The organism is Streptomyces sp. NPDC050988 (assembly GCF_044456225.1).
Classification (GTDB): domain Bacteria; phylum Actinomycetota; class Actinomycetes; order Streptomycetales; family Streptomycetaceae; genus Streptomyces.
In genome coordinates this window covers 56,769-112,302 of sequence record NZ_JBITFQ010000034.1, presented here as the reverse complement: position 1 = coordinate 112,302, position 55,534 = coordinate 56,769, and the positions used below count along the sequence as shown (strand labels likewise).

Sequence of the window (55,534 nt, the reverse complement as noted above, 5' to 3'; positions counted from 1 at the left end):
CCAGTGCATCGAATAGATGCCCGCTGGGTTCGGCGGGAGGCTGCGCGGAAAAGACCCGGAACATCGGGACCTCGCCGCGCAGCCCACCCAGTACGTCATCTCCGATCACGGCGAGGTCATCACGCGGTACGACGAGCGCCTGCTGTCGAACACGAAGGTCTCGTACATGTATGCGCCCGGCAGCTCGCCGGTGACCTTCAAGGTCTTTAGCGACTGCCAACGGCGAGTCCGTGTCGCTCGTTGAGACGCAGTTCGGCCGCGTCACGTAGGTCTTTAGCTAACGGTTTGCTTCTGTTCGCGCCATAGGCGACGAAACGGAAGGAAATCCTGTTGCGAAGCACGTTGGTGCTGGACGACCTACGGGTCCAGAAGATCAGACGGGCCGACGGCAGCTGGGCGTTCTCGATCCTCTGCCCGGACTGCTCGGTCGATGAAGAAGCCGAGAGCTACCTGCGCCTCTACGAGGGCTCGGGCTCCCAGGAGACGTACGCCTACTACCTCGTCGATCACCTTCGGTGGCGCATCCGCGAGGGCCTGACCACGGAGACGACCACGCTCCTGGACCTCCAGCGCTACCAGGGGGCGGTGGGTGCACAAGTGCCGATGCCGTACGGGCAGCCGTGGCGGGTGCCGCCGAAGCGTCCGTACGGCACTGCGGCTCTGTCGGTTTCGGCGGCCGTCCTCAAGCGCTTCTACCTGCACCAGTGTGTGAGGCTGGGCATCAACGACGAGCTGCGCGAGGCACTGAACGTCGGTCGGCTGCCCACCCAGGCGGACCGCAAGAGGGCCTTCCTGGGGCACGTGATCACCTCGGTGCCGACGAACCCGCTGGCACCACGGCAGGGCAGCCGTCGGCGTCATCCGAAGATGCTGCCGGACGGTGCCAGGCCGGAGCTGATGGAGTCGGTGAACACCGCCCGGGACGAGATGGTCGTGACCTGGTTGTCCGACACAACCCTTCGGATCGGTGGCCTGACCGGCCTGCACCTGGTCGACCTGCACCTACGGGAGAACGCCGGCTGCGGCGAGTGCAAGAGCCCGCACGTCCACGTCTGCCACCGGCAGGCCAACCCCAACCGGGCCAGGGCGAAGAAGAAGGAGGACTGGCACCTCGTCGACGGAGTGATCACGGGCGGCGAGATCTACCGGGCGAGCCCGGCCATGGTCAGCTCCTACTTCAAGTACATGACGACGGAGTACGCGAAGTACGCGACGGGGCACGGCATGCTCCTGATCCAGCTGGCAGGCCCGCGGATCGGTGAGCCGTGGACGGCGGACGCTGCCCGCGGGGTGCTGCGGCGGGCCGGAAGGCGGGCCGAGCTGCCCGGCCGCATCAAGCCGCACGCGTTTAGGCACACGACGACCTCGAAGATCCTCGATGTCACGGACAACGACAGTTGGGTGGCCAAGGAGGCCGGCAACTGGGCGTCGGTGCAGACCGTCGAAGAGGTCTACGGGCACCCCGACATGCACTCCCCGGAGTTCGTCTCCGCGCTGAAGTCGGTCTGGGGTGAGCCGGAGTGAACGAGCCTGTCCGTCACCTGCTACCCCTCGTTACCCCGGACCAGCCGAGCCGGACCACCGGCGACCGGCTGGAACTGCTGCACACGCTGATGGCGGCACCCGGGTTCGACGCCGGACTCTTCCGTCAGGACATCATCCGCGTCCCTGGGGACCATGACTGCTACGGCTGGGTCTGCACCGTCCCGCAGTGCGAGCGTGCAAGTGAGCCGACCCGGTCGCTCTGCACCGTCCATGAGGAGGAGTGGTGCACGACCCGGACAGCGGGCGGCAATCTCGCTGACTTCATGCGCACGGCCGAGCCGCTGAAACCGGTGTCCTGGTATCAGCCCGAGGACTGCACGATCTGTCCCGGGATCCCGGCCTCGGGCTCGACACCGTTGTGCTTCCTGCACGCGGACCGGTGGCAGGGGCGGAAGACGTCCTGGCGGAAGAAGTACGGCGACGGACAGCCGGACTACGACGAGTGGCTCGCGGCGGAGATGCCGTTCCCGCCCTTCGGCGACTGCAAGGTGCAGGCATGCCCGGACCGGGCGGAGAACCCGATCGGGCTGTGCATGCGCCACGTTCGTCAGTACCGCAGGGAAGCCTGCCCGGGCGGGGCCCGGCTGCCGAACCAATGGGGCAGGTGGCTCGCGAACCGGGGCAAGCCGGTCCCGGTGCACTACGACGACGAGTTGGAGTTCCGGAAATGGTGCCTTGAAACAGACCCGATCAACCGGACGGACGGCAAGGTGTCGTTGCTGAGGCTGCGCCCGCTGGTGAAGGCCGAGATCCAGTGGTGCATGTTCCAGCACACCCAGGTGAAGGTCGAGGCCGGACACTGGCCGCTGCCCTGGATCCAGTACCTGGCGGACGACTGCCGAAAGCAGAAGGTCAACTCACTCGCGGACCTGGACTTCGACGGCATGCGGCAGCTGCCACGGCTGGTCGGCAAGGCGATGCTCCGCATGCTGCGGATCATCTACTTCACCCGCGAGGACACCAAGGACGCCGGCTACATCGAGACCGAGCACTTCGGCGTCAAGCTCGGCAACCACGGCGGGCAGATCGACCTGACCTGCATCTCGCAGCGCTGGCTGAGAGATCTACTCTGGGACCAGATGGCGAACCGCCTGCTGGTCAACCCGCCCCGCACCACCCAGCCTTTCGACCTGACGCGACGCGGATGCGCGGAACTCAGCGCGTTTCTGGAGGTCCAGGCGCCAGGCGGAGGCCACGATCCCCGGCTCCTCGAAGGCCGTCACATGATCGACTTCGTCGCCGATCAGCGGCACCGGGCCGAGCACGGGCAGCAGCCCCTGGCCGCGTCCCGACGCCGCGGCGGCAAGGAGCACGACCCGGTCACCAAGGGCATGGTCGTCGGGTTCTTCAACGGCGTCCGCCGGACCCTGCGCAAGGCTCTGGAGACAGGCGACTCCGAACGGCTCGGGCTTGACCGCGCATTCATCCTCGCCATCCCCGGAGTCGCCAGAACCAAGAACCGCCGCCGGCCGTTCCCCGATGACGTCGCCAAGGCCCTCGCGGCCGAGGCGAACCTGCAGGCGCTGGAGGGCAAGGACCCCGATGACCGGGGCCTGCGGGACATCTGGGAGGCATTGGTCACCACAGGCCGACGCTGCCGCGAGGTGCTGGAGCTGCGGCTGGAGTGCATCGGCCGCCTCGGAGGTCTGGCGATGTTCTGGTACGACGCGACCAAGGTCGGCAACTACGACCAGGCCATCCGGATCTCCGAGCGCCTCTACGAGCGGATCGAGCGACGCCAGGCCAAGACCATCGAACGGTTCGTCGAGCGAGAAGGCCGACCGCCCACCGCTCAAGAGCGCCTGACGATTGCGCTGTTTCCCAGCCGGGCCATGAACCGCAAGCACATCAAGGGCATGAGCTACGGCTGGTTCAACGCGCAGTTCCGCGAGTGGATCAACGAGCTCGACATCGGCCACTGCGTCGCCCACCAGGCTCGCCATTCCTTGGCCACGAACCTGATCAAGAACGGCGCGAACCTCACCCACGTCAAGCGCTACCTCGGGCAGGTCTCCGAGGCGATGGCCGAGCACTACGTTCACCTCGCCAACACCGACCAGCGTCTCGAAGACGCACTGAACGCGATCTGGGTCACCGGACCCGGAGCCCCGGAACCGGGCGTGGTGCTGTCCGGCGGCGAACCGATGACCCGCGAACAGGCCGAGGCGATGATGATCGACCTCACCCGCAAGTCCACCCCGGCCGAGGGCGGGTTCTGCACCTTCCAGGCCGTGGTCGACGGCGGTGCCTGTCCCTGGCAGCTGGACTGCCACAACTGCGAGAAGTTCGTGATGTCCGGCGCCGACCTCGTCTACTGGCATCGCAAGCGCGAGCAGTGGCGCGCGGTCGCCGAAGGCGCATCCGACCCCAAGGTCGCCGACTACCTACACCAGTATTTCGAGCCCACCGCCCGCGCGATCGACGGCCTGGAGAAGGCCCTGGCCGCCGTCGGCCTCTTGGACGAGGCCCTCGCCCTCGACCTGCGACGCCCCCAGGACTACTTCGGCCGCGTCTGGGCCACCGCCTTCCGCGCAAACGAACTCGCCCAGCACGAGGACCACGGCGACATCGACTTCGACGACGAGTACGGCACCGACGAGAACGAGGACCTGTCATGACCAACGACGGCTTCCGCCTGCAGATCCTTCGCCAGCACCTGGGACACATCCCCACCAAGACGGCCATGCTCTACGTCGACACGGACACCACCGCGGCGACCCAGTATGCCGAGGGCACCGCCGGGATGGACAACGCCCAGCGAGATGGCGAAGGCGAGGGCACATCGTGACCTCCGGCCTCGGCCAGACCGCGGCGGCCATCGCTGCCCGACGCCAGCAGACCCAGGACAAACTCAGCCGCGTCGAGAAGGCCATCGGCCAGCTCCGCCGCGAGCGCGGACGGCTCGCAGTGCGTGCAATCGCCGAGCGTGCGGACGTGTCCGCCACGTTCCTCTACGAGAACCCGGACGCCCGCGCTCTCGTCCAGCAGGCCGTCGCCGACAGCAAGAGCCGGCACGACCGGCGCACGGGCGACAAGCACGAGCAGATCGAGGCGTCCTGGCGCGAGCGGGCCCTGAACGCCGAGGCAGAACTCACCCGGACCCAGAACGAGGTCCTGGTCCAGCGGCACCGGATCGGCGAGCTCATGGGCCAGCTCCGCGACGTCGACGAGATGGTCCCCGGCGAGTCCGTCCAGAAGCTCACCACCGAGAACACCACCCTCAAGCGCCGCATCCAGCAGGTGACGCAGGAACACCGCAAGCTCCAAGAACGCCTCGAAGGCGCCCGCACCAACCTCCGCTTCTCCGACAAACGCATCGCCGACCTCGAAATCCAGCTCCTCGAACTCCAGCAGGCCGTCCCGGCCGGCGCCCGGCCGTGAAGGAGCCACCGCCGTGTTCGTCTACCACCTCAACAACCCCATCGACCTCGAAGCCAACGACGGCGACGGCTTCGTCCCCCTCACCCACTGGCTGACCGACAATGTCCGGCCCGAGAAGGCCGCCTGGCTCCTGGAAACGACCCTCGCCCTGGCCGACGCAGCACCGGCCGTCCGCTGGGACGGCGACATGCGGCACCTGCCCTTCGTCGACGCCCACACCGAGGACACCACCTGGGAACCCGCGCTGATCGTCATCCAGCAGGACTCCGGCCCCGACTCCTTCGTGATCAGCCGCAGGCCCATTCCCTGGGCCCAGCGGCAGAGCGACCGGTGGCACGAAACGCGCACCCGGGACATTGGCCCCACCATCTTCGCCGCCCAAGAACCCGAACCCATCAAGCCGCTGGCATCCACGCCGTTCTGAGCGGAACCGCACCAAGAGGAGAAACAACCGGCTGAGACGGAAAGGCGGTGCCGAACGAACAGTCGTACGCGGCTGGGGACGTTCAGTGGTACGTCCTCCCCTCCTCGAGGAGGGGAGGACGTGGACCGGCACGATGTGTGTCGGCTCAGGCGGGGAGCTCAGCTGACGAGTGGCGGGTGACGGAGTATCCGACCTCGAAGTCGTCGGCGGACATGCGGGTGTCGTTGACCTCGACCACGGTCCCGTCAGGGCCGGTGGACGTCCGCACGATCCGCAGCAGCGGGACGCCCTTGGCCAGGTGAAGCCGTTCGGTCTCGGCGGGCGTGGGCATGCGGGAGCCGACCGTCTCCTCCCAGGCCAGGGGGCGGTGGCCCATCTCCTCCAGGAGGTCGTAGATGCCGCCCGGGCCGGTGTCGCGTTCGGCGAGCCGGGTCCCGCGGGCAACGGCGGCCGGCAGGAAGCTGGTGGCCAGCTGCATCGGCTTGCCCGCTTCGGCGTCCCCCATGACCCGGTCGCGGATGAGTACGTCCTCGTCCGGCTCGACGCCGAGCATGAGGGCCACGTCCTTCGGCGGACGTCCCCAGGAGATCGTGGGCGCCTCAAGCGCCCGCCAGGGCTGGGCAGTTGGGTCGAAGTAGTATCCCCGCTCGTCGCGGAAGACCTGGCGGCTCCGGGTCAGGCGCCGCCTTGCGGGACGGGCGCGGACCACGGTCCCGCGGCGGCGGACCACCTCCACCAGCCCCTCGGCCTCCAGCTCGGCGATCGCCTCGCGGGCGGTCTGCTTCGAGATCCCGTGGTCCCGGGCAATGTCAGTGATCTTCGGCAGCACCGCCTGCTCGGGATACTCCCCCCGCTCGATGGCTCCTCGCAGGTCAGCGGCGATCTGACGATAGGCGGGGTCGTTCATGACGCTCCTCCTCGACGGTTTCAGGACTCCTCACCGCATAACTTAGTCCTAGCCCTATTGACCCGCCGGTTTTCGGGGAAGAACATAGTCCTAGTTCTAATGCGCCGTCAGTGTCGGCGCATGCCCTTGTTGTTGTCCCTCAGGCCGGGCCCGCCGGCTTGCCTCGCCATGCCCTCATCCGGGCGCGGGGACGGCGGACGGGCGGCCGAGCAGACGGAGGCACCTGGTGAAAGAACGTCACAGCACGGCAAGGATGCAGGCCACCACGCTTGAGGAGCTGGTGGCGACGGGGCTGCTGGAGACGGGCGCCGGCTGCCGGATCAGCCCGCACGCCGTCTTCGAGCCGCAGGACGAGCAGGGCACCCTGCGGCCGATCAAGCTCGGCGACCACGTCGTCGTCGGACCGGGGGCGGTGCTCTGCGGCGGCACCGAGGCGGGCGACGGCGCCCGCATCGAAGAGCACACCATCGTCGGCAAGCCCGAACTCGGTTACGCGGTCGGCCGCACCTATGCCGGCTACGGCGCCCGCACCCGTCTGGGCGCGAACAGCACCCTGCGGGCCGGGGCAATCGTCTATGCCGGATGTGAGATCGGCGCGAACACCACGGTCGGCCACCAGAGTCTGGTCCGCAGTCACGTCAGGATCGGCGACGACTGCGTGCTCGGCCACTTCCTGGTGATCGAGCGCGAGTGCCGGATCGGCAGCCGGGTCCGTCTCTCGCCCCACTCGCACATCACCTCCGCGACCGTGATCGGCGACGACGTCTTCCTCGGCGCCGGGATCCGCACCGTCAACGACAAGCACCTCGTCTGGCGCGACCCGGACCGGGAGCCGGATCTCCTCCCGCCCCGCTTCGAGAACGGCGCCAAGGTCGGCTCCGGCTCGACGGTCCTGTCCGGCGTCATCGTCGGTGAACACGCCCTGGTCGGCGCCGGATCCGTCGTCACCCGGGACGTCCCGGGCGGGGCGACCGCTTTCGGTGTCCCCGCCCGCGTCCGCCCCCAGCCGGACGAGACCTGACACCCACCCGGTGACGGGGAGAGGACGACCATGAACCACACGAGGACCTGCATCGATCAATGGATCACCCCGCTGCGGCCCGTCCTGCCGGACCTGACCGACCGCCATATCGCGCGGCTGGCCCGCCTGGAGGCGGACCTGACCGAGATCCTGGCAGCCACCCCACAGGCCGGGGCACCGGCCTCGGTCCGGCTGCTGGCCGTCCGCCGCCGCCTGGCCGAACGCGTCCGCACCGACCACAGCCGCGGCGACAACACCGGAGAGACGAAGGCGATGACCGAGGCCCTGGCCGGGTTCGTCTGCGGCTTCCACGACCTGGACCTGCGCGACGCAGTCGGCCCCGGGCACGGCCGCATGATCCTGGGGCACGGGACCGAGCCGGTCCGGCGCCGCTGGAGGGCCCGGCTCGCGGGCGGCGACCTGGTCGGCATCGCCGCGACCGAACGGCACGGCGGAAGCCGCCTCCAGGAGATCACCACCAGGGCCACCGTCCGGCCGGGCGGCGGCTGGTGGATCAACGGCGAGAAGTGCTGGGTCTCCCGGCTGACCGAGTCGGCGGCGTTCGTGGTGTTCTTCAAGAACCCCGACGACAAGATCACCGCCGCCGTCGTCGAAGCGGGCGCCCCGGGCCTTGAGCGCGGCCCCATCACCCCCTCCGGCCTCGGCGGCTGGGACTGGGGCACCCTCGCCCTCACCGACGTCGTGGTCAGCGAGGACGACCTGCTCGCCGGCGACGGCGGCGGCCTTGCGGTCTTCCGGCGGCACTTCGCGGCCTTCCGCCCACTGGTCGCGGCGACCGCACTGGGCACCGCCGCCGGCGCCCACACCCAGGTCGCCGCCAATCTGACGGCCAGGGCCGCCACCGGACTGCTGCCCAGACTGCGGGACACCGCGCTGGTCACCCTCGGCCGCACACACGCCGAGATCAACGCGGCTCTGCTGGCGGCGATCGCCGCCGCGCGGCTGACCGCCTCCGGCAGCCCGCACGCGGACCTATGGTCCCGCGAGGTCAAGGCACACGCGGTCGACACCGCCCACCGCGCCCTCCAGGAACTGCCACTGCTGGTCGGCGCGGGCGGCTTCCGGGCCGACTCGGCGCTGGCCAAGGCCCGCGCGGACGTCGGCGGCCTACTCTATGCCGACGGCATCCACGACTCGCTACTGCGATCGGCCGGACGCACCCTCACCACCCCGCCACCGGCGGGGATCCCCCGGCCCAGGCCCGCCGACAGCACCGGGCAGCCGGCCGCAGCCTGACACCGCGAAGGCCCCGGGGCGCCCGCCGCCCGGGGGCCGACGGGTCACATCACGCCAGGATGCCGTTCTCCAGATAGATCATCTCCCCGCGCTCGCGAGCGGCCATGCACGCCTCCACCCGCCTCGCGAGCAGCGGGATCAACCGCTCACGGACCTGGTCCAGGCCGACGAACTCGAAGGCGCGGACCTCCTCGTCCTGCAGCCGGATCCCGGCGACCTGTTCGGGGTCCAGCACACCGCCGTCGAAGATGGCGACGATGCCCTCGCTGCGTCCCGGCCGCGGGCCGACCCAGTCGATTCCGAGCAGCCGGCCCGGCTGCCAGGCCAGCCCGAGCTCTTCCTTCACCTCCCGCACGGCACCGTCGCGGGGCGACTCGTCCCACTCCACGGCGCCGCCGGGGATCTCCCACGGGTCTTTATAGATCGGATCGACCAGCATCACGCGGCCGTCCGCGTCGAAGAACAAGACACCGGCTGCCACCCGCTTCCGCGGCAGCTTCCGGTCATATTCCGACAACTCGACGGCAGGGTCTTCCGAAGCAGCAGTACTCATGCCCAGCGAGCCTAGACAGCACCAGGCGTCACGCGGGGCCAAAACACCCCACTCGCCCCACCGCACCCGCACCCGCACCCGCGACATCGCACCCACCGTCTTCGCTGCCCCCGAGCACGCCCGAGTTGATCTCCTGACTGCCGTGTTCTGACCCCGTCAGGGGCTGAAGGGGCCGAAAATCGAGCATCCTGCCCGGTGGCACGTCGGGGACACGCGCGACGTGTCACCGCAGGTCAGCGCCAACACCGTGGTGAGGCCATGCCGTCAGCGTTCAACGAGTGCTGGCCGGTCCGACGTATGCCCAGGGCGCGCACAAGCGATAGAAGACCGACCGGGTGCCCCAGGCCGGGTCTGCGTCGGCGCGTTCGAGCACACCCTTCTCGACGAGGGAGGCCAGGCGATTACGCACCGCTTTGCGCCCTTTCGCGTCCCCTAGCGGAATACCCAGAGCCTTCGCGAGTTGCTCGCTGCACCAGGGGTCGGCCCGGGAGGCGATGACGGCAAGAAGATCTCGCTGCCCACTTGATCGGATGAGTACCTTGTCCGGAGCCGGCCGAGGCTCCGGCTCCCCAGCCGAGTTAGCGCGACCTTCGAGCCCCTCAGGGAGCGCAGAAGCACGCGCCAGCTCCTTCCTGATGTCCACCAGGCCGGACCGCACAAGCGAGTCGACGTCCACGTCGTCGAGTGGACGGCGGCGCAGTTCGGCGGCATGCTGACGCATCCTCTCCAGGCGCGGCCCGACATTGATCAACTTCACCGCCTCTTCTCGCAAGGCGGCTAGGTTGTCGCGCTCCTCAATCTTCTGACGGAGCGTCTCCCTCAAGTCGGCGATGGCCGTGTCGCACTCATCAAGCAATGCGTCACAGCCACGGACTACCCGCTTCGCCTCATCATCGGCCTCCGCCGAAGTCCCCTGGACACTCTCCTGCTGCTTCATAAGATCAACGCTAGAGCGAACGAGTCACTCGCAGAGCCTGTTTGACGAACTGCCAGCGCCACGTCCCGGACACCTACGCGACGCATCTCGCCTGGTCAACCCCAATACGGACATCCGGGCATTCGGAAAAGAGGTCGACGGTGTGCGCTTCGGCTGCCTGCTCGGCATGGAGATCCACTACCCGGAGTTGTTCGCCGAGTACGAGAAGCTGGACGTCGACTGCGTCCTGTTCTCCACGACCGGCGTCTCCCCGGGCAACGCCGCCGCCCAAGCCCAAGGCCACGCCGCGGCCAACAGCTACTGGGTCAGCTTCTCGGTGCCCACGCAGCACAGCTCCATCGGGCCGTCCGGAGTCATCGCCCCCAACGGCGAATGGCTTGAGCGATGCCCAGCCGACGGATCGCCGTCGGTGGCGGTCGTAGACCTCGACGACGGTTCCGAGGCGGCCGCTGAAGCAGTGGCCTACGCACGTCCCTGGCGTCGCAAGTCGCGCGGGGGCGTCTACGCCGCGCACCAGGTAACCGACTCGCGCAGCGAAGACCGTACTGCGGCGTTCTAGCGCAGAAACCCGAGGGGTTCGCGGCACGGGGTGGCTCCCGCCTCGTGAACCCCTCGGACGCCGCCCGCCTGCACTATCTGGACACGCGGGATCCTCGGGAGTGAGTTCGCTGGTCAGGCCAGGAGTTTGTGGCTGCGCTGGTCGGGCTGGGGGGAGAGGCGCTCGCGTTCCTTCTGGGTGTGAACTGAGCCGGGCGGGAGCGTGCCACAGAGATAGTGGAGTGGCGACGGGCTGTGGCCGATAAGGTGTTGCGCTGGTGGACTTAGAGGGGTCTGTGGTTCACCGGATCTCCTATGTGGAATGGGTCTTTGATGCTCAATGGCCAGTGTGATCCCCGGCAGGTTGTTCGGGATCTCGTTCAAGCGGTTGTCCCGTTCGATGAGCGGGAGGCCTCGGACCAGCGGCGGATGACCGACTGGATCGACTCGGGCAGTCCGCTTTTCCGCACGGCTAGACCTGCTACGCCCGACCAGCATTTGGCGGTCTACGCCGCGCTTGTCGATGAGGCGGCGGGGACCATCATGCTCGTGGACCATGCCAAGGCCAAGGCGTGGTTGATGCCTGGGGGCCATGTGGATCCCGACGAGGACCCGCGAGTAACGGTGGTTCGGGAGCTGGATGAGGAACTGAAGGTGGATCCGCCGTTCCATTCCCGCTTCGGTTCCGATCCCTTCTTCTTGACCGTGACGGAGACCCGTCCGCCGCACGTGCACACCGATGTGACGATGTGGTTCGTGTTTGCCGCCGACCAGAAGCAGGAGATCGTCCCCGATCCTGCGGAGTTCTCGGAGTGCCGCTGGTTCCCTCTGGGTGACCCGACGACGTGGGTGGGCAATTTCGACCCACAGATGTCCCGGTTCATGGAGAAACTGTCGTCTGTGCTGGACCTGGTACCGGCCGGCTAGTCGGGCTCTGCAGCTGAGGATCGTCCAGGGGCGGAAGATCGGCGTGAGGCTTCTGCCGCACTAGTGGCTTCCCGATCGGTCACTCCACGACTGCGGGCGTGGATTCAGAGCGGCGGAGACCGCTGATCCGACACCCTGTACCTGCCGCACGGTCACCTGCAGCGTCGGGCTTCGAAAACGGTGCCTTTGCCGCGCGGACCGACTGCTCCGTTGCGGCTGGTGGCGACCAGGACGAGTTCGGCGATGTCGAGGACCAGCAGTTCCCGCAGTATCCGCTCCACCCCTCGGGATCTTGTTCGTCAGCCTTGGTCTGCAGGACGTCAACACAGCCCTGGTGCACGGTGTTTCCGTGTCATGCCCGAACGCGGTGAGTATTTCCGCGGCCAAGGGCCTGCTGGCCATGAATTGGTCGTGGTGTGGACGTGCACCCCTTAATTGATCTTTAGGTAGTCCTGGACGTGCAGGGTGCGGGTGGCGGCGAGGTAGCTGAAGCAGCTGACGGCGGGCCGGGTCACGCGTTGGTCTCCAGGGCGATGGTGGTGAGGAGGGCCGCGTGGTCGGTGAACTGGGCTGTCCTGGGAGCGTGGTCGTAGTCGCAGCTGATGACCGTTCCAGTCCTGGTGGTGGCGAAAATGTGGTCGAGGCGTTGTGAGCCGTACCGGTCACTGAGCCAGCTGTGTGCGAGGGCTGAGGGATGCAGCTTCCTGAAAAGGTCGGTCAGGCCGAGTTCCTGGAGGCCGGTGTAGAAGGCGTAGTCGTGGTCCTGGAAGGAGTCCAGGTGCGACTGAGGACTGGGCTCGATGACGTTCAAATCGCCGGCCAGGACGAGTTTGGGCTGTAGGGCGCTGTGGAGGTACTCGAGGAACCCTTTCTGGAAGACCCGGCGCCGGTCGCTGCTCTCGGTGGTCATACCGTTGGTGGGCCCGTACAGGCCGACCAGTCTGATCTTTTCGTCGGCGGTGAGGAGATCGACGGCGATGGCGCGGGCATCGAACTGGTCGGCGACCGGGAGATGCTGGAAGCCTCGGGTGGCGATCAGGGTGAAGTACGGGCTTTCGGTCCAGCCGGGCGGGAGGTGGGTGTCGAATCCCTCGGCCTCCAGGCCGCTGATGATCAGGCGGCTTCCGTCGCTGGCCTTCATCTCGGTCAGGACCAGGACGTTGCTGCCGGTGCCCAGCAGCCAGTTGAGGTTCGTCTGGGCGCGCTGGCGGCTGGGGTTGTTGATGTTGAGTGCGCACACGCGCAGCGCATCGGGTTCTGCTGTGGAGCTGACCTCGTCGTCGAGACTTCCGAACAGAGAGCCTTGGATTCCCTCGTCGTGCATTTAGTGCTCCTGGCTGGTGGCGAGGCCGGTGAGCTGCCGGACCCGGACGATGGTGTCGGTGAGCTCGCTGGGGGTCATCTGCTTGGCCGCCCGTTGCTCCGGTGTTTCCTGCGCGGCGCCGAAGACCCGGAAGGACTTTCCGCTGTCGGTGTCGAGGATGAGGAAGCTGTCGCGCCTCGCGGGGCCGCGCACGAGGATCGAGATGGTGTCGGCGTCGGCCTGGACGGTGTGGACCGTGGTGTGGTGCAGGGCGTAGCTGGATCCGGGGCGTTCAATACGTTCCATAATCGGTTTGAGGGCGCGGGCGTCGGTGTGCTCGTCGAAGTCGGTGTCCGCGCCGAAGATCCGGTGGAGGTACTGCCCCTGGTAGATCCCGGAGAAGAAGGGCCAGCGGTGGTGGTGCGGCCGGTCGAAGTGGCCGGAGCGGTACAGGTGCAGCCGGACGCGGATCCCGCCGTCGGCGTAGAGGACGAGTTTGTCCATGAAGTCGTACTGCTCGCACATGGGGGCCAGCACCGGATCGTCGGGGATGCGGCGCAGGAGTGCCGTGAAGAGGTCAGGGTCTTGGGTGATGGTGTCGTAGGCGGGCTGGCAGCCGGTCACGATCGAGCCGGTGTCGTTCCAGTCGATGTCGCGCAGGTCTGCGAAGGTCCGATGCGCTGTGGTGATCACCGGGTGCCTCCTGTTCCGTAGGGGGACGCATCCAGGATGCGCTTGAGGTGGGGGTGCAGGCGGTAGAACTGGCGGGCCAGGTGCGGGGATTGGCTGACGCCGTCGGGGAGCTGGCGGGCCGTCGCCGTGTGGGCGGTGACGGCGGACAGCAGGGTGAGCTGGGTGGACTTCACCCGCCGCCGCAGTGTCTGCCGGGGCGAGAGAGGCACGGCCTGGGTGAGCAGGACGGGACCGGTATCGACGCCGGCTGTCACGCGGTGGACGGTGCAGGTGATGGGGTCGTTGTTGAGGAGTGCCCAGCCCACAGCGTCCATGCCGCGGTAGGTGGGCAGCGCCCCGTTGTGGGCGTTGATGGTTGCGAGGGTGGGGATGGTCAGGATCGCGGTGGGGACGATCGGCATGCCGAGCAGGACCAGCAGGTCCGGTTCCCAGCGCGCGAGCACGGTTTCGACCTGGTCCCAGTCGGTGCAGTGGGCGGTGCTGCTGGTGACGTCCGGGGCGGCGTGGCTGCGGGGGGCGGGTTCGGGTGGATACCAGGCGGCGGAATACCGGGTTGCGCGGCCGTGTCGCTGGGTGGTGCGTACCAGCACACCGCGGCCACCTCGGCGCCCAGGGTGCGTGCTGTGGTCAGGAAGGCCGCGGGGCTGGCGGAGCCGAGTCCGGCCAGGACCACGGTTTTCATCCGTCCGCTCGTCTCCGGCCGGTCGGGCGGTTTGTGATCGGCGGGAACGGTGGCCGGGCGGGGAGGCAGGACGCGGTCGGACAGGCGGGCCGACAGTTGGGTGCACGCGCCGTCCAGGAGGGCCGCCGTCGCCGCGATGCGGGTAGTGAGGTCCGGGTCGTTCCAGTGGTCGGCATTGTGGCGCGTCCACACGGTGCCGAGGAGTTTGCAGGCACCGTTGAGGAAGCGCAGGTCGTCGATGACGCGGGAGAGGCCGATCCAGTGGTCGGCGAGCGTCAGCCAGTCTCCGGCCACGCGGGGGGACAAAGCGCGGGTGCGCGCCTCGACCGAGGGCCGCCACAGAGGTGCGGTCTCGAAGCGGTGCAGCAGATCCACGTCGTAGGCCAGGACGGCAGCTTGCCCGTGGTCGGGCAGCGGGGGTACAGGGGGGCTGGCCTGCAGGGCTCCTTCGGTGGCCTCAGCGGGTGACCACAGGCGTGCGGCGTGTGCGGACTCTGCCACTCCGGCGAGGGGCACGGGACGGCCATCCCGGGGTGCCTTCGGCAGTGCGGCGAGGATCTGCGCGGGGGTGAAGTCGCCGTCGACGTCGCGCCGTACGGGGAACCGGTCCTCGGCCAGCCCCTGGGTGGCAGTCATCGGGCGACGTGCTCGCTGACCTTGGCGAGAGCGGTCCGGTAGCCCTCGGTGAGGTCCTCGTCGCCGGGGTAGCCCCAGGCGGGAATCTTGATGAAGGATTCCTGGAACGCGGCGACGCCGGGGAGGGCCACCGGGTGGACGGCTGCGGGCCGCCAGGGTGCGTGCGGGGCCCGGCGGGCGAACAGCGGCTCGCCGGAGATGTCGCGGGTCGAGCCAGGCGCGTCGACGTCCAGGGCGCCTTCGGCGACGCAGAGTCGCACGAATTCGTCGCGGGTCACGGTCGCCTGGTCGGGATGGAAGAGCAGGCCGAACACGTACAGCCCGTGTTCGCCCCTCTCGGGCGGGACGGTGACCGGGGCGATGACGGGGTTGCCGTCCAGTGTCTTGATCAGTGCGTCGAGATTCTGGCGGCGCCTGGCCTCTACCTGATCGGCCCGCCCGAGCTGGTGCATGCCGATCGCCGCGCCGAGTGTGGTCATTCGCTCCTTCAGTCCCATGCCGGTGAAGGCGAAAGGGAAGTGTTCGGCGGCAGGGTCGATCTCGGTCAGGGACCGTTTGTTGTAGTGCGCGTACAAGACCGCCAGTTCACGCAGCCGCGTCTCGCGGGCCAGGAAGATTCCGCCCTCCCCGGTGGTGATGGCTTTCTGGTTGGTGGAGAACACCGCCATGTCGCCCCAGGTGCCGACCGGGCGGCTGTCCCAGCTCGCGAAATGGGCGTGTGAGCAGTCCTCCATGAGGATCAGTCCGTGGTCGGCGCAGAACGCGGCGATCTCGTCCATCGGGCACGGGATGCCCCACATGTGGGTGACGATCACGGCCTTGACGTTCGGTTGCATCCGCGCGGCCAGTGACTGCGCGGTGACGTTCCCGGTGGAGGGGTCCGCGTCGCAGAACACGACCTCGACTCCGTCGAAGGCAAAGGGGGAAGCGGTGGCCAGGAACGTGTACGCGGGGGCGAGGACCGCATCCCCCGGGCTCAGTCCGGCGACGCGGCTCATCGCGTGGATCGCCGCGGTCCCGGACGCCATCGACACGACCTGACCGGGGCCCACGCCGAGGAAGGAGGCGAACGCCCGCTCGTACTCACCGATAATCCCGGTGGCGTCCCGGTCCGACAGGGACCGGTGGGCCTGGTCGAGGATCGCCTTCTCCAGCGAGGCGTCAACGATGGGCCACTGGTAGTGCGGTGCTGGCAAGTCGACCGTCTTGGGTCCGCCGTGGGCGGCCAGGGCGTTCATCAACTGGGGTCTCCTTCTGCGTTGAGGAGCTGGTCGACCTGCGGTTTCAGCCGGGCGATCGTGTCGGGGACGGATGCGGTGACGTCGAGTTCGACGACCGGCCACCGGTGGTGGCCGGCATAGCCCAGCAGGTTCTTCAGGCCGTCCTGCTGGTAGGTGACGAACGCCGTGCGGCCGTAGTCGCTCACTCCGGCGTGCATGCCCATCTCGCGAGGCTGGAAGGCCTGCTTCCGGTCGTACAAAGCACCTAGATCAGCGGTCAGCACGATCACCCCATCCGGAGGCGGAACCCTGCCGAAGATCACGTCGAGGTCGGCCTGGGCCCAGCCCTGCACAAGGAGCTTGGAGAAGAACTTGAACCACCAGCCGTCCATGATCACGTCGTGTCCGGCCGCGATCAGAGGCTCCAGCACCGTGGTGCGCAGCGCCGTGTACCAGGATGCCTGGAGGGTGACCCAGAAGCCGTCCGGCAGGTCGGGGCTGTCTCCCGAATGCCAGAGCATGGAGGCCAGTTGGCTCATGAGCTGGTGGGCGTAGGGGGAGGTTGCTGAGATCTGGCGTCGTGGCACGAAGACCAGCCCGGACGATGATGCTCCCTCGGCGCAGGCCTGTTCGTAGGTGGTGTCGGCAAGAGCTTGCGCGAGGGTGGTCTTGCCGATCCCGTCGGGGCCCTCCAGGGCGATCAGTCGCCCGCGTTCTGCCGCCATGCCATCCTCTCCTGCCCGTTGACGTCTCGTTCCGGTCTACTTCGATTGTCGAATTCGTCTGTGACCGGTGCGAGTGTTTCGGTCGAGCCCGAGCCGATGCCGGGCTGTTCACGTGCCGCAGGCGTCGGCGGCGTTGATGAGCTGCCATTGCCGGGTTGCGAGCCAGCGCTGGTGCTCACCGTGCAGAACGGCGGCGTTCGTGGTGGAAAGCACCGGCAGTGACTGTCCGATGAGTTCGCCAATCGCCCTCTGGAGCATGCCCAGTTCCTCGTCCATGAGGTCGCGCAGCGCGGAATCGAGGAGTTCCGGTCCGGCGGATGTGGTGTCGATGAGCGTCAGCATGCCGGTGAAGACCGAGTAAGCGGCTGCTCGGATCGCCACTCTCGCGTCGTGCAGAACGTTCCGCGCACGCCCGTCCACGATCTTCTCCAGGCTCTTGAGGGTGTAGTCCAGGGCGAACGTCCGGTCCACCCACATCTGGGCGTGGCGGGAGCAGGCGCCGATGCGCTGGTCGGCGAAGCGGGCTTCGACCCTCCCCATGCTCGGATCGACGGCCCCGGTAAGCCCGAGGGCCTGAGCCTTGCGGGTGTAGGCGGCGCCGATCAGGCACTCCATGGAGACGAGCATGTAGGAGATGCCGGCGTGGAACGGCCTGCCGGTGGAGTGTGAGGCGACCCACTGCGGGTCCCGGACACCATCGACGATCTCGTCGATACTCAGGTGGGGCTGTGGGGCGAGCAGCAGGTCGGTGCGTCCCTGGAACGCGTGGGTGGCCCGGAGCTCGTCGAGGGTCATCTGCTGGTCGAAGGTGATGTAGGTGAAGCGGGTGGGGACGCCGAGGGCGGTCAGCGTCCGGATGGCCAGGGCGTTCTGGTCTCCGGTGGTGTCCTTGTTGAACCGGGTGAGGACCGAGTCCACACCGGACTCGACCCCGAACAGCATGCGCCGGAGCCCAAGTTGGTTCAGCTGCCGCCACATCCGGGCCCGGGACAAATGCCAGGGCCGGTCTGTCTCCGGGCGAACCACCTGGTCGACGCGGCAGGAGGACTCCCACGAGAACCCCGCATCGTGCAGCAGCCCCGCCAGCTCCAGCGCGCGGGCCACGGCGTCGTCTCCTCTGCCGAAGAATTCCTCGTCGACCAGGTACACAGTCCTGGATGTCTCGGGATGCCGGTCGAAGGCCCGTGTGAGTTCCGGCAGGACGATGGCGAGGCTCGGTGCGGAGCCAGCTGCCCAGGCCCCTTTGTGGCTGCGGGGGCAGAAGCTGCAGGCGGAGGTGCAGCCCCTGGACGCCTCCAGCTGGACCACTCCACGGCAGTCCAGGGTGCGGTCGAGGAGGTCGAGTTCGGGCAGGAAGTCTACGAGCCGGGCATTGGGTACCTTTGCGGTGCGCAGCTTCGTACGGATCCTCATGCCGCCGCCCCGGAGCGCCCCTGCATGGCCAAGGCCGGGGATGTCCTCGAGCGGCAGATCGCCGTGATAAAAGCTCAGGCTGTCCGCAATCGTGGTTTCGCCTGCGCCGTGGGCGACCAGCAGCTTCGGGTAAGTGTCGAGCAGGAGTGCTTCGTTACGGGCAGTCAGGCTCCCGCCCGCCAGCACCAGAGGTGGAACGGGACGTTCGTAGAGGTGGTCTACTGACCTTGTCGGATTAGCTTCGGGTGCCGGAGTTGAGGGTCAGGCCGGTTTCGGTGAGGCAGCCGTCGATGAGTTCCGGGTGCCGCTGGATGTGGGCGAGGCCGCGGCGGAGGGTGCGGGTGAGGTGGTCAGGGTCGGTGAACGCGGTGTTGGCCATCGGGCCTCGCCGTAACAGGGACCAGACCCCTTCCACCGGGTTCAAGTCCGGGCTGTAGGAGGGGAGCTGGACGATCGTGAGCCAGTCGTGGCCTGCGGCGTAGTCACGCAGGCCAGCGGTGCGATGGGTGTTGAGATTGTCCCAGACGACGATGACCGGGGCGCCGAGCTGCAGGTGCGCGCGGACCAGGAGGTCGCGGTAGTCCTGCCAGGCGAAGCTCTTGCGTGCACCCTTCAGCAAGGAGTGGAAGCGGGGCCGGTAGATCATCCGGGACCTCTCGCCGGGCCGGTAGCAGCACATCGCAGCGATCGAGATCCGCCGCCGGGACCGGCCTCGCACTCTCACCACGGGAGTCTGTCCGCGCCGGCCCCAGGTGCGGGCTCGTGGCGGCGTCATCGCGAACCCGGCCTCGTCCTCGAAGGCGATCCAGGCCCCGAGCGCCGCCGCGGTGCTTCCACCTGCGGCCATACGTCCTTCTTCCAGAGCTCGACCGCATGCTCGTCACGTTCCAGCGCACGGCGGGCCGGGCTCTGCCAGGACCAGCCGTGGCGGTGCAGGAGCCGCCACACTCCCGCGATCGAGCAACTGACCTTGAACTGGCCGCCGATCAGCGTTCTGACGCGTTCCAGCGTCCACCGCTGATCTTCCCAGCCATGCGCGGCCGGCCCTTTGGCCAGCTCTTTTTCCAGCACGGCGAACCGTTCGTCCGACAGCTTCGGCAGTTTCGCGGGTCCCTTCGACTTCAGACCCTCGATACCGCCTTCACGCCAGTTGCGGCGCCATTGCTCCACCGAACGCTCACTCACCCGCAGGTCCTTGGCGATGACCGAATTCCTGTCACCGCGAGCAAACCTCCGCCCGGCCTCCAGCCGGATCCCTTCACGCGCAGCCCGCCGCTCAGCAGTCAGGCCCCCACTATCCGCGTACCGCATAACACTGGCATACCGCAGGGATCACCCAACGTCACCACCCGAAGGCAACCCGAAAAGGTCAGTAACAGGGCGGTCAGGAGGTCGTGCTGGCCGAACGTCGCAGACACCCCGACAATGTCGGGCTCCGTGGTGGCGATCTCACCCAGCAGATCATCGAAGCTCACCCCGAGCTGCATGTCCGTCAAGCTGATCTGGCCGAGCAGGGTTCGCCTGGCGGCCCGTGCCAGATCGGAGATCCCCAGAGGGAAGCGGGGAAGGGGGAACCACTCGGGGTGGTACAGCGAGACCAGCAGAACCCGCGGGCGCGCCAGGCGCCCAACCCCGTCGGCGGCGACGGCGCCACCGGACAGCCACTCTTCCGGCTGGTCGACCATGATGCGGTCGGCTGTCCACGCGGGCCAGTCCCGGGCCGAGTGCGGCCGTCCCGCCAGGTCGGCGATCGTCCACCCGGTCAGTCCCGGTGCGCGTTCGGCGAGCAGCAGCCGCTCGTCGAGGGTTCCGGTGACGCTGAACTGCCCGGGAAGGATCCCGCTGAGTGCCTGGCGGAGTGCATTGGGCCAGCTGGCAGGGATCTGGAGCAGATGATGCTGCTGAGCCTGCGGCAGTGGCCGGCCGGTGGCATGTTCGACGCTGGCGATCAGTCGGTCGCCCCATTCGGAATCTACAGCTGCTTCGGGGTGGCGTGACGTGGCCATCGGCATCGACCTGGCTCCCATCGTCTCGGCTGGCCTGACCAGCAGACGTGACCGGGGCACCACGAGCCAAGGGGCGCGGACGGACTCGGACTCATTCGTCTCAGGTCAAAGCCCCCACCTGGAAGTTGGTCCGCCTCACAGCATCCGATGGCTACACTTCTCGGACACTCTCGGACACCCGCAAAAGCCCTGATCAGGAATCTGCGTGCCTAACCCCGACGACATCGATCCGACCGAGGCCCGGACCGTCGCCGACCTCGCGATGTGCCTGCGACGGGTACGGGCACGGGCCGGGAACCCATCCCTGCGAGAACTGGAACAGCGCGCACGGCGGGGCCGACGCAGCCTGCCACGCAGCAGCATCAGCGACATGCTCGCCGGCAAACGACTCCCCCCGAAGCTACTACTGTTCACGTTCCTCCACGCCTGCGGCATCAAGACCGGCGACGATCCGCGGTGGCTCGTCTCCTGGAACCGACTGGCCTCTCACGACATCGATGCCGAAGAGCTCCGCCCGCTCAGTGAGGAACTGGTCGCTGAGGTTCGAGAAGCCGGTCTCACCCGGATCGGAACGACCTACCTCACCGACATGCAATGGCACGAGCTGTTCGCAGATGTCCGCGAACTCGACATCTACATGGCCTACGGCCAGACGTGGACCCGGATGCACGCCCGCGACCTCGCCAGAGTCGCCGCCCGCCAGGACGCCCGCATCCGCGCGGTCCTGGCCGATCCCGATGACGAACGCACCATCTCCGTCCTGGCCAACCGGTTCGGCCTCACCGCCGAAGAACTGCGACGGCGCATCGAAGACACCCGGGCCGAGTACGCCGCCCTACGCACCGACGGTGGCGCGGCCATCGAGATCTACTACCGGCCGGGCGACCGCATGTTCTCCTTCTACCGCCTCGACAACACCGCAGTCGTCGGCTTCTACAGCCACAGCCGCACCCGCGCTGCGAGCGTCCCCGTCCTTGTGTGCGAGCGCCCCGGCGGCCTGTTCACCTTCGTCCAGGAGGAATGGGACGCCGTCATCCGAGACAGTCGGCCCGCCTGATCCCACCCGGTCCGGGCCGCCCCAAAACCGCCGGTTTCTCGTGGCGCAAAGGCTCATGATGGGATCTCACATCCCCGACGCCGAGGAGTCCGCTCCGAGATGACCTCGCATTCGCTTCCCACCCGGACGCTCGGACGTACCGGCATCACAGCCCCGGCCCTCGGCATCGGGTGCTGGGCCATCGGCGGTCCCGATCACAACCTCGGCCTGCCGATGGGATGGTCGACCGGCGCAGACGAAAGCGCCGCCATCGCCGGGCTCGAAACGTCCTGGGAACTCGGCGCCCGTCTCTACGACACCGCCGACGTCTACGGCCACGGCCTGTCCGAACGGCGTCTGGGACGGCTCGTCGCCCAGGTCCCACGCGATCAGATCGTCCTGTCGTCCAAGGTCGGATACTTCACCGGCACCGCCGAACACGGCTTCGACCCCCGCCACATGCGTCGCCAGCTCGCCCAGACCCTGGACAACCTTGGCACCGACCACCTCGACATCTACGGCCTTCACCACCACGATTTCGGCCCCGACGACCAGTGGTTGCAACCGGCGATCGACGTCATGCATGCCTTCAAGAACGAGGGCATCATCCGCGCGATCAGCCTCCGTGGCCCGCACCGCTTCGCGCCCGACCGCCTGTCCACTCCGCCCGCCCTGCGCGGCAACAAAACCGCCAGATTCCGTGCGCTCTTCGACCTCGTACAGCCGGACATCCTTGCCGTACGCGACAATCTGCTGACCCCGGCTGCCAGTTCCGAAGGGATCTTCTCCTTCGCCGACCAGCGCAACTGCGGAGTGCTCATCAACAAACCCCTCGGACAAGGACTCCTGACTCGGTCCCATTCCCCCGATCAAGCGCCCGCATTCGGGGATGGCGACCACCGGACGCGCAAACGCTGGTTCACCGCGCCAGCTCTGGCCGTCCTCGACGACGCCCTCGCCGAAATCCAGCAGACGATCGCACCCGAGCACGAGGACCTCATTGCTCTCGCTCTGTGGTCCTGCCTCAACCGCACCACCAACGCAATTGCCATCGCTGGGTTCACCCACCCCGGCCAAGTTCGCGCCAACATCACTGCAACCAGCCGAGTCCCCACGGACGAACAGCTGTCTCAGGCCCGAACAATCCTTGCCGAAGCACAGGCACGTCTCAATGGCGATGGTCAAGTATTCCTCGACGAATGATCTACCCTAGCGAGTTCGTCCCTCCATACCCCGCTCTCTTTTACGGTCCTGCAACTACCGCTCGCATCTGAGCCCGGCACGGCTGCCGCGACATCTGGCCGAAGGCGTCGTCGTGGAGTTTTGCGCAGTCCGTGCCCTCGACGTAGCTGGTGCCCTCGAAGTTCTCGAACTGGACGGCGGTCGGCATGGGGTGGGTGCCCCTCCAGTGCGGTGACCAACTCGGGGTCGGCGACGCCTTTGCCCCCGGCGCCGAGCTGTCCCGCCTATCGAGTTCGGCACTTCCCCGGATCCCGTCGTTGTCCAGGCGGGCCCCGAAGGAGATATCCAGGGGAAGTCGCCCGGTCCGGGCGTACGACGGGGACCTGCCACCGGTTCAGTTTCTCGATGACCGAATCAGCGGTTGCGTCATCCAGTTGCGAAACGATGAGGACGGAGGCGGCCGGCGTCAATCCGCGTCCTCTTCTTGATCGCTGCCCTCGTCAGGTCCGCCGTCCAGACTGGCCTTCGTCTTGGTCTCCTTGCTCGTCTCGGACTTCTGGTGCTTGCTCGTTAACGGCATGTCCAGACCGTCCGAGCCGACCCATCGACATGTCTGCGTCACGGGGTCGAGTATGACCTCCGCAGCTGGAAGTACGGCGGCTTCGGGGTAGGGCCTCATGCGGGTCACACCCAACGGCGCTGCTGCCACGCTCACTTCGACGTCCGGTCGCTGGCGACCATCAACGCACAGTGTGTCGCCGTGCCCCCAACACGCCGGTAGATGACGCCCAAGGCATCCGGCATTGATCGATCACTTGTGACCAGCCCATACAGTCCGGCCTGAGCCTCCTCGTGGCGTCTTCCTGCTGCCGATCACGCGGGGTACGCTCCACTCACCCATGGGTACGGCTGTACGAGAAGGCTCGCTTCCCCCCGCACTGGTCGTGGGGGGAAGCGAGCCCTTTTTGTTCGGTGTGTACGGCTCAGACGTCGAACTGTGACGCGAACTTGGCGAAGGCGGCGAATTCGACGGGGGCGAAGGTCAGCGTGGAGCCGTCACGGCTCTTGGAGTCCCGGACGTGGATGGCCTCGCCCGTCTCCGCGATCTCCAGGCACTGCCCTTGCTCCCCGCCGCTGTAGGACGACTTTCGCCAGGTCATGCCAGTCTTCTTGTCGGTATAGGTGTAGCCGGGCATCAGAACTTCTCCTCAAGGTGAGCGTTAATGAGTTCCCGCGACTTGTCCGCGGGAAGTGCGAGGTCGGCGATCTTCTCGAACATGACCGAAAGGTCGCTCACTTCGGTGGGCTCGTCCAGGATGTTGCCGCCCAAGGAGTTGTCGATCGAGATGGCCGCAGGCCACGGGTGGCGGAAGCTCATGATGGTCATGGCCTGGTTCGCTGCCGCGTAGGCGGGGACGTCCGCCGGGACGATCTGGATGGTGATGTTGGGCTGCGCGGCGTCGTCGGCCAGCTTGCGAAGCTGCTCCTTCATGACACCCGGAGCGCTGGGGAAGCGGTGTAGGAGCGCGGCTTCGGAGATCAGCGCGTGAAGTTGGTTTCCGGGTCGGTGGAGGACTTCCTGACGTGCCATGCGGATGGCGCTCAGCATGTCTGACCGGTCTCGATTGTCCGGATGGAGCGGGCTGTTGAAGATCTCCCTGACGTACCCCGGCGCCTGGAGCAGGCCCGGGATGATCGCCGGGTGCTGGACTTGGATCTTCTTCGACTTCGACTCCAGGATGATGAAGTCGAGGAGGGCGTCGGAGATTTGGCCCATGTATGCGGCCCACCAACCGGCGCCCGGCGGCTCGTTGGAGGCCGCGGCCATCTCGAGGACCGCTTCCTCGTCGTCGTGGATGCCGTACGTCTCCAGCATCTTGCGGATGTCGTCGGCGGCGACTCGGTAGATGCCCCGCTCGATGCGTCCTTGGCGCGTGGAGTCCCAGCCGAGCCGCTTGGCGGCTGCGCCGGGTGCCAGGTCGGCCCGTTCACGGTAGTCGCGCAGCAAGCTTCCTACGCGGCGCCTCATGACAGGCGGAGGGAGCTTCTTCTGAGTCATGAGGAGCATTCTGTCAGTCGCGAGGAGCATTGGCGATAAAACAACTGTTCTATCCTTTCGAGAATCGGACGCTCGATATTGCGCAGGAGTGCTCGATGGGAGCATGCTAGTGCCGTCGGGTGACGCATCGCCATTCCGCGCTTGCTGAGCGGTGTGCTGCCTGTTGGTGTGGCTGCCCCCTGCCTCCGTTGGGGTCGGACACGTCACCCGCGCGTGGACCGACCGCATCCTCGAACGAAGCCGAGGCCAGGAATGCGCCAGAGCATCACCGCACGCAGGGCTCGCGACTGGATGGACGTGGAGCACCAACGCGACGCGGAGTGGCACCCGGACAGGGTCCGAGTCGAACCCGGCCCCAGTGCCCGGCTCGCTGCGTTACGGTGCGACAACCTTCAGAAGGTGATTGCCGAGGTCCGGGCCAAGGGCCGGGCGCCACGTGTGTGCCGGTACGCGCTGTCTGTCGGTGGCCATCGGCCATCCAACTCCCTCGATGCGGCTGCCACCTTCGCGGTGCGCAATTCCTGGCAGGTGGGCGGTGAAGAGCAGACCTTCACCGACCCTCACGGCGCACCCAATCCAGAACTGCGTACGGGCTGGCGCCTCGTGCGGAAGCAGATCCGTGCGGGGTACGCGGACGGTGTTGTGGTGACCACGACCAGCGTGATCAGTCCCCACGCCGAGGCGTACGAGCAGGAGTTGCTCTGGTTTGAGATGCACTGCGCGTTCGTCGCGGTGATCGCTCCGGAAGCCGAGATGGGGCGGCTGTGATAGGCCCCCCGGACGGCCGAGGGCGGGCTGGCCTACGACTCGGAGACGCAGCGGAACCCGGTGTCGTTGTCCCGCATGCTGGCGTTCGCCGCGTTCTGCAGCGACGGCGCAGCACGCTCGAACGGGGAAGTGAACGCCGAGCCTTTCAGTTCGTACCGGCCGCCGCCGGGCGTCTCCTCCGTAGAGCACCACTCCCACACGTTGCCGCACATGTCGAACGCGCCGTATGGGCTGACGCCGGACTGGTACCGGGAGACGGGCGTCGTGTCGTCTATGCCGGTCTCGGCGACGTTCGCCTTTGCTGCCGTGGGTTCGTCGCCCCACGGGTAGACGCGTCCCTTCGGGCCGCGGGCAGCTTTTTCCCACTGCCGGGACGTGGGCAGCGCCTTGCCACACCAGCGTGCGTATGCGGTGGCGTCGTGCCACGTCACCCACACCACCGGATGAGTGGTCAGGGTGACGGGGCACCGGCCGTCGGGCCAGTGCTGCGGCGGCCGGTGCCCGGTGGCCTGCACGAATCTGTCGTAGTCCTCGTTTGTCGTCGGGTAGACGTCGATGAGGAACGAGTCCAGCCACACCGAACGGTTGTCGGGGCCGGACAGGTAGATGCCCTCCTCGACGAGGGTCATCACCTTCCCGTCGACGGGGTGCTTGCTGGTCCGCGAGTCGCGGCGCAGCAGCTCCTCGGCGCGCGCGTCGTGCTGGACGGCGGCTCGTTCGGTGAGGAGCGCCGCGAACCGCAGCTGAATCTCTCGGCTTGCCTGGGAGAGGAGGGTGTCGAGGGCCGCCTGGTTGGTGAGGCTGAGTTCCAGCGTCTCGCCCCGGCCCTCCCACCTGGGGATCTGGCGCTGGTTCACACCGACCAGCTCGGCGAACGCCTTGCCGGTCTTACGCATGGCCTTACGCAGCAGGCCGGCCTCGCGGCCGGTCCACCTGGTCACCCCCGTCATCATCTCGTTCTACAGGGTCTCGCCGGGGATCGACAGGTATGTCTCTTGGAGCTGCCTCAACACGGGGTGTTCGGTGGGGAACTCGGTCTCGTCGATCGCGGCCAGGGGCCGAACGCCGATGCTCGTGTTCGTCGCGAATGCGGCCGCCATGCCCTTGGCCTGGTCCAGCGTGACGGTGGCGACCCGGTGCTCGACGTGCTGCCGGAGCAGCGCCATGGTCACGCCGGGCAGCACCGGCGCCTGCGGCCAAACCACGGTGCCGTCCTGGTCGATGAAGCCCGCGTTCCAGGTGCCGCCTTCGCTCACGAGTCCGTCGGGGCCGTAGAACAGTGCGTCGCCGAATCCGGCGTGCTGCGCCGTGCCGCGGGCGTGCAGGGCACCGAAGAGACCGACGTGTTTGACCTCGGGCAGGTCGCGCTCGTACGGCACGCTCATGGCGCGCAGCGGTTCCGGGGGCAGAGCGCCGGCATTGCGTACGGACACCAGGATGTGCGGCTCGTTGGCGTCTGCTGGGTGCCCCATCTCGACCTTCGGGTCGTAGATCGTGACGCGGACGACGCACGGCCCGCTCTGCCCGTCCAAGCCCTGCCGGACGTAGGCGCGGACGCGACCGGTGTCCAGGTCTGCGTTCCACACAATCTTGCAGTCCCTGGTGAGGCGTTCCATGTGGAGCGCCAGGCCGCGGATGCCGCCGTCGGCGTCGACGCGCATGGACGTGAAGTGGCCGACGTTGGTCAGGGCCAGGGAGAGCAAGTCGTCTGCGGATGCGGGCTTTCCATCGAGTGTCACCATGCCGTCCAGCATGGCAGGGCAGTGGTTTGTGGCGGCACCCCGATCGTGGTTACTGACGGGTCAACGTCATCGGAAAGTCATTCCCAAGTCCTCACCGGCCGGTGTTCGCTGGTCACCGTACGGACACGCATGGTGATTCGTGAGACGAGGTGTGCCGTGCAGCGCCCAGCCGCTACCAGCACATGCCCCCACTTCTGTGAGTCACCCGGGAGAACGCCGATGGCACCGATGTCGACCGTCACTGCGGGTTACTCGGCCACAGGCTGGGCTACGGCTCACGCGTTCGCCAGCAACGTGCGTTCGGGGAGCTGGAAGGTGAAGCCGAGCGCCCGACGGAGGTACGTGATGAACGCCTGCCTGTTACGGCCGCTGCGCGGAGTCGGTCCAGTAGTCCTTGAGCATCTCGCCGGGCCACGCCGGCTGTGTGACCTGGCCGCGAGGCAGGAACTCCCGGAACACCACTACCAAGTCGATGACGGGTGTGCCGTCGTCAGCGTCCAGGTCGGTCACATGGATGTCGAGCCCGTCGACCCGCAGCACCTTCGGGAAAGAGACTCCGAGGCCCGCCGGCCGCCGGTGGTTGTGGTGAGCGAACGTCCCGGTCGCCGGCCACGCAGGGTTGTCGCGGGGGCTGCGGGCGTGCAGCGCAACATCGTCGGACGACCGTTCGCTGAAGTGCCAGATCACTTGAAGGTGGCTGAACTCGGTGATGCCCTTCAAGGTCTCCTCGGGGAAATCCGGTTCAAGCCTGATGATCGACTCCACACCGCCCTTGAAGTCGTCGAGGCGTCCAGTGTGGCCCCCGACGACCCTTCCGATCACTGGCACTTCGATGGGCTGCTGGTCGGACATGCGTTCCCTCTTCTTCGGTTCCTGCCGATGGCTGGGCAGGCAGTTTCGTCCGCCATCGTCGTCTGGGCGGCGTCAGCCTACGCTGAGCATGGCCCGGGCCCTGGCGTCGAGTTCGGCTGCTGGACCGCCACCGCGGTTGCGGAACGGGGACAGGGCGCGGCGCATCTGCACGACGGTTTCACGGGCCCGCCCGGACTGCACTCCGGTCATGGCGTCGAGGGCCTGTCCCCATGTGTCGCACGCGGCCTCGAGCTGGCCCTGCTGGACCTGAACGGCGCCCAGGTATCCGAGAGTCACAGAGTGGGTCCGCTGGAACTGGCTGCGTCGGGTGCGCACGCTGTGGCGGAACTGCTTCTCAGCGCCCTTCAGGTCGCCGAGGTCGCGCAGGGCGGCGGCGGTTTCGTGGGCGAGGCTGGCTTGGCCGAAGAACCACACGCGGCTCGGTTCATCGCCTCCCCCCTCGGCTCTGCTGAGGTCGTTTTCCGCCTGGAGCAGAGTGGCCAGGGCTTCCTTGCGGCGGTTGTCGGCGGCCAGGCCGCGCGCGTGGACCACCCCGATCAGTGCTTTCTCTCGCCAGCTGGCGTTGGTATACCGCTTTCCTGCGAGCGAGTCCGTGGACAGGCGTACGGCCTGCGCAGGCTGCTTGAGGTCGACGGCCTGGTGGGCCATCGCGCGCAGGACGTGGCCGGCCAGAGGGGCGTCCCTGGCCTCCTCGGCCAGCTGTGTGGCGACGGTGAACCAATGCAGGGCCACTGGATGCTCGCCCGCGTCGAATGCGGTCCACCCGGCGAGGTAGGCCAACTCTCCCGCGGCCGAGGTCATGGCGCGCCGCACCTCTTCGGAGGGGAAGTGCCCGGCGAGGTATGCGGCGACCTCGGTGCGCAGGTAGGCCACGAGCGCCGTTCGGCCAACGCCTCGGCCGCCGCGCTGCTGGTCGCGGCGCGAGAAGAAGACAGTCATCTCGCGGACACTGTCCACGTCCTGAGGGGTGATGGTGTGGGTGGACAACGCTTCGCGGGCACGGGCGCGTTCGGCCGCCTCCTCCCACCACGACTCGGAGGGCAAGGCCAGGCCCGCGACGGAGTAGGCGGAGCCGACCAGTATCCGGCGGCGGTCCATGTCCATGTCAGTGCCCCCGAGGTTCACGAGCGTCGTCAGTGTGTCGACGCTCCACTCCGGCGACGGCAGAGCGGTGCCCCCTTCTGGGGCAAGCCCGATATCGGCGAGCGTGACGATGCGGCCAAGGCCACGCGAGAGCGTCTCGGCCAAGATAGACGGCGCTCGGCCGCTCGGCCGCGTGCCGGCCACCCAGCGGGCGATGCTCGACTGGTTCGTGCTGTCCAGCTCGTGGGCACCGTTCTCGGCCGCAACAGCTCGGAAACGAGCTGTCAAACGGGCCTGAGGCAGGCCAAGTTCCTGCATCACGGCTTCCAGCTTGGTGTTGCGTGTGCGCCCCATGGTGCGCCCCTGTCCCCGAAACGATCTTGCATAACGTGCATTGGATCCGCGCGCCCCGCGGGATACCGGCCGGGCGCCGAAAGCGGTTGTCTCAGGAAGACGATATTCCTCCAACGCTTATGCGACGTAGGGGAATCGACGACCTCATTCACATGGGCCCGCGCAAAGACCGGCTCGGTCCGATCGATGACAGCGAGGCGGAGCAGCCGATGAACGTGCACTACCTGACGCGAAGCCACACCGAACGACCGACGCTTCCGCCTGCCGCCGTACGGCGTGGCACCGCTGGCGATGCTGCGGCGGGATCGGCCCAAGGAGCGTGTATGAAGGTCTCCAACGATGACGCAGACGTCGGGGCAGGGTGCCCGGACCGGCCGGAGTGGTTGCGGCCTCTGGTGCTTCTGGAGGTCTCGTTCGAGGCGGATCCTGCGGCAATCAGGCCCGTGCGAAGGCAACTGCATGCCGCGCTCTCGGAGTTGGGACTCGAACAGGTTGCCGACGAGGTCGTCCAGGCGGCGCAGGAGCTCATGGCGAACGCGGTCGAGCACGGATGTCGCTGTCGTCCGCCGAAGACCACAGTCACCGTCAAGGCCGTGTACCGCGACGAGCAAGTGCGCGTGGACGTCCACGACCCGTCCGACGAACGACCGCAAGAGCGCCCGGAATCGGGGGAGCGGGAAAGCGGTCGGGGACTGAGCATCGTGGGTGTCCTCGCCGACCGGTGGGGCGTCAAGATGAACCGCGCCGGCACCGGGAAGTCCGTCTGGCTTGAGTTCGATGCGCCCTTCGTCCGAGGGGAGCAGGCTTCATGAGTATCCGCGCGCTGACGCGTGTTGATTCCCGTGCCCATCGCAAGGACCAGTCCTTGGTTCGATCGGTGGTCGCTGCCGCCAAGGAGACCATCGCCCTGGTGCTGGATGAGGAATCTCCTGTCCCTGAGGACGACCAGGACGTGAACCTCCTCGTTCTCCGCCTTCGCGGTCACCTGATGCAACTCGGTCCAGCGGCTGACACGTCGCTGAGCTGTGCCTCCCTGGCCGATGCACTCGAGACTGCCTGCCTGCTGGCGGCGCAGGAAGCACCGGATGACTTCATGAAGTCCCGCGTGCACCTTCGGCAGTTGGCGATCGCCGTTCAGTCCGTGCTCACCGAGATGAGCAGGATCGGACTGGCATGTATGCACCAGCCCGAGTGTCCGCCCGCGGATGCAGCGGACTGCCAGGCCGCCCAGGTGCTCACGCACTGCCCAGTACTGGGATACAGCCTTCTGTGCAACGGGATCCTTACCTTCGAAGACACAGGATGCGTCCTGCCGAACGGCCTTGTCGTCTCCCCCCGACGGCCCCTTCCCCCTCCCCCCGTCACAGACGGTCACGAGGAGGTGGATTCGTGATTCCGCCGTCACCGCAGGTGTCGTCGGGCTACCACGGTGCTCTTCTTTCGCCGGAAGAGGCCCGTCTCGCTCGGTCCGGCACCTGAATCGCCCTCGTACAAGCCCGGAGACGACGAGCTATGCCGAAGAACGCCTTGCGTATCGCCACGTTCGCCATTGCCCTGATGACGATCATCCTCGCTGCTCAGCTGCCTCGCTGAGCGGATCCGCCCGACGGACCCCCGTCCTGACCGGAGAGCTGATGACTCCCCTACTGACCACTCGCCACCAGTGGCTGCTTGGCTTCGGCGAGACTCCCCCGTCCGAGCTGCCGGGCGACTTCGATGTCGTCCGGGTCGGCACGGGCCTCGGTATGTGCGCGATCGATGCCATGATCGATACCGGTCACCGGGTCGGGCCGCTGCTGTGCTGCATCGCCCACCGGTTGCTCCTCATCCCGGTGGAGTCCGGGACGGCTGACCGGTGGCGTGCCGCGCACTCCGCGAGCAGCCGCGGTCCGGCTCTCCGGTGCGGGATGCATGGATACCAGCCGGTCTGCCGCAACCGTATCTGGCTCACTCCCCCCAGGCCGCTGGCCGCCTCGATGACCACCCCGGCAGTGCTCCACGACACGCTGAGCCTCATGCGTGCGCGGATGCGTGGTGCAGCACGTCAGCCGTTCAGGATGCGCGCTCGCGAGGCGTGCCATGTCTGAAGACCTGCCACCGGTCCCCGCGGTCAACAGGTGTCGGCCCCGAACCCATTCCGTTGACAGTGCACGCACGGATCGGGCATCCGACGCCCAACGCCTCGTCCGGGATCTCGACGTGCAGGAAGTCGAAGTCCCGAGGACAGCTGACGCGTTGGCGCACTTCTTCAGTGACCTCTGAGTCAACACCCCCGCAGAACCCAACGACCGCTGTTGATTGTCTAGAAGGAAGGCCGAGACGAGATGGGACGAGCGTTCTACCGCGCCCAGCGCGGCATCCTGGTGCGCTCCGTGCTGCATGACGGTCTGCCGATCCCTCCAACGCCGGCCGGATTCGACATCACCCCGCGCACTCCCCCGTCCTGGTTCTCCTGGGTACGCGAGACCTGGAGCATTCCGCAGATCGCGGACGCTGTCCGCTACGCCAGCCCGGACCTTGCCCGTGAGATCGACGCCCTCGACGACCGCCTCCTCCGCACCGAGTCCATCGAGCGTCTTGGCCTGGCACTGCTCAGCTACGTCCTGCGCATCAGACACCGGGCCACGCCGTTCGGTCTGTTCGCCGGAGTGGCCGAGGGCCGGTTCGGCCGTACCACCGTCGCGCGATGGGGCCAGTCCCACCACGCGGTGAGCCGGGCCGACGGCCTCTGGATGACGGTGATCGTGCAGCAGCTGGAGGCGATCCCGGAGGTACGCCAGCTGCTGCGGCTGATGGCCAACAACGGCCTGCGGGTCCGCGGGGAGCGGCTGGTGCTTCCCTGGCAGCCCCGCTCTCTGGACGCGGCCGGGACGGCTGTGCGGGAGGTCTCGATCCGGCAGATCCCCGCTGTGCGTACGGCGGTGCAGATGGCGAGCGCCGCCGTGCCCTACAGGGAGGTGGTGGACAAGCTCATCGCCGACCATCCGGACCTCACGGCAAGCGAGGCCGAGGCGCTGCTGGACCTCATGATCTCCCGACGCATGCTCCTGACCAGTCTCCAGCCCGCCGGCACCGAGACCGACCCGCTCGGCTACGTGGTGCGCGAACTCTTCAATTCGGGCGCTGCCCAGGCCGGTCATGCTGCCGAGCTGGCCTGTGCCCTGCGGGAGATCGACGAGGAGATGCGTGCACTTAACCGGCAACAGGCCGCGCCGCCGGACGCCGGACGCAGCCGAACGACATTGGTCACGCGGATGCGGCAGCTCGCCGACCAACCTTCCCCGTTGACCCTGGACGTGCGCCTAGACGCTGACGTGGTCGTGCCCCGGGCGGTGGCGTGGGAGGCGGAGCGCGCCGCTGGCGTCCTGGCCCGGGTCAGCCCCGAGCCCGGGGGGACGCTGGCCTGGGCCCGCTACCGGGAGCGGTTCCGGCAGACGTACGGCGACAGCACGCTGGTCCCACTCCAGGACCTGCTCGACGAACTCGGGTTCCCCGAGGACTTCCACGGCACACGGCGGGCCCCGCAGCCCTCCACCGTGCACCGCGACAAGGTGCTGGTCGCTCTCGCCCAGCAGGCCGTCGCCGACGGCCGGGAGCTCCTCCTCGACGAGGAGACCATCCAAAGGCTCGCCGGAGGCCGGCCTCCCGCAGTTGAAGACGCGCCTGCGCATGTGGAATTGGCCGCCGTGGTGCACGCGGCCAGCGCGCAGGATCTGGAATCGGGCGACTTCGCTGTCGAGGTGCGGCGTGTAGGCCGCGGCTGGGGCCATCTCAGCGGCGGCCGGTTCGCCGCACTGCTCGCCGAACAGAACTCCCCCAGCGATCTCCTGGGGACCCTGGCCAGACGGCCCACCGCCTTCGAGGGCGCCCTGCCCGTGCAGTTGTCCTTCCCCCCACTGTCACTGCGAGCGACGCCCATTACGCGCACCCCGCGTCTGAGCGCCCCACTCATCTCCTTGTCCGAGTACCGCACACCAGACCCGGACGTCATCCCGCTCAGCGATCTCGCGGTGACCCACCACGACGGCCGGCTGCTCTTGGTCTCTCGGTCGCGGGGCCAGGTTCTGGAAGCGGCGATCCCCCACCCGCTCCAGCTCGAATGCCAGACCCCGGCCATCGCCCGGTTCCTCGACGAACTACAGCGCGGGCAGAGCAGCAGGATCATGGGCGACTTCGGGAATCTCGCCGCCTGGGACTGGGGTGCCGCACGGCACCTGGCCGTCCGGCCACGCGTACGCGCTGGGCGCAGCATCCTCAGCCCCGCCACCTGGCGCCTCGCCCACGCCGGACTGCCCGGGCAGGAGGCATCAGCCGCGCAGTGGGAAGACGCCTTCGACGCGCTGCGCGAAAAGTGGCGGCTGCCCGACACGGTGTATCTGGAGTATTTCGATACTCGGCTCCGGCTGGGCCTGGACACGGCCGCCCACCGCGCACTTCTGCGTGCGCAGCTCGAACGGCCCCGGCGGCTCGGCGAGCTGACGCTCGTCGAGGCAGAGCCCGAGAGTGCCTACGGCTGGTGTGGCGGCCGCCCCCACGAACTCGTCGTTCTCCTGGGTTCTGCTGCGGCAACCCGGCCTGCCCCGGCCATCCACGGCGCGCCGACCGCACACCGCGCTGATGTCCACCTTCCCGGTTCCTCGCGCTATCTCTCGGTCCGCCTGTACTGCCAGCCCCACGTCCGGCCCGCCGTGCTGGTCGACCATCTGCCGGTCCTTCTCTACGACCTCGACCACCCCGCATGGTGGATCACCCCGCACGATCAGGAGGACCGGCCACACAGCATGCTCAACCTCCGACTGGACAACGCGGTCGACGCCGCCGGCGCGCTGGGCATCCTTGGCCCCTGGGGCAGCCACCTGGCGGACACCGGGCTCCTGAGCGGATTCGACCTCGTTTCCTACCGGCCGCACACCGGGCTGTGGGGCGAGAACGAGAATCTCATGGCTGCGGAAGACGTCCTGGCAGCCGACTCGGCCGCATTCGCCCACCAGATCACGCACGTCCGCGCCCTCTCCCCGCAGGTGCTGGCGGCGGCCAATCTCGTCGCCATCGCGGCCGGCTTCCACCAGGACACGGAGCGCGGCCTGCAGTGGCTCGCCAACCAGCCCAAGTCGGCCACCGCCGCGCCATTACCTCGGGAACTGGTGCAGCAGGCCCGGACACTGGCCGACCCTGCCGACGGATGGCAGATGCTGCGCGGTACTCCAGGCGGCACTCCCCTCGTCACAGACCGATGGGCACCACGGCATGTCGCTCTGGGCGACTACCGCACCGCTGTCGACCACACCCCGCATTCGGACCCCGACGTGGTCCTGCACGCGTTGTTGACCGCGCACCTCCGTCTCGCCGGACAGAGCCCCGGCGGCACGTCGTGGCGCCTGGCACGCTCCGTCGCCCTGGCCGCCACCCACCTCCACCGCTGACCACCTGCCCGAGCTCAGCGACCAACCACCACACACCGCACCAACATCGAATGGATTCGCCATCTATGTCCGCACCTATCGAGGACTACGCCCTCGTCGGCGACCTCCACACCGCCGCTCTGATCGGCAGGGACGGAGCGGTCGATTGGACATGCCTCCCCCGATTCGACTCCCCCAGTTGCTTCAGCGCACTGCTCGGCGACGAGACCCACGGCTCCTGGCAACTGGGCCCGGCCGGTGACGAGCGGGTACCGGCCACGCACCGCCGCTACTGCGGTGACACTCTGGTGCTGGAGTCGACGTGGGTCACCCCGAACGGCACCCTGCGGGTCACCGACTTCATGCCTCCCTCCCAGGGCGATGCCCACATCCCGCGCATCACGCGCATCGTGGACGCGGTCAGCGGCCGAGTCACCGTACGCTCCCGTCTGCGCCCCCGCTTCGACTACGGCCTCGTCCGCCCCCGGGTGACATCCACCGGAGACCGGACGGCCATCGTCGCCGGCCCTGACGCACTCTGGCTCGACACCCAGGCGGCCACCACCGTGCACGACGGTGTCGTCTGCTCAGACGTCGACCTCTCTGAAGGCGACCGGCTCTCCTTCACCCTCGCTTACGCGGACTCGCACGAAGCTCCCCCGCCCGCCCTCGACCCCGAGGAGGCGTTGACGCACACGCAGACGTACTGGGAGCGGTGGGCGTCCAAGTGCACCTACCGGGGCAAGTATCGCGAGGCCGTGGTCCGTGCGCTGATCACCTTGAAGGCACTCACCTACGCGCCCACTGGCGCCATCGTCGCCGCGCCGACGACCTCTCTTCCCGAGGAGATCGGCGGCAACCGCAACTGGGACTACCGCTACTGCTGGCTGAGAGACGCGGCGATCACGCTCTCCACACTGCTGCGCAGCGGCTACCAGCAGGAGGCACGGGACTGGGCGGCCTGGCTGCTGCGCGCCGTCGCCGGGGATCCGGCCAAGTTGCAGATCATGTACAGCATCACCGGCAATCGGCGCTTGTCCGAGGCCGAGCTGCCGCATCTGCCCGGCTACGAGGACTCCCTTCCCGTGCGCGTCGGCAACGGTGCGGCCACCCAGCTCCAGCTCGACGTCCACGGAGAGGTCATCGAGACACTCCATAGGGCCCGCCGGGCCGGCCTGGGCGTCGGTGAGACGGCCGCCGATCTCCAGATCGCCTTCGTCGAATGGCTCGAACACCACTGGCATGAGCCGGACGAGGGGATCTGGGAGGTCCGCGGACCGCGCCGCCAGTTCGTCCACTCGAAAGTGATGGCCTGGGTCGCGGTAGACCGCACCATCCGGCTGATCGAATCGGGAGCGGCCGACGGCCCGCTGGAACGCTGGCGCGAACTGCGCGACACCATCCACCGGGAGGTATGTGAGAAGGGCTACGACAAGAAGCGCAACACGTTCACACAGTCGTACGGCTCGAAGGAACTGGACGCCGCCCTGCTGCTGATCCCGCACATGGGCTTCCTCCCGCCGGACGATAAGCGGGTAATCAGCACGATTGAGGCGGTCCAGCGGGAGCTGTTGACGCCGGACGGCTTCGTCCTGCGCTACCGGACCGCGGGCGAGGAAACGGGCGTCGACGGCTTGAAGGGTGACGAGGGGGCTTTCCTGGCGTGCTCGTTCTGGCTCGCCGACGATCTGGCGATGATCGGACGGACTGATGAGGCCCGCGAGCTGTTCGAGAGGCTGCTCGCGCTCCGCAACGATCTCGGTCTCCTCGCGGAGGAATGGGATCCGCTCCGTCAGCGCCAGGTGGGCAACTACCCACAGGCGTTCAGCCTCCTCGCCCTGGTCGATACCGCCAACGTCCTGACGGACGAGTCCGCCGAGGAGCATGCCGCCATCAGTGCTCGCCCATCGACCTCGCTGGCCGCCCCCACCCCCCAGGAAGCCCTGTGACCACCCTACTCACGACCCCCACTGCGAGTGCCGCCGAGCGCCGTGGCACGCTCCACACCGTCGGAAGGTCGCTCCGGCCGACACTGACGGGATCCGGCCGGCCTGCCAGCCACGCCGCCCGCTTACGTGCCATACGAGAGGCTGACGTCGACCGGGCACTGGAGCGTCTCGCTGCTACCGGCACGACCGTATGCGTCGGGCAGTACACCCTGATCGAGCCGGACCAGGACCCCGCCTGCCGACTGACCCAGACCCAGAACGTCGTTGGCCGACGGAGGTGGGAGGCGAGAGCCACCACCTGGGACAGCACCGGCATGACCGACCCCGCGCTGCGCCCCCAGCTATCCCGCCTGTTCACCGCCATCTGCGACGGCGAGATCCACGGCATCGTTGCGGCGTCCCGGACCGACATCAGCACATTCGACGAGGTCTACGAAAGCACCCTGGCCTCTATCCGGGCACGCGGCGGCTTCCTCACGCTGGCACGCAGCGAGACCTCCTTCTGACAGCCGCCTCACGGAGTCACCATGAGCACCCCACACTGCACGCGCCCGGCCAAACCAGAGGCCTCCTCCGTGCGAGCCTTCGCCCTTCCTCGTGAGGTACACAAATGTGCCGTCGGCTGGGCTCCGTGCGGCAGATGTACCGCGCCGTCAGTCTGTCAGGCGGCGCAGTACGTTCGTGAGTTCCTCGTGGACCTGGTTCCAGGGGAACGTCTTCGCCCCGGGCCGCCCCGATGCAGGAGCGGGCAGGCTGTCGTAGTCCAGGACGAAGGAAACGCCTTCGCTGCGAAGGCTCTCGACGCTGTTACGGAAGGGGAGTCGCTGCGCCAGCACCCTGTTGGGCCAGGGAACGGCGGTGATCGGCTTGCCGAATCCGATGGCTTCGTTGAGGAGACCGAGCGCCAGAGTGTCCGAGATGCCGGTGGCCAGTTTGTTGATGGTGTTGAAGGTGGCTGGGGCAATCAGGAAGGCGTCCGGCGACGGCAGGACATCGGGGTCATCCGGTTGCTTGTAGTCATACCGGACCGGATGGCCGGTCAGTTGGCGAAGCCCTGGAACGTCGAGAAACTCGAGCCCCTTGGGCGTTGCGATAACGCAGACGTCCCAACCCTCGCCCTGGGCCCACTTCACCAGAGCGGGAAGGTCTTCGGCCGGGTACCCGCCGCACGCCACGACGTACAGCACGAGTTGCTTGGCCTCTGCGGAACCCACGTAGCCTTCTCCGCTCTCGTCGGAACAACGGTTGACCCCGGCTCACCGCTTCGCAATCGCCTTCGCGCGGTGGCGCCGGGCCCTGATTCTGCCACGGGGGTGACGCTGTATGCCGGAGTCTGCGGGTGACGATCTCGCTGTGCTGGTAGGCAGCAGAGTGAGGTGGCACCGACGCCGACGTGGTCTGTCGCTGCAAGAGCTGGCTCAACTGGTGGGGCACACCAAACGGTGGATGAGCTTGCTCGAACAGGAGGGACGCGGGGCTTTGCGTCTGGACACCCTGATCGACCTTGCCCGGGTGCTACGTATCGATGACCTCAGCTCGCTGGTGGGGCGGAGGTTCACGGCTACTGGGTTGGAGATGCCCGAACATCCCGCAGTCCCGGAGGTGCGCAAGGTACTGACGCACACGCTGCTGGCGGCATCTCCGGAAGTAGCACCTTGTTCGACGGAACGTCTGGAAGGCCGAGTCCGACACGCGTGGGATGCGTGGCATGTTTCGCGCACGCAGAACACGCAACTCGGCTTGCTGCTCCCAGGCCTGCTGCGGGATACCACCGCGCTGACTCGGGCCACCTCGGCCTCGGGTGTCCAGCGTCGCGCAGCCTACGAGATTGCGACAAGCGTCTACCTTCTCGGCCAGCGATTTGCTTACGGAGTACGGGCAATGCAACTAGCGGCTCAATTCACAGAAAGAGCACTATTGGCTGCTGATGCCTCCGAGAACCCGTACCTCATGGCCCTTGCGGGATGGGGCTCAGCAATGACTTCTCTGACGGCTCAGCAGCCACAGGAAGCAGAAGAGACCGCCCTCGCTGCGCTTCGCCATGTCGCGCGTCCGGCCTCGGTCGAGGAGCAGTCGTTGCATGGAGCTCTGCTGCTGTTTGCTGCCATGGGTGCTGCCAGCGACCGTCGAGCAGGTGATGCCTGGCGCCACTGGGAAGCGGCAAAGCAGGCTGCAGCGAGCCTCGGTGGGCATGTAGGCGTGGAGACCATGTTCAGCGCGACCAATGTCGGGATTTACGCCGTAGCAGTGAACGTAGAGTGCGGTAGGAGTTCTGCCGCTGTCGCGAGTGCTGCTCAGTTGGATCCGAAGCGGATGCCGTCAACAAACCGGCGAGCCCAGCACTTCATTGACCTCGCACGTAGTCACCACCAGGCAGGAGATCGTGACTCTGCCCGCGGGGCTCTCCTGGAGTCGGCAAGAGCCTCTGCAGAAACGATCGCCTTCAATCCAGACGGACGGCGGCTCGTGGCGGAAATGGTCCGACAGACCCACACGTTGGATGACGAATTCGCTGGTCTGGCGGAGCGACTCGGTCTGCAGTAGCCAGCATCGCGAATCCTCGGTCTCCCGTATCTCCCTTGTCAGCCAGGACCAGGATGCCGCGGGCCCACCAGTTGGCAGGCTTTCGTTGCACAGCTTCCGCCTCCACCGCGCTCGTGCGCCCAGGCTGTTCGTGCCGGGTGTCACGGTCGGTCTCATCCCTGCGGGACCTCTCGAGGAACCAAGGAAGTGCTGTCGGCCGGTGGATGCTCGGACGCTCGGCAGGATGTCATGGCCGCTGGCCAGCCATCAGGCTCGAAAACGAGGTGGAACAGTTTGTTCCACCCTTCTCCGTAGCGGCTTCTACGGTTATCACACGTGCCCCGGGCGTTGCACTCGGCGGCGTGTGCGGCCATGTAGCCACCATCCGGCTTCGCTTCTGAGCAGAGGAATGCATGAACGAGGGTCTGCACCACCTCGATGTCGCCTTCCTCGCGCCGGGTGACCGGTACCTCCTGGGCTGGCAACAAGCAGGGCAGGCTGATGATCACCTACCAGGTGTTCAAACCACAGCGCCAGTTCAGCGTCAGACCAGGCCGGCCCATGTTCGCCACGCAAGAGCACAGAGCACTCCGACCTTTCCACCGTTCACCTATAGCCGCCGGGTCTTCGGACGTCCGGCACCCCCCGGTGACCCTGGCATCACCGCTTGACGTCCGAAGACCCGGCTCACTCCCCCGAGGACCCTCGCCCGTGACTGCGATCTCCGAAGCCTCCGCTGTGGTGCTCGGCGCGACGACTGCCGTCGGCGCCGTCGCTACGGTGTTCCTGGCGCGCTCGCGCGCCACCCTTGCCGCGCGTGCAAAGGCACAGGCGGCCCGCGCCACGAGTGCAGAGGACCGCGAGAGGGTATTCGCGGACGAGCTCCGGCATCTCGTCACGGCACGGCTTCCCGCCTACGCCCAGCATTTGGTCAGTTCTCACCATCCCGTCCCGGGGCTGCTCTCTGCACACCTCGCCGGTACGGAGAACGGCCAGCTCTTCGAAGCAGTGCTCGGCCGGTTCTCCGAGACCGTCCTGACGCAGCGACGCCGCATTGACAACGCTGCCTGGGCAGCGGTGCGCGGAACGTCTTCGCAGACCCAGTCCGTCGCGAACCGGATGCAGGACCTCATCGACGAGCTGCAGCGCAAGCACGACAACCCTGAGCTGCTGGACACGTTCATCGGTATCGACGAGCTCAACGAGCAGATACTCCGCCAGCTACAGAAGGCCGCGATCGCCAGCGGGTCGTGGCCCGGCCATGTGCGTGAGGACACGCAACTGCCCGATATCGTTACCGGAGCCCGATCCCGTCTCCATGGCTACGCGCGCATCAAGGTCAACAATCATCTGCGAGCGGCGAACATCGGTGTCGTCGGACGGGCCGCAGAGCCCATTGCAGTGGCCTGTGCCGAGCTGATGGCCAACGCCCTTGAGAACTCCAGTGACGACCTTCCGGTAGACGTCACCCTGATGCCGACGGACAACGGATCGGTCAGCATCGTGATCAACGATGCGGGTACGGGCATGACCGCGGACGAGCGAGCCCGTGGCATGAGCCTGATGTCCGGAGAAAAATCACAGGTTCTGCTTCTGTCCGAGCTCGGAGATCCACCCGCTTACGGGTTTGTCGCGATTGGCCGGCTCGTTGCCGACTACGGATTTCAGGTCTCCATCGGCCTGCCATCCCCCTACAACGGCGTGCAGGCGGTGCTGTCCATACCCGCGAACCTGCTGGTCACCATGGACGAGGCCAAACAGCCCGTCTCGGCCATGGCCCCCTTGCCCGCTCCTCCGCCTCCGCCACGGAGCCAGAGGCGTCCCTCTCCGGAGAGCTCGCCTGCTGCCGCGGACGGCTCCGACCTGCCTCAGCGCCGCCCGAGACGTCTCACGGAGCCTTCAGAGCGTCGGGGCCCGCAGGGACCCGAAGCGCCCCTCACTCCCCAAGCCGAATCTCCTGATCCTGAGGAGGCGGGGGAGCTGTGGAGTGCCTTCGAGCACGGGTTCAACGCCGCAACCACCGACTCCGACACCAAGGACGCCACGTGACCGAGACCGCCTCCAGCCAGCACAGTCCCACGAGCGGGGACGACCTGTCCTGGGTCCTGAAGCCCATCGCCGACACCGCCAGGGTGCGGCACGCTGTGATCGCGTCCAGCGACGGCATGCTGGTGGCGAAATCCGAAAGCCTCGACCGTGACACGGCCGAGGGGATCGCCGCGATGAGCTGCTCGGGGATCAGTGCCATCCGGACCACCGCCGACCAGGCGTTGGATGCTTCGAGCCCCATCGAGACCGTCACCACTGTCTCCAAGGAAGGCATCGTCATCATCATGCCGGCCGCCAACAACACCTTCCTCGTGGTGGCCGGAGAACGGGACATGGCGATGGGAACTGTAGCGAGCACGGTTGCGCTGCAAGCGCGCAAGCTCGGCGAGAAGCGCATGTCGGTGCCTGCCCGCGACACCGGCGACACTCCGTCATGACCGGCGGCCAGGTGCGGCGTCGGATGGTCCCGAGCTACCTGGCAACCGGCGGCTGCGGGATCCCCACCCGCAACACTCTCCAGGGGCTGACCGCCCTCTGTGCCACCGGTGTTCCTCCGGGCCCCGATCACCAACCGGGGCACCAGCGCATCCTCGCCCTGCTCGGGCAGAACTCCCTGACCGTGGCCGAGACAGCCGCCTACCTGGACATCCCGGTCGGTGTGTGCAAGGTGCTGGCCTCCGAGCTCATTGACGACGGACAACTGCGCTCCGACGGGTCGAGTCAGGAACGTGGCGGCCAGGCATCGAAGGAGCTCCTGGAAAGGGTTATCAGTGGACTCCACGCTCTCAAGGACTAGTCACCCACCCGTCTTCCTGCCCGATGTCCCCCACGAGCGGAAAAAGATCCTGGTCGCAGGCCCTATCGGGATCGGCAAGACGACGGCGATCCGTGCGGTCTCGGAGATCCCGACCTTGCACACCGACGAGACCATGACCAAAGCCGCGGCCGGAACGGATGACGTGAGCGGCCACGGTCCCCGGGAGAAGTCCACCACCACGGTGGCGATGGACTTCGGGCGCCTCACCCTGGCCCAAGCCGGCGTCATTCTGTACTTGTTCGGCACGCCAGGCCAGGAACGCTTCCGGCCCTTGTGGAACGGCATCGCCGAAGGATCACTTGGAGCCGTGGTGTTGATCGACACCGAGCGGTTGCAGGAGTCCTTCGAGGTCATGGACCGGATCGAGGAACGCGGCCTCAGTTACGTGGCTGCTGTCAACACCTTCCCTCATTCACGGGTCGTCGATCCGGACACCCTGCGTTCCAAACTCGCTCTGGCCGAGACGACCCCTCTCGTCGTCTGCGACGCCCGTGACAAGAATTCCGTCCTGGACGTCCTCATCACCCTCGCCGTCCATCTCATGAACTTCCCCGGAGACGTCCGATCATGACCACGCCGACCCCCGTCGCCGTACCGCTGTACGGGCCCGAGCACGCCGCCGATCCCCAGCGCAGCTGGGACCTTCTGCGCCAGCAGGGGCCCGTCGGCATCGCGGAGATCGATCCCCAGGTCTTGGTCTACGTGGTCACCGACCCCAGAGCAGCCCTCACGCTTCTCCACGACACCGAGACCTGGTCCAAGGACTCCCGGGGCTGGATGCACCATGTGCCACCCAACAGCCCCATCAGGCCCAACGTGGAATGGCGGCACAGCCTCTTCTTCACCGACGGCGACGAGCATGACCGCCTTCGCCGGGTCATCACCGACAGCCTGACGCTCCTCGACCCACGCCACGTCCGCGACGTCACCCTGCGCTTCGCCGACATGCTGCTCCAGCGTTTCGCCCACACCGGCGAAGCCGACCTCGTCGGCCAGTACGCGCAGCAACTGCCGCCTCTGATCCTGAATGCCCTGTTCGGCGAGCTCGACGAGCAGGGCCCCCAACTCCATTCGATCCTCGCGGCGTTGATGAGTACCGACCTGACGGTCAAGGCCGAGGGCGAGAAGACACTGGCCACATACCTGGGCACACTCATCGGCTCGAAGTTCGCCCAGCGCGGCCCGGACCTGACCTCGTGGTTCATCGACCACCCCAACCGACTCTCACCGGAGAACGTCGGGGAACAGGTCGTGATCACCGCCGGCGCCGCGTACCCCACCCTGACCGGGCTGATCGCCAACGCGCTGGAACGGCATCTGTCCGACAGGCGCTACCGGGGCACCCTGACCACGGGCACCCTCACCATCGAGGCCGCCATCGACGAGGTCCTCTGGAATGACCCGCCGCTGGCCATGTACAGCCTCCACTTTCCTCGTGTGGACGTCCCCGACCTCCACGGCACCTTCATCCCCGCCTGGTCTCCTGTCATGGTCTCGTACGCCGCCGCCAACACCTGCCCGCACAACAAGACTGGTGACGGCCACCGCTCCGGTATGAAGGCCCACCTCGCTTTCGCCGCCGGCCCTCATGCCTGCCCCGCCCGCAGGCTTGCCCTGCTCGTGGCCGCCACGGCGATCGAGCGGATCGTCTCGTACCTGCCCGACATCGAACTCGCGGTCCCCCACGAACAGCTGACGTATCACCCCAGCCCCTTCTACCGCCTTCTCACCGCCCTGCCCTGCCGCTTCACTCCCCTCGCGCCGGACACCCCCGGCGCGACGCCGTGGGTCCGAGCCACGAAAGCTGACCGCGCCACGGCCACAGTGCCGCTCCAGCCCGCTGGCCGGCCACCCGCTTCCGCCTGACCGCTGCGCGGACGTACCCGTACGCAGCACACCACCCGCTTTACGGCCCCACCACCAGCAAACAAGTCCGGCCCGCGACGCCGCCCGGCGCTCCGGAGGCTCCTAGCCCTGTCCGCCCTCGAGGAGAAGGAATCCGCCCATGACGGTCCTTGACCACAAGGGGGTAAGACCGCTGATGACACATGCTCCCGCTGCCGACACACCGGACCTCTCTGCGGTGCGCCTCAACGTCGACGCACTCCTCAACGAGTTCCTCGACCGCAAGGCCCAGGTCGCGCCCGGATCCGAGATGACTCCGCTGTTCAGCGCGCTGCGCCGTCTCCTGGACAGCGGCAAGCGGCTGCGCCCGCAGCTGTGCGTCGCGGGATGGCACGCCGGCGGCGGTCAGGGGGACCGGAGTGCGGTCCTCCACGTGGCCGCCGCCCTGGAACTGTTCCAGGCGTTCGCCCTGATACACGACGACGTCATGGACGCCAGCGACCTGCGCCGTGGACGCCCCACCGCCCATCGCGCGCTCGCCGCCGCGTACATCGACGGCGGCGGCCGACGCGGCCGCGCCGAGGGTCACGGCGTGAACGCTGCCATCCTGCTCGGCGACCTCACCCTGGTGTGGTCGGACGACCTCCTCCACAGCGCAGGCCTGCGTCCGAAGGCCCTGCTGCGGATCCTGCCGCTGGTGGACACCATGCGCAGCGAGCTGGTCTACGGGCAGTACCTGGACCTGCTGTCGACCGACCGCCTGTCCGACGACGTCGAGGCCGCACTGCGGGTGGTGCGCTACAAGACCGCGAAATACACGGTGGAATGGCCGCTGCGCATCGGCGCGGTTCTAGCCGGCGCCGCTCCGGACGCCCTGGACGCGTGCAGCGCCTTCGCGCTTCCGCTGGGCGAAGCGTTTCAGCTGCGCGACGACCTCCTGGGCGTGTTCGGCGACCCCGCCGAGACCGGCAAGCCGGTCGGGGACGACATACGCGAGGGCAAGTCCACCGTGCTGATGGCGCTCGCGCTGCAGGGCGCCCCCGCCGCCGACAAGCAACTGCTGCGCACCATGGTAGGCAGCCCCGACCTGACGGACGACGACATCGCTCGTGTCCGGGGTGTCCTGGAAGGAACAGGTGCCCGGCAGCACGTCGAGAAAATGATCAGTGCCCGGCGGGATGCCGCCCTTGCGGTGCTGGACCAGGCCCCTTTCCCTACCGCCGCCTCCGCGGCACTGCGTGAGATCGCGGAGATAGCCACGGTGAGGCAGTCATGACGAGCGCCGAAAACCACCCCCGCGCCGGCTTGCCGCAGGGTCCGCCGCAGACGTACACCTCCCAGGCCGCAGGCCTCGTGGCGGACATCGACTCTGACCCGTGGGGCAGCGTTCGTGCATCGCTGTATGAGACGGCCAGCGTGCTCTCCTCAGCGCCGTGGCTGTCCGGCCACGAGCGCCGGCTCGCCTGGGTGCTGGAACAGCAGGCTGCCGACGGCAGTTGGGGGGACGGGCCCGCGCCGTACCGGCTGCTGCCAACACTCAGCGCGGTCGAAGCACTCCTTGCCACACTGCGCCACGACGCCGCCTCCGGGGAAGGGCGCAAGCGGCCCGCGGCGGCCGCAGCAGCCGCAGGAGGTCTTGGGGCGCTGGGCACTCTGTCGCTCGTCGGACCGTGGCCGGACACGGCAGCCATCGAAATCCTCGTTCCCAGTCTGGTCACCCAGATCAACGAGCACCTCGACCATCCCGTGATCAGCACACTGGACCGGCTCGGCCCTTGGACCCGCGGACCGCGTCTGACGGTGCCGCAGGGATTCCAGGAGCAGCTGCCTGAGCAGATCGCCCGGCGGTGCCGGGCGGCCGGCGACGTCCCCGCGAAGCTTCACCACACCTACGAGGGCATCTCACGCCACCTTTCACCCGCCGAAGTACACCTGCCGGGCGGGCTGCTGGGCAGTTCACCGGCCGCGACCGCCGCGCGGGCCGCCAGCTCGCCAGCCCAGCAGGATGAGACGATCACGGCGCTGACCGAAGTGGCCCGCCGCTACGGCGGTCTCTTCCCCGAGGCTGCTCCGGCCGCCACCTTCGAGCGCCTGTGGGTCGCCGCTGCCCTGGCCGGTCCCGGTCTGCCCGACGCGTGCCTGGCCACCGTGCGCGGCTGGGCCGCCGAAATCTACGATCCCGCGGGCGTGCGCGGCGCTCCCGGCCTCCTGCCTGACGCCGACGACACCGCCGTGGCGGTCCTGGTTGCCGCCCTCGTCGGCCAACCTCGTGACCCCGCTCCCCTGGCCGTCTTCGACGCCGGAACCCGCTACGACTGCTTCGTCGGTGAGGACACCGGATCAACGACCGCGAACGCCCACGCTCTCCAGGCCCTGCACGCCTACCTGACCTGGCAGCCCGCAGCGAGTGCAGTCCACCGGCCGCGAATGGCCGTAGCGCGGGACTTTCTGCTTTACCAGCAGCAGTCTGAAGGCTTCTGGACGGACAAATGGCATGCCTCGCCCTATTACGCTACCCAGCGCTGCGTGACGGCCCTCGCCCAGTACAGGGGTACTCGTGTCGCCGGCGCCCTGCGGGCTGCTGCCGACTGGGTACTGACCCACCAGCGTCACGACGGGTCTTGGGGTGTCTGGGGCGGCACTGCGGAGGAGACGGCCTACGCCGTGAAGATCCTTCTTGCTGTCCCCGCCGTCGTCCGGCAGCCGCACTGCGGCCGAGCCCTGGATCGGGCCGAGAGCGTGCTCCAGGCGGCCAACTGCACGCCGGGCTACCGGCATCCGGCGCTGTGGCACGACAAGACGCTGTACGCGCCCGAGGCGATGGTGCGGGCCGAGGTGATGGCCGCGCTCGAACTGCTGCGCACGCACCATGGCCGTGGTCGTAGCGAAGACCAGCGCGCCGACCCACCGGGCGGGAGGGAACAGAAGCTGTGACTACCGACCTTCATGCCGTACCGATCGCTCCTGGGCGGCTGCCACTCATCGGCCATGCTCTGCCCCTGATGCGGGATCGGCTGGCCTTTCTCCAGAGTCTGCGTGCCTACGGACCGATCGTGCGCATCACGGTCGGCCCGAAAGAAGTAACGGTGGTGAACGCTCCCGACCTGATCCAGGAGATGCTCACGGTTAAGGCCGACGAGTTCACCAAGGGGCTGCTCTTCGAAAAGCTCAAGCTCTTCGGCGAGGACGCCCTGCCGGTCGCGGAGGGAAAGCCGCATCTGGCGCGCCGCCGGATGATGCAGCCCGCCTTCCACCGACAGAAGGTTAGCGGCTACATCGAGACAATGCGGGACACCGTGGCCCCGGCGATCGCCTCCTGGCAGGACGGAGACGTGCTCGACCTCAAGACCGAGATGCAGCTGATGACCCAGAACACGGTCATGTCGGTCCTGTTCTCCACACGCCCCCACCCCGAACCTGCTCACGCGATCCTTCAGAGCGTCGACCGGGTCTTCACCGCCGCGCTCCGACGCGCCCTGCTGCCCGTGCCCCTGCTGGAGCGGCTGCCCACCCGACGCAACCAGCAGGTCACCACCGCCAGTCGCATCCTGCGCACGGCCGTCGAGGCTGTCGTCTCGGAACACCTCGCGAACCCCAACGCCTACGACGACATCGTGTCGCTCCTCCTGGCCGCACAGGACGAGAGCGGCGCGTGCCTGTCCGATGACGAGATCCTGTCCGAGGTCATCGGTTTGCTCGCCGCCGGGTCCGAAACCACTGCGGTCCTGCTGGCCTGGCTGTTTCACGAAGTCGGCCGCCATCCCGACCTCGAAGCACGGCTCCATGAGGAGGTCGACACCGTGCTCGCGGGAGGCCCGATCACCGCCGAGCGTCTCCCCCAACTCGTCTTCACCCGCCAGCTCGTGAGCGAGACGCTCCGCCTGTACAGCCCGGCCTGGCTGGTGACCCGGCAGGCCATCACGTCCGTACAACTCGGGCAGACCAGGCTGCCCGCCGGAACAGACGTGGTCTGGAGTCCCTACACCCTGCACCGCGATCCCGGCCTGTACCCCGATCCGCTGCGCTTCGACCCCGACCGCTGGGGACCACAGCGTCCCCAGCCTCCGAAGGGATCTTTCATCCCCTTCGGGGCCGGCAAACGGCAGTGCATGGGCGACGCGTTCGCCTGGTCCGAAGCAACCATCATCACGGCACTCGTCGCTTCCCGCTGGAGGCTGCGGCCGACTCCAGGCGCCCGTGTAAGGCCCGTCGGGCAGATCACGGTGCACCCATCCACGCTCCGCATGGCCCTCGAAGCCAGGCCCACCGCCGCCACAAGGGAGTCCGCATGACCAACCACCGCGCAACCGCGCAAGACGAGTTGCCGACGCCGGATCTCAGCGGCGCATTCCCCGGGCCATTCCCTGTCAGCCCCCACACGGACCATGTCGAGGCCGGCATCTTGCGCTGGCTCGACAAGTTCCCGCTCCCCGTCGAGCCCACATCTCTCCGCACCCTGTACAACATCACAGGCCAGGGCGTATCACGTGCTGTCCCGACCGCTGACCGGGACAGTCTCATCCTGTTCGCCAACCTGTTCTTGTGGCTCACCGCCTTCGATGACGTCCATGGGGAGGCCGCCGCCCAGCACGACCCCACCGAGCTGAAACTCCATGTGCGAGAACTCTGCGGCATCCTGGCCGACGGGGAGGTCCCCCCTTCGGACAGGCCCTTCGCCGCCGCCCTGGGCGATCTCCTGAAGCGGTTCCGAGCCCGGGCCACGCCTGCGCAGTACCTTCAACTCGCCGAGCGCCTGCGGGCCAACCTCGGCGGAATCGTGTGGGAGGCCCAGCATTTGCCTGCCCCGGAAAGCGTTGCGCTAGACACCTACAGCACTATGCGTCCGGACACCGTGTTCGTCCGGACCGTCATGACCGCGGCACAGATCGTTCTCGGATACGAACTACCCGAGCCGCAGCGCTCCTCCGCTCCCGTCCGCGAACTCGAGACATCCGTATCCAGCCTCGCGGGATGGGTCAACGACCTCGCCTCCTTCAAGCGCGAAGCCCGCCAGCTGGGCAAGAACCCCCTCAGCCTGCCGACTCTGCTCATGACCGAACACGGCGTCGACCTACCGACCGCCTTCGGACTCGCCGCGCGCATGTGCGAAGAGCAGGCCGACATCGCGCGGGCCCGGATGACCGAACTTTCCGCCAGCGGCCTCGCCCCACTCACCTTGCATGCCCAGGCACTGGAGCACATCACGCATTCCTACATCTGGCATATCGACCACGCCCGTTACCGTCCCTGACCACACTCATCCAGAAATTCCCCGATGTCCTCTCCTGTCAGCATCTCTGCTGTCCTCTCCGCTCCTTCCTGCCTGGTCCTGCATGACGGCCGTGCCGGCATGCGCATGGCCCCCTGTCCCTCGCATCGGGTCCCGCTCCCTGTCCCTTCACCCACGCACGGCCGAAGGGACTTACCTTGATGATCGCCACCAGCTCGGACACCACTGTCCGGCACCCGTCCCGAAGGGCTCCCTCAGCCTTTCTCCTCGCCCTCGTGCGGCCGTTACGTCCCGTCAGTCCGCGTCCTGCCGACCCGTCGACCTGGGTGATCCCCACCCTGGCCGACGGCGATCCGGGCCGGGAAGCGTACGCGCTGCTGGGCACGGCCTGGCGCAGCTCTACCGCCTGTGCGGTCGCTACCGGGGGCAGCTTCGACGCCATAGAAACCGAGCAGCCCTACGCGGGCCAAGCCTTGGAGTGTCTGCGCGCCCTCGGTGCAAGCCGCGGCGCGGTGTCAGCCGAGGGCAACCGCTGGACCTTCTTCATCCCGCTCGGCTCCGACCGATTCCCGTGGCCCCCCTCTGTCACGTACATCAGCGGCCCCGCGGTGCGCCTCCCGCCGCGTGCCGCCCGCGGTGCTGGCTTCAGCCTCCGGTGGATCAGCCGCGGCGAGCCAACCGGGAGATTCCTGACCCCGCCCGACGAGCTGATCACTGTCCTCACAGAAATCACCCCCGTCCCTTCGCCCCGGCACCCCTGTGAAGCCCGATCCGGTTCATGACCACCCACGGCCCCGGCCACCACGACGCGCAGCCGCCTGACAGTCCTGAAGGAATGCTTATGCCTGAGATCGACACTTCTGTTCCCCACTCCGCACGCATCTGGAACTACTGGCTCGGCGGCAAGGACAACTACGAAGTCGATCAGCAGGCGGGCGATGCCTACAGCAAGCAAGCCCCTCAAGTCGTGGCCATGGCCCGCGAGTCCCGTAGATACCTGATCCGCGTGGTCACTCATCTCACGCAAGACCTCGGCGTCCGCCAGCTCCTCGACATCGGCACCGGCCTCCCGACCCAAGACAACACCCACGAAGTTGCCCAGCGGATCGCCCCGACCGCCAAGATCGTCTACGTCGACAACGACCCGATCGTCCTTGCCCACGCCGCGGCCCTGCTCTACAGCACGCCCGAGGGCGTCACCAGCTACATCGACGCCGACCTGCACGACCCGGAGAAGATCATCGGCGCGGCCGCCAAGATCCTCGACTTCAACAAGCCCGTCGCCCTGATGCTCATGGGCATCCTCGGCCACATCCAGGACCACGACGAAGCCAAGCGGATCGTCCACCGCCTCCAGGCCGCCCTGCCCACCGGCAGCTACTTCGCGCACTACGACGGCATCGACACAGACCCCGACCTCACCAAGGCCCAACAGGGGTACGACGACACCGGCGCCGTCCCGTACGTGCTGCGCAGTCCCGAGCAACTCTCCGCCTACTACGAGGGATTCGAACTGCTGGAGCCCGGACTGGTCCCCTGCCCCTTGTGGCGCCCGGACCCCGGGGATCTCCCGAGCGCCACGGACATCTACGGAGGCGTCGCATGCAAGCCCTGATGCCTCACCCGGCACCGTATGCCCGCACGCTCGGGCTGTTTACGCGGGCGCACACCATTGCGCAGGGGCTCGACCAGCTGGGCCGCGCGACCCGCGCAGCACTTCCTCCAGAACAACTCCGTGCTCTCACCGGCGATGTCCCTCCTGACATCCGTGTCACGAGGGCCGCTCTCGCCACGCTCGTCAATACCGATGCTCGGTGGCGGGATCTCACGCCCAAGCGCTTCGCACACACGCGTTGCCACTACGGCAGACCTGGCGCCGGTCGCGAGTACTGCCAGCAGGCCGCGCATCTGCACGAGGTGAGCCCTGGGCCGCCGCCGGGCGGGTCCGCACCACGCCCGCAGCCATCTGCAGTTCCACGTGCGCCCTCGGCCCCGCCCCTGCGGAACCGTCCCAATGTCCACGCCCACCCCAGAAAGTGCGCCATGGTCGTCAAGATCCCGACAGCTACCGAGCTCACTCCCACCGAAAAGCTGGTAGCTGAAGCCCTGATCACCGGTGTCTCCAACGCCCAGGGCGCTGACGACCTGAGTTTGAGCACCGGAACCTTCGCCGCCCACCTCAGCAGCATTGGCCGGAAGTTTCAGGTCACCAGCAGGAAGGGCAGGGCCGCCCGTGCACACGCCGTCCTGGCCAGCGGGCAGGTTGCCCCGCCCGCGGCGCCCGCCGTCGTACCGGACTTCACGCACGACGAACAGCGGCTGCTTCGGGCCCTTGCCAAGCACCCGGAAACCCACGACATCGCCCGGGCAGCCGGGATCCGCCCAGCCGACGTCCGCCCTCAGATAAGGGAGCTGGTTACCAAGGCCGGGGCCGACAACGACACCCACCTGATCGGCCTCGGCCACGCTTGGGGACTCCTCGGTGCAGGGGGCAGCGGATCCAGCAGTGCCGACGCGGCTGCGACCGAGCCTGGCGGAGCCGCGTCATGACCAGGACCTGTTCACAACCGCAGGAACAGGTGCGCCCCAGGACGTTTGTCGCTCAGGGCTTCCCCGGGGAAGCGGTCGTCGCAGTAGTCCCAGCACCGTACGAGATGGGCTGGCTACTGGCCGAGCAGGACAGAAAAGCTGTAGCCGGGTTCGTCGACCAGCACACGACGTCGCTCGCCGACCGGTTGCTCTCCGGCCTTGCCCGGCATCAGACCAGCCGCTCACTTGGTCGGTGGGACCGCTGCGCGCCGAGTTCGACGCCATCCCACTTCGCACCGTCCGACACCGGCCGGCAGCCATGTACGAGCCGCACGACAACCGGGCCAGCTGAGACCGCCCGTCCAAACGGCCAAGGGGACGACACCGCAGCTTCGCGCCTTGACCGGCTTCCTCGCCCTGCCCTCGACGAAACCCGCGCCTGACGTCCGCTCCGGAGCTCACATGACCCCCACGAGAGCACCTTTCGACCCACCCCTGGATCTGCCATGGCTCTCGCCCGGAGCGCACCTCAAAGGCGCCGAGGCGGAGGAGTTCCAGCAGAAGGTCATCGCGGCCTACACGAAGCGGCGTGCCTCGATTCGGGACATATGCAAGGCCACTGGTCGGTCTTACGGCTCGATCCACAAGCTCCTCGCTGGCCACGTGACCTTCAGGGGGCGCGGCTACGCCCACCCGACCGGGACTAAGAAGGGCGCGTCATGACGCCGGGGTTCTACGGGGTGCGGTTCGGCATGTGTCTGACGCACCTGCACGCAATTGCGGCATGGAGCGGCCGCCACCCTGCGTGTCGACAGGCCGGCGGTGACGCTGATGCGGGTCTCTGATTTTGATCCCGCGGGCTTCGACACCAAGTTACGCCCAGCACTGGAAGACATCCGCATCGGCAGATGGCGCTCCACCCGCGACCTGCTCGACAAAACCCCCTCATGGGCTCAGCGCACGTTCCGAAGCCAGGTGTTGGCTTCCGCCGCGGCGCAGTCCGACGCCGTGGAAGCATGGGGGCGCGAGAGCCGGGACCACCAGTACCGCATGATGTGGGCCCGAGTCCTCGTCCAGCGCGCCCTCCACGCCCACAGCCGCGGGCAGCGGCACGAAGCCCTCCTCCTCGCGGATGCGGCTCGGCAAGCGTGCGACCTGGCGTCCACCTTCATGCCCGATGACCCGGTGCCGTGGGTGGCATGGCTTGCGCTGGCACCGCTCGACTCTCCACGCCCGTGGGAGAGGCGACCGGAGAACCAGGAGAGGTGCTGGGAACCGGGCATCCCGCCAGGACCCTGGGGCCTGCTGTGGCAGGCCCATCGGCGGGATCCATTCAACCGGGAGGCCTGGCATCGCGCTATGCACGCCTTGCTCGCCTATGAGGACAGTGCACACAGTGCCGTCAGCTACAGCCGGTGGGCGGCGCAGCTCGCTCCTCGCGGATCGGCGGTCAACGTTCTCCCTCTGTACACCCACTTGGAGAGCTTCCGCCGAAGGACAAACCGGGATGAGACGCCCCGCCTGCACTGGGCACCTTCAGCGATCTCCTTCTACACGTTGCGGGCCCTTGACGAGTGGTTCCGCTTCACGGACGACACGACCTGGTCGCCCCTAGATCTCAACTACCTCGCTCAGGCCCTCCACCACGGCGGTTACCCGGCACGCGACGTGTTCGAAGCGATCGGAAAGTGCGTCACGCGGGCCCCCTGGCAGGACGTCGCTCCCGACGGACGCAACTGGCAAGAGGAGTTTCTCCAAGCTCGTCTCCTGCGACTCCGCGAGAGCGGACCGTATCGCGCAGGAGGCCGCATGTGATCCACCAGGGCCCACCCCGCGCTCCGCCGCCCAGAAAGCAACCCCCGTCCCCCGTCCCCGCGCCGCCTGGAGGTACCAACCGTGTCTGCCGCACCGCCCCCATCTGCCGACGAACAGGTTCTGACGAACCTCGGCTATAAGCCTCAGCTCGCCCGCCGGATGAGCGGCTTCGGGAACTTCGCGCTGAGCTTCTCCGTCATCTCGGTGCTGTCCGGCTGCATGACCTTGTACGGCTTCGGCCTCAACACCGGCGGGCCCGCCGTGATGATCTGGGGCTGGACCTTCGTCGGGCTGATGGTTCTCTTCGTCGGTCTGGCCCTCGCCGAGGTCACCAGCGCCTACCCCACCGCTGGGGCCCTGTACTTCATGGCCGGCAAGCTCCGCGGCCCCCGGTGGGCGCACTACACCGGCTGGTTCAACTTGCTCGGGCTGCTGGGTGGCATGGCCGCCGGCCCGTACGGATGCGCCTTGTTCATCGGGGCCTGGCTCAACCTGAGCTACGGGTTCACTCCCACTCCGGTGAAGACCTTCCTCATCTTCGCCGGTCTGCTGCTGCTGCTCGCCGTGATGAACCTCTTCGGCGTGCACCTGGTCTCCATGCTGAATTCGATCAGCGTCTGGTGGCACCTGGGCGGAGTCGCCGCCATCGTCGGCGCCCTCGTGTTCATACCCGACCACCATCAGTCGGCCGGCTTCGTCTTCGGCGAGTTCACCAACAACACCGGCTGGGGCAACCCCTTGTACGTCGGGCTGCTCGGACTGCTGCTAGCCCAGTACACCTTCAGCGGCTACGACGCCTCCGCCCACCTGTCGGAGGAGACCGAGCGCGCTCAGACCGCCGCAGCCAAGGGCATCGTCCACTCCATTGTCTGGTCCTGGGTCGCCGGCTTCATCCTGCTCGCCGGACTGCTCTTCGCGATCCAGGACTACAACGGAACGATCAACAGTGCGACCGGCGTCCCCCCGGCCCAGATCTTCCTCGACGCTCTCGGACCGTCCATGGCAAAGATGCTCCTGCTCGTGGTGATCATCGCCCAGATCTTCTGTGCCAACGCCGGTATGACCTCCGCCAGCCGGATGATCTTCGCGTTCTCCCGCGACGGCGCCCTGCCCCTCGCAAAGAAACTGCGGCGAACCAGCCTCCGCACCAAAACCCCGGTCAACGCCGTATGGCTGGCCGCCGCCTTCCCACTCCTGCTGGCCGCACCCGCGATGTTCTCCACCACCGCATACACCGCGATCACCACCATCAACGTCATCGGGATCACCCCCGCCTACGCCATCCCCATCTTCCTGAGGCTGCTCCGCGGCAAGCAGTTCAAGCCCGGAACATGGCACCTGGGCCGCTGGAGCAAGCCGGTCGGCTGGATCGCCGTGACCTGGGTCGCCTTCGTCACCGTCCTGCTCTGCCTGCCCTCGACGAAACCCATCACCGTCGACACGTTCAACTACGCGCCCGTCGCCCTCGTCGTCATGCTCGCCCTGGCCTGGGCGGCCTGGCACCGGGGCCTGCGCCACGACATCGTCCCCGAGTACGGCACCGCCAGCGAGCGAGACCGGATGGCAGAGGACATCGTTTGACTCTCCCCTCCCCCGTGGGAGGGGTTCTCACGGCTCGCGCCGTGATGCTTTCTGCTTCGTCGCCGACTGCCCGCCCGGAGTTCTCCGTTGAGGTCTTACACCAGCTCCACAGACAGATACCGAAAGTCCTTCGGCCAGAATATTGTTCGCCGCGTTCACGTCCCTGTCGTGGGTCGTTCCGCAGTCACACGTCCAGGTGCGGACGTTCAGCGGCAGCTTCGATGTGATGACGCCGCAGGCAGAGCACAGCCTGGAGGAGGGGAACCAGCGGTCGACCGCGATCACTTCGCGGCCGTACCAGGCGGCTTTGTACTGCAGCAGGCTCCGGAATTCGAACCACGCGGCATCGGAGATAGCGCGGGCGAGGGTGTGGTTCTTGACCATGTTCCGTACGGCCAGGTCCTCGATCACGATCGTTTGGGTGTCACGAACGAGTCGGGTGGTGAGCTTGTAGAGCCGGTCACGCCGGGCTCCGCAGATGCGGGCGTGGATCTTTGCGACCTTCAGCCGGGCCTTGGCCCGGTTGTTGG

General features: G+C 67.6%; 58 protein-coding genes and 1 pseudogene (1 of these 59 running past the window's edge). 35 read left to right on the top strand and 24 right to left on the bottom strand.

Annotated elements, in window-relative coordinates:
- The first annotated feature begins 16 nt into the window (after positions 1-16).
- The 6 genes from ACIBEI_RS42150 to ACIBEI_RS42125 all read left to right on the top strand — a co-directional run bounded on the left by ACIBEI_RS42150 (position 17) and on the right by ACIBEI_RS42125 (position 5,350).
- Positions 17-244, top strand: coding sequence for a hypothetical protein (locus ACIBEI_RS42150; RefSeq protein WP_398896156.1), 228 nt, complete (start codon positions 17-19; stop codon positions 242-244).
- 86 nt (positions 245-330) lie between these two features.
- Positions 331-1,524: a tyrosine-type recombinase/integrase gene (locus tag ACIBEI_RS42145; RefSeq protein WP_398896154.1), complete on the top strand. Its 1,194-nt coding sequence runs from the start codon at positions 331-333 to the stop codon at positions 1,522-1,524.
- On the top strand, positions 1,521-4,163 hold the full coding sequence (locus tag ACIBEI_RS42140) for a tyrosine-type recombinase/integrase (RefSeq protein WP_398896152.1): 2,643 nt from the start codon (positions 1,521-1,523) through the stop codon (positions 4,161-4,163). The genes ACIBEI_RS42145 and ACIBEI_RS42140 overlap by 4 nt, the downstream gene beginning before the upstream one ends.
- Positions 4,160-4,333, top strand: a complete 174-nt coding sequence (locus ACIBEI_RS42135; protein ID WP_398896150.1) for a hypothetical protein — start codon at positions 4,160-4,162, stop codon at positions 4,331-4,333. The genes ACIBEI_RS42140 and ACIBEI_RS42135 overlap by 4 nt, the downstream gene beginning before the upstream one ends.
- Complete coding sequence (locus ACIBEI_RS42130) at positions 4,330-4,926, top strand: DUF6262 family protein (protein WP_398896148.1); 597 nt, start codon at positions 4,330-4,332, stop codon at positions 4,924-4,926. The genes ACIBEI_RS42135 and ACIBEI_RS42130 overlap by 4 nt, the downstream gene beginning before the upstream one ends.
- Before the next feature lie 13 nt (positions 4,927-4,939).
- Positions 4,940-5,350 (top strand): hypothetical protein, encoded by a 411-nt coding sequence (locus tag ACIBEI_RS42125; RefSeq protein WP_398896146.1) that lies wholly within the window; start codon positions 4,940-4,942, stop codon positions 5,348-5,350.
- Positions 5,351-5,495: 145 nt separating this feature from the next.
- On the opposite strand, the gene ACIBEI_RS42120 is transcribed toward ACIBEI_RS42125, so the two are convergent.
- Positions 5,496-6,257: a GntR family transcriptional regulator gene (locus ACIBEI_RS42120; RefSeq protein ID WP_398896145.1), complete on the bottom strand. Its 762-nt coding sequence runs from the start codon at positions 6,255-6,257 to the stop codon at positions 5,496-5,498.
- A gap of 226 nt (positions 6,258-6,483) precedes the next feature.
- Here ACIBEI_RS42120 and ACIBEI_RS42115 point away from each other — a divergent pair, with 226 nt between their 5' ends.
- Complete coding sequence (locus ACIBEI_RS42115) at positions 6,484-7,278, top strand: DapH/DapD/GlmU-related protein (protein ID WP_398896143.1); 795 nt, start codon at positions 6,484-6,486, stop codon at positions 7,276-7,278.
- Positions 7,279-7,308: 30 nt separating this feature from the next.
- Positions 7,309-8,535 carry an acyl-CoA dehydrogenase family protein gene (locus tag ACIBEI_RS42110; RefSeq protein ID WP_398896141.1) on the top strand — a complete coding sequence of 409 codons (1,227 nt, stop codon included), beginning with the start codon at positions 7,309-7,311 and terminating at the stop codon, positions 8,533-8,535.
- A 49-nt stretch (positions 8,536-8,584) separates the two neighbouring features.
- On the opposite strand, the gene ACIBEI_RS42105 is transcribed toward ACIBEI_RS42110, so the two are convergent.
- Both ACIBEI_RS42105 and ACIBEI_RS42100 read right to left on the bottom strand, forming a co-directional pair.
- Entirely contained in the window at positions 8,585-9,088 is a 504-nt protein-coding gene (locus ACIBEI_RS42105; protein ID WP_398896140.1) for an NUDIX domain-containing protein, read from the bottom strand.
- Positions 9,089-9,359: 271 nt separating this feature from the next.
- Positions 9,360-10,025: a hypothetical protein gene (locus tag ACIBEI_RS42100; protein WP_398896139.1), complete on the bottom strand. Its 666-nt coding sequence runs from the start codon at positions 10,023-10,025 to the stop codon at positions 9,360-9,362.
- 142 nt (positions 10,026-10,167) lie between these two features.
- Between ACIBEI_RS42100 and ACIBEI_RS42095 the strand changes: the two genes are divergently transcribed.
- Together ACIBEI_RS42095 and ACIBEI_RS42090 are read left to right on the top strand one after the other, a co-directional pair.
- A complete protein-coding gene (locus ACIBEI_RS42095; RefSeq protein ID WP_398896138.1) occupies positions 10,168-10,584 on the top strand; it encodes a hypothetical protein in 417 nt (138 codons plus the stop codon).
- A 311-nt stretch (positions 10,585-10,895) separates the two neighbouring features.
- Positions 10,896-11,489 (top strand): NUDIX domain-containing protein, encoded by a 594-nt coding sequence (locus ACIBEI_RS42090; RefSeq protein WP_398896137.1) that lies wholly within the window; start codon positions 10,896-10,898, stop codon positions 11,487-11,489.
- Positions 11,490-11,641: 152 nt separating this feature from the next.
- Here the strand turns inward: ACIBEI_RS42090 and ACIBEI_RS42085 are convergent, their stop codons facing one another.
- The 11 genes from ACIBEI_RS42085 to ACIBEI_RS42035 form a co-directional block, all read right to left on the bottom strand.
- On the bottom strand, positions 11,642-11,770 hold the full coding sequence (locus tag ACIBEI_RS42085; protein WP_398896135.1) for a hypothetical protein: 129 nt from the start codon (positions 11,768-11,770) through the stop codon (positions 11,642-11,644).
- Positions 11,771-12,000: 230 nt separating this feature from the next.
- Positions 12,001-12,813: an endonuclease/exonuclease/phosphatase family protein gene (locus ACIBEI_RS42080; protein ID WP_398896134.1), complete on the bottom strand. Its 813-nt coding sequence runs from the start codon at positions 12,811-12,813 to the stop codon at positions 12,001-12,003.
- Positions 12,814-13,485, bottom strand: a complete 672-nt coding sequence (locus tag ACIBEI_RS42075) for a hypothetical protein (RefSeq protein ID WP_398896132.1) — start codon at positions 13,483-13,485, stop codon at positions 12,814-12,816.
- A complete protein-coding gene (locus ACIBEI_RS42070) occupies positions 13,482-13,928 on the bottom strand; it encodes a formyltransferase family protein (RefSeq protein WP_398896130.1) in 447 nt (148 codons plus the stop codon). The genes ACIBEI_RS42075 and ACIBEI_RS42070 overlap by 4 nt, the downstream gene beginning before the upstream one ends.
- Positions 13,859-14,803 carry a hypothetical protein gene (locus ACIBEI_RS42065; protein WP_398896128.1) on the bottom strand — a complete coding sequence of 315 codons (945 nt, stop codon included), beginning with the start codon at positions 14,801-14,803 and terminating at the stop codon, positions 13,859-13,861. Before ACIBEI_RS42065 ends, ACIBEI_RS42070 begins: the two co-directional genes overlap by 70 nt.
- Entirely contained in the window at positions 14,800-16,041 is a 1,242-nt protein-coding gene (locus tag ACIBEI_RS42060; RefSeq protein WP_398896127.1) for an aminotransferase class I/II-fold pyridoxal phosphate-dependent enzyme, read from the bottom strand. The genes ACIBEI_RS42065 and ACIBEI_RS42060 overlap by 4 nt, the downstream gene beginning before the upstream one ends.
- Positions 16,041-16,748 carry a hypothetical protein gene (locus ACIBEI_RS42055; protein ID WP_398896125.1) on the bottom strand — a complete coding sequence of 236 codons (708 nt, stop codon included), beginning with the start codon at positions 16,746-16,748 and terminating at the stop codon, positions 16,041-16,043. The genes ACIBEI_RS42060 and ACIBEI_RS42055 overlap by 1 nt, the downstream gene beginning before the upstream one ends.
- A gap of 108 nt (positions 16,749-16,856) precedes the next feature.
- A complete protein-coding gene (locus ACIBEI_RS42050) occupies positions 16,857-18,161 on the bottom strand; it encodes a radical SAM protein (protein ID WP_398896123.1) in 1,305 nt (434 codons plus the stop codon).
- Positions 18,162-18,396: 235 nt separating this feature from the next.
- Positions 18,397-18,936, bottom strand: a complete 540-nt coding sequence (locus ACIBEI_RS42045; RefSeq protein WP_398896161.1) for a transposase — start codon at positions 18,934-18,936, stop codon at positions 18,397-18,399.
- Entirely contained in the window at positions 18,933-19,472 is a 540-nt protein-coding gene (locus tag ACIBEI_RS42040; RefSeq protein WP_398896121.1) for a winged helix-turn-helix domain-containing protein, read from the bottom strand. The genes ACIBEI_RS42045 and ACIBEI_RS42040 overlap by 4 nt, the downstream gene beginning before the upstream one ends.
- Positions 19,445-20,173 carry a hypothetical protein gene (locus ACIBEI_RS42035; RefSeq protein ID WP_398896120.1) on the bottom strand — a complete coding sequence of 243 codons (729 nt, stop codon included), beginning with the start codon at positions 20,171-20,173 and terminating at the stop codon, positions 19,445-19,447. The genes ACIBEI_RS42040 and ACIBEI_RS42035 overlap by 28 nt, the downstream gene beginning before the upstream one ends.
- Before the next feature lie 199 nt (positions 20,174-20,372).
- Here ACIBEI_RS42035 and ACIBEI_RS42030 point away from each other — a divergent pair, with 199 nt between their 5' ends.
- Both ACIBEI_RS42030 and ACIBEI_RS42025 read left to right on the top strand, forming a co-directional pair.
- Entirely contained in the window at positions 20,373-21,224 is an 852-nt protein-coding gene (locus ACIBEI_RS42030; protein ID WP_398896119.1) for a hypothetical protein, read from the top strand.
- Positions 21,225-21,323: 99 nt separating this feature from the next.
- Entirely contained in the window at positions 21,324-22,406 is a 1,083-nt protein-coding gene (locus tag ACIBEI_RS42025; protein ID WP_398896117.1) for an aldo/keto reductase, read from the top strand.
- A gap of 40 nt (positions 22,407-22,446) precedes the next feature.
- Here the strand turns inward: ACIBEI_RS42025 and ACIBEI_RS42020 are convergent, their stop codons facing one another.
- The 4 genes from ACIBEI_RS42020 to ACIBEI_RS42005 form a co-directional block, all read right to left on the bottom strand.
- Positions 22,447-22,593 carry a hypothetical protein gene (locus ACIBEI_RS42020; RefSeq protein WP_398896115.1) on the bottom strand — a complete coding sequence of 49 codons (147 nt, stop codon included), beginning with the start codon at positions 22,591-22,593 and terminating at the stop codon, positions 22,447-22,449.
- 258 nt (positions 22,594-22,851) lie between these two features.
- Positions 22,852-23,073: a putative ATP-grasp-modified RiPP gene (locus ACIBEI_RS42015; RefSeq protein WP_398896159.1), complete on the bottom strand. Its 222-nt coding sequence runs from the start codon at positions 23,071-23,073 to the stop codon at positions 22,852-22,854.
- A 295-nt stretch (positions 23,074-23,368) separates the two neighbouring features.
- Entirely contained in the window at positions 23,369-23,581 is a 213-nt protein-coding gene (locus ACIBEI_RS42010) for a DUF397 domain-containing protein (protein ID WP_240364074.1), read from the bottom strand.
- Entirely contained in the window at positions 23,581-24,444 is an 864-nt protein-coding gene (locus ACIBEI_RS42005) for a helix-turn-helix domain-containing protein (RefSeq protein WP_398896114.1), read from the bottom strand. Before ACIBEI_RS42005 ends, ACIBEI_RS42010 begins: the two co-directional genes overlap by 1 nt.
- 399 nt (positions 24,445-24,843) lie before the next feature.
- Here ACIBEI_RS42005 and ACIBEI_RS42000 point away from each other — a divergent pair, with 399 nt between their 5' ends.
- Positions 24,844-25,212: a hypothetical protein gene (locus ACIBEI_RS42000; protein ID WP_398896113.1), complete on the top strand. Its 369-nt coding sequence runs from the start codon at positions 24,844-24,846 to the stop codon at positions 25,210-25,212.
- Between the two features lie 32 nt (positions 25,213-25,244).
- On the opposite strand, the gene ACIBEI_RS41995 is transcribed toward ACIBEI_RS42000, so the two are convergent.
- The 4 genes from ACIBEI_RS41995 to ACIBEI_RS41980 form a co-directional block, all read right to left on the bottom strand.
- On the bottom strand, positions 25,245-26,162 hold the full coding sequence (locus ACIBEI_RS41995) for a formylglycine-generating enzyme family protein (protein ID WP_398896112.1): 918 nt from the start codon (positions 26,160-26,162) through the stop codon (positions 25,245-25,247).
- Between the two features lie 9 nt (positions 26,163-26,171).
- A complete protein-coding gene (locus ACIBEI_RS41990; protein WP_398896111.1) occupies positions 26,172-26,954 on the bottom strand; it encodes an aminotransferase class IV family protein in 783 nt (260 codons plus the stop codon).
- Between the two features lie 360 nt (positions 26,955-27,314).
- Complete coding sequence (locus ACIBEI_RS41985; protein WP_398896109.1) at positions 27,315-27,806, bottom strand: TrmO family methyltransferase; 492 nt, start codon at positions 27,804-27,806, stop codon at positions 27,315-27,317.
- Positions 27,807-27,878: 72 nt separating this feature from the next.
- Entirely contained in the window at positions 27,879-29,264 is a 1,386-nt protein-coding gene (locus tag ACIBEI_RS41980) for a Tat pathway signal protein (protein WP_398896107.1), read from the bottom strand.
- 323 nt (positions 29,265-29,587) lie between these two features.
- On the opposite strand from ACIBEI_RS41980, the gene ACIBEI_RS41975 reads away from it, so the two are divergent.
- From ACIBEI_RS41975 to ACIBEI_RS41945, 7 genes and pseudogenes are all read left to right on the top strand, one after another.
- Positions 29,588-30,076, top strand: coding sequence for an ATP-binding protein (locus ACIBEI_RS41975; protein ID WP_398896106.1), 489 nt, complete (start codon positions 29,588-29,590; stop codon positions 30,074-30,076).
- Positions 30,073-30,405 (top strand): annotated as a pseudogene (locus ACIBEI_RS41970) (DUF6415 family natural product biosynthesis protein); the annotation flags it as partial. The gene ACIBEI_RS41975 and the pseudogene ACIBEI_RS41970, both read left to right, overlap by 4 nt.
- A 12-nt stretch (positions 30,406-30,417) precedes the next feature.
- A complete protein-coding gene (locus ACIBEI_RS41965; RefSeq protein WP_398896158.1) occupies positions 30,418-30,657 on the top strand; it encodes a DUF5999 family protein in 240 nt (79 codons plus the stop codon).
- Between the two features lie 241 nt (positions 30,658-30,898).
- On the top strand, positions 30,899-31,351 hold the full coding sequence (locus tag ACIBEI_RS41960) for a hypothetical protein (protein WP_398896105.1): 453 nt from the start codon (positions 30,899-30,901) through the stop codon (positions 31,349-31,351).
- A 237-nt stretch (positions 31,352-31,588) separates the two neighbouring features.
- Positions 31,589-34,687, top strand: a complete 3,099-nt coding sequence (locus ACIBEI_RS41955) for a lantibiotic dehydratase (RefSeq protein WP_398896103.1) — start codon at positions 31,589-31,591, stop codon at positions 34,685-34,687.
- A 65-nt stretch (positions 34,688-34,752) separates the two neighbouring features.
- On the top strand, positions 34,753-36,615 hold the full coding sequence (locus ACIBEI_RS41950; protein ID WP_398896102.1) for a glycoside hydrolase family 15 protein: 1,863 nt from the start codon (positions 34,753-34,755) through the stop codon (positions 36,613-36,615).
- Positions 36,612-37,121 (top strand): hypothetical protein, encoded by a 510-nt coding sequence (locus tag ACIBEI_RS41945; RefSeq protein ID WP_398896101.1) that lies wholly within the window; start codon positions 36,612-36,614, stop codon positions 37,119-37,121. Before ACIBEI_RS41950 ends, ACIBEI_RS41945 begins: the two co-directional genes overlap by 4 nt.
- 147 nt (positions 37,122-37,268) lie before the next feature.
- Here the strand turns inward: ACIBEI_RS41945 and ACIBEI_RS41940 are convergent, their stop codons facing one another.
- Positions 37,269-37,829: a flavoprotein gene (locus ACIBEI_RS41940; protein ID WP_398896099.1), complete on the bottom strand. Its 561-nt coding sequence runs from the start codon at positions 37,827-37,829 to the stop codon at positions 37,269-37,271.
- Between the two features lie 109 nt (positions 37,830-37,938).
- On the opposite strand from ACIBEI_RS41940, the gene ACIBEI_RS41935 reads away from it, so the two are divergent.
- From ACIBEI_RS41935 to ACIBEI_RS41865, 15 genes are all read left to right on the top strand, one after another.
- Positions 37,939-39,159: a helix-turn-helix domain-containing protein gene (locus ACIBEI_RS41935; RefSeq protein ID WP_398896098.1), complete on the top strand. Its 1,221-nt coding sequence runs from the start codon at positions 37,939-37,941 to the stop codon at positions 39,157-39,159.
- A gap of 690 nt (positions 39,160-39,849) precedes the next feature.
- Complete coding sequence (locus tag ACIBEI_RS41930; protein WP_398896097.1) at positions 39,850-41,187, top strand: hypothetical protein; 1,338 nt, start codon at positions 39,850-39,852, stop codon at positions 41,185-41,187.
- Positions 41,184-41,624: a roadblock/LC7 domain-containing protein gene (locus ACIBEI_RS41925; protein ID WP_398896096.1), complete on the top strand. Its 441-nt coding sequence runs from the start codon at positions 41,184-41,186 to the stop codon at positions 41,622-41,624. The genes ACIBEI_RS41930 and ACIBEI_RS41925 overlap by 4 nt, the downstream gene beginning before the upstream one ends.
- Before the next feature lie 23 nt (positions 41,625-41,647).
- Entirely contained in the window at positions 41,648-41,983 is a 336-nt protein-coding gene (locus tag ACIBEI_RS41920) for a DUF742 domain-containing protein (RefSeq protein WP_398896095.1), read from the top strand.
- On the top strand, positions 41,958-42,575 hold the full coding sequence (locus ACIBEI_RS41915) for a GTP-binding protein (protein ID WP_398896094.1): 618 nt from the start codon (positions 41,958-41,960) through the stop codon (positions 42,573-42,575). The genes ACIBEI_RS41920 and ACIBEI_RS41915 overlap by 26 nt, the downstream gene beginning before the upstream one ends.
- A complete protein-coding gene (locus ACIBEI_RS41910) occupies positions 42,572-43,870 on the top strand; it encodes a cytochrome P450 (protein ID WP_398896093.1) in 1,299 nt (432 codons plus the stop codon). The genes ACIBEI_RS41915 and ACIBEI_RS41910 overlap by 4 nt, the downstream gene beginning before the upstream one ends.
- 139 nt (positions 43,871-44,009) lie before the next feature.
- Positions 44,010-45,125 carry a polyprenyl synthetase family protein gene (locus tag ACIBEI_RS41905; protein ID WP_398896092.1) on the top strand — a complete coding sequence of 372 codons (1,116 nt, stop codon included), beginning with the start codon at positions 44,010-44,012 and terminating at the stop codon, positions 45,123-45,125.
- Positions 45,122-46,783 carry a prenyltransferase/squalene oxidase repeat-containing protein gene (locus tag ACIBEI_RS41900; RefSeq protein WP_398896090.1) on the top strand — a complete coding sequence of 554 codons (1,662 nt, stop codon included), beginning with the start codon at positions 45,122-45,124 and terminating at the stop codon, positions 46,781-46,783. Before ACIBEI_RS41905 ends, ACIBEI_RS41900 begins: the two co-directional genes overlap by 4 nt.
- Positions 46,780-48,141 carry a cytochrome P450 gene (locus ACIBEI_RS41895; protein WP_398896089.1) on the top strand — a complete coding sequence of 454 codons (1,362 nt, stop codon included), beginning with the start codon at positions 46,780-46,782 and terminating at the stop codon, positions 48,139-48,141. The genes ACIBEI_RS41900 and ACIBEI_RS41895 overlap by 4 nt, the downstream gene beginning before the upstream one ends.
- Entirely contained in the window at positions 48,138-49,100 is a 963-nt protein-coding gene (locus ACIBEI_RS41890) for a terpene synthase family protein (protein WP_398896088.1), read from the top strand. The genes ACIBEI_RS41895 and ACIBEI_RS41890 overlap by 4 nt, the downstream gene beginning before the upstream one ends.
- A gap of 814 nt (positions 49,101-49,914) precedes the next feature.
- Complete coding sequence (locus tag ACIBEI_RS41885) at positions 49,915-50,694, top strand: SAM-dependent methyltransferase (RefSeq protein WP_398896087.1); 780 nt, start codon at positions 49,915-49,917, stop codon at positions 50,692-50,694.
- Between the two features lie 428 nt (positions 50,695-51,122).
- Positions 51,123-51,629, top strand: coding sequence for a LuxR C-terminal-related transcriptional regulator (locus ACIBEI_RS41880; RefSeq protein ID WP_398896086.1), 507 nt, complete (start codon positions 51,123-51,125; stop codon positions 51,627-51,629).
- Between the two features lie 441 nt (positions 51,630-52,070).
- A complete protein-coding gene (locus tag ACIBEI_RS41875; protein WP_398896085.1) occupies positions 52,071-52,331 on the top strand; it encodes a helix-turn-helix domain-containing protein in 261 nt (86 codons plus the stop codon).
- Between the two features lie 99 nt (positions 52,332-52,430).
- Entirely contained in the window at positions 52,431-53,423 is a 993-nt protein-coding gene (locus ACIBEI_RS41870) for a hypothetical protein (RefSeq protein WP_398896084.1), read from the top strand.
- 81 nt (positions 53,424-53,504) lie between these two features.
- Entirely contained in the window at positions 53,505-55,004 is a 1,500-nt protein-coding gene (locus ACIBEI_RS41865; RefSeq protein ID WP_398896083.1) for an amino acid permease, read from the top strand.
- A 27-nt stretch (positions 55,005-55,031) separates the two neighbouring features.
- Here ACIBEI_RS41865 and ACIBEI_RS41860 read toward each other — a convergent pair whose 3' ends face one another.
- Positions 55,032-55,534, bottom strand: partial view of an RNA-guided endonuclease InsQ/TnpB family protein gene (locus ACIBEI_RS41860; protein WP_398896082.1) — the 3' portion only. Its footprint extends 691 nt past the window's final position; only the last 503 of its 1,194 coding nucleotides appear in the window; its start codon lies off the right edge, out of view — the gene reads right to left on this strand; it ends in the stop codon at positions 55,032-55,034.

Coding starts and splice junctions, on each gene's coding strand:
- ACIBEI_RS41950 (WP_398896102.1), top strand. CDS start 34,753: ATGTCCGCACCTATCGAGGACTACGCCCTCGTCGGCGACCTCCACACC.
- ACIBEI_RS41890 (WP_398896088.1), top strand. CDS start 48,138: ATGACCAACCACCGCGCAACCGCGCAAGACGAGTTGCCGACGCCGGAT.
- ACIBEI_RS42055 (WP_398896125.1), bottom strand. CDS start 16,748: ATGGCGGCAGAACGCGGGCGACTGATCGCCCTGGAGGGCCCCGACGGG.
- ACIBEI_RS42135 (WP_398896150.1), top strand. CDS start 4,160: ATGACCAACGACGGCTTCCGCCTGCAGATCCTTCGCCAGCACCTGGGA.
- ACIBEI_RS41990 (WP_398896111.1), bottom strand. CDS start 26,954: ATGGTGACACTCGATGGAAAGCCCGCATCCGCAGACGACTTGCTCTCC.
- ACIBEI_RS42060 (WP_398896127.1), bottom strand. CDS start 16,041: ATGAACGCCCTGGCCGCCCACGGCGGACCCAAGACGGTCGACTTGCCA.
- ACIBEI_RS41920 (WP_398896095.1), top strand. CDS start 41,648: ATGGTCCCGAGCTACCTGGCAACCGGCGGCTGCGGGATCCCCACCCGC.
- ACIBEI_RS41885 (WP_398896087.1), top strand. CDS start 49,915: ATGCTTATGCCTGAGATCGACACTTCTGTTCCCCACTCCGCACGCATC.
- ACIBEI_RS42090 (WP_398896137.1), top strand. CDS start 10,896: ATGCTCAATGGCCAGTGTGATCCCCGGCAGGTTGTTCGGGATCTCGTT.
- ACIBEI_RS41965 (WP_398896158.1), top strand. CDS start 30,418: ATGAGCAGGATCGGACTGGCATGTATGCACCAGCCCGAGTGTCCGCCC.
- ACIBEI_RS42005 (WP_398896114.1), bottom strand. CDS start 24,444: ATGACTCAGAAGAAGCTCCCTCCGCCTGTCATGAGGCGCCGCGTAGGA.
- ACIBEI_RS42150 (WP_398896156.1), top strand. CDS start 17: ATGCCCGCTGGGTTCGGCGGGAGGCTGCGCGGAAAAGACCCGGAACAT.
- ACIBEI_RS42100 (WP_398896139.1), bottom strand. CDS start 10,025: ATGAAGCAGCAGGAGAGTGTCCAGGGGACTTCGGCGGAGGCCGATGAT.
- ACIBEI_RS41955 (WP_398896103.1), top strand. CDS start 31,589: ATGGGACGAGCGTTCTACCGCGCCCAGCGCGGCATCCTGGTGCGCTCC.
- ACIBEI_RS41975 (WP_398896106.1), top strand. CDS start 29,588: ATGAAGGTCTCCAACGATGACGCAGACGTCGGGGCAGGGTGCCCGGAC.
- ACIBEI_RS42020 (WP_398896115.1), bottom strand. CDS start 22,593: ATGCCGACCGCCGTCCAGTTCGAGAACTTCGAGGGCACCAGCTACGTC.
- ACIBEI_RS42080 (WP_398896134.1), bottom strand. CDS start 12,813: ATGCACGACGAGGGAATCCAAGGCTCTCTGTTCGGAAGTCTCGACGAC.
- ACIBEI_RS41980 (WP_398896107.1), bottom strand. CDS start 29,264: ATGGGGCGCACACGCAACACCAAGCTGGAAGCCGTGATGCAGGAACTT.
- ACIBEI_RS42035 (WP_398896120.1), bottom strand. CDS start 20,173: ATGCCGATGGCCACGTCACGCCACCCCGAAGCAGCTGTAGATTCCGAA.
- ACIBEI_RS42120 (WP_398896145.1), bottom strand. CDS start 6,257: ATGAACGACCCCGCCTATCGTCAGATCGCCGCTGACCTGCGAGGAGCC.
- ACIBEI_RS42045 (WP_398896161.1), bottom strand. CDS start 18,936: ATGACGCCGCCACGAGCCCGCACCTGGGGCCGGCGCGGACAGACTCCC.
- ACIBEI_RS41875 (WP_398896085.1), top strand. CDS start 52,071: ATGACCCCCACGAGAGCACCTTTCGACCCACCCCTGGATCTGCCATGG.
- ACIBEI_RS42105 (WP_398896140.1), bottom strand. CDS start 9,088: ATGAGTACTGCTGCTTCGGAAGACCCTGCCGTCGAGTTGTCGGAATAT.
- ACIBEI_RS42010 (WP_240364074.1), bottom strand. CDS start 23,581: ATGCCCGGCTACACCTATACCGACAAGAAGACTGGCATGACCTGGCGA.
- ACIBEI_RS42025 (WP_398896117.1), top strand. CDS start 21,324: ATGACCTCGCATTCGCTTCCCACCCGGACGCTCGGACGTACCGGCATC.
- ACIBEI_RS41880 (WP_398896086.1), top strand. CDS start 51,123: ATGGTCGTCAAGATCCCGACAGCTACCGAGCTCACTCCCACCGAAAAG.
- ACIBEI_RS42050 (WP_398896123.1), bottom strand. CDS start 18,161: ATGAGGATCCGTACGAAGCTGCGCACCGCAAAGGTACCCAATGCCCGG.
- ACIBEI_RS41935 (WP_398896098.1), top strand. CDS start 37,939: ATGCCGGAGTCTGCGGGTGACGATCTCGCTGTGCTGGTAGGCAGCAGA.
- ACIBEI_RS41910 (WP_398896093.1), top strand. CDS start 42,572: ATGACCACGCCGACCCCCGTCGCCGTACCGCTGTACGGGCCCGAGCAC.
- ACIBEI_RS41985 (WP_398896109.1), bottom strand. CDS start 27,806: ATGTCCGACCAGCAGCCCATCGAAGTGCCAGTGATCGGAAGGGTCGTC.
- ACIBEI_RS42110 (WP_398896141.1), top strand. CDS start 7,309: ATGAACCACACGAGGACCTGCATCGATCAATGGATCACCCCGCTGCGG.
- ACIBEI_RS41905 (WP_398896092.1), top strand. CDS start 44,010: ATGACGGTCCTTGACCACAAGGGGGTAAGACCGCTGATGACACATGCT.
- ACIBEI_RS42065 (WP_398896128.1), bottom strand. CDS start 14,803: ATGACTGCCACCCAGGGGCTGGCCGAGGACCGGTTCCCCGTACGGCGC.
- ACIBEI_RS41900 (WP_398896090.1), top strand. CDS start 45,122: ATGACGAGCGCCGAAAACCACCCCCGCGCCGGCTTGCCGCAGGGTCCG.
- ACIBEI_RS41960 (WP_398896105.1), top strand. CDS start 30,899: ATGACTCCCCTACTGACCACTCGCCACCAGTGGCTGCTTGGCTTCGGC.
- ACIBEI_RS41995 (WP_398896112.1), bottom strand. CDS start 26,162: ATGACGGGGGTGACCAGGTGGACCGGCCGCGAGGCCGGCCTGCTGCGT.
- ACIBEI_RS42040 (WP_398896121.1), bottom strand. CDS start 19,472: ATGCGGTACGCGGATAGTGGGGGCCTGACTGCTGAGCGGCGGGCTGCG.